Source organism: Prevotella bivia DSM 20514 (assembly GCF_000262545.1).
GTDB classification, from domain to species: Bacteria; Bacteroidota; Bacteroidia; order Bacteroidales; family Bacteroidaceae; genus Prevotella; species Prevotella bivia.
The window spans coordinates 95894-139446 of record NZ_JH660658.1; the positions used below are offsets into that span (position 1 = coordinate 95894).

Here is a 43553-nt window from a genome sequence, read left to right on the forward strand (position 1 = left end):
CCTCTCATGCACATAATTTCATAAGTATTTGTTATCTTTGCATCATGAAGACCGAGCAATTGTTGCGTTGTATCTTTCCAGAGATACTCGCAGATTATTTTGATGTGATAGATATCCAAGAGAGCATTTCCCAGATAGACTTCTGGTTGGATGAGCGTAACTTTATGGAAGAAGCAGACCGCAAGTCTGGCACAGTAAGCAGTTACGGCTTTACCGCTGAACGGGTTGTCCAAGACTTTCCCCTTCGTGGTAAGCCCGTTTACCTTCATGTCCGCCGTCGAAAATGGCGTGACAGTTCCACGGGTGAGATATTCAGTTATTCTTACGATGACCTGACGGCTGAGGGCAGCAAACTATCCCCTGAGTTCGTTTCTTTTTTAAAAGAATAGAATAGAGTCTACTGCGGAGAGCATTACAGGTATCGGCTCTCATTATGGCGTAGACGGTAAGCAGCTTTCCACCCAATACAAGGAGCATTTCAGCGATTATCGCCAGTGGGAGCAGTTGTTGCATGCGGGAGACTGGCTGCTGTTTGATGAGAACCTGGGAGAGAGCCTGAGTATCGATGAGACTTGTCTGAGCAGCGGTGAGGTCTATACGTTTCTGACCAACAAGGCTGGCAAAGGTGGCAGGGGTACGCTGGTAGCTGTGGTCAGGGGAACGAAAGCCGAAGATGTGATCCGTATTCTGGAAAAGATTGACCTTTCCAAAAGAAAGACTGTCAAGGAGATAACGCTCGACCTGTCTTCCTCTATGATGATCATTGCGCGCACGGTGTTCCCCAAGGCACTCATCACCAGCGATAGATTTCATGTACAGAAACTTTACTATGACGCTTTGGACGACATGCGTATAGCCTACCGATGGATGGCAAGGGACAGAGAAAATGAGGAGATGAAGGAAGCCAAAGCCAAAAACGAAACCTACAAGCCATTCAGATATAGCAACGGTGACACACGCAAGCAACTACTTGCCAGGGCGAAGTTTATACTGACTAAACACAAGTCCAAGTGGACAGAATCGCAAAGGCTAAGGGCGGAAATAATATTTGAAAACTACCCAGAACTCAAAAAAGCCTATGACCTGGCTATGGAACTTACCGATATTTATAATGCCAGAAGCATCAAGGACGCTGCAAGATTGAAACTGGCTAAGTGGTTTAATAAGGTGGAGAAGTTGGGGGTGGACAACTTCTATACGGTGATTGACACCTTTAAGAACCATTATGATACCATACTCAACTTCTTTGTCAACAGAGCCACAAATGCCAATGCTGAATCCTTCAACGCAAAAGTCAAAGCCTTCAGGGCACAGTTCAGGGGAGTAACGGATATTCCTTTCTTCCTTTACAGGCTTATGAAATTATGTGCATGAGGGGAGGAGTTGCAACTGGGTTTTACGACTGACCCCAAAAGAGGTTAGCCTAGGATAACCTCTTTTTTTTATGGCTTATACAATATATCACAAAACCAAAAAAAGCAAGGAAATCATTATCGAAATCCTTGCTTTCTCTTGGGGTGGAAGGTGGGACTCGAACCCACGACATTCAGAACCACAATCTGACGCTCTAACCAACTGAACTACGTCCACCGTATTGATTGCTTCTTTAAAGCGAGTGCAAAGGTACAAGTTTTATATGAAAGAACAAAATAAAACTTAAACTTTTTTACTTCTTCGCTATTATTTTTTTACAGGTGCTGGTGCTGTTGGTTTTACAGGGGCAGCTTGCTTTTGCTGACTTGCACCAAAATTAGGCAAGTTATTAGGATTGGTAGACTGATCGCCAGAAGTAGCATTTTCTATAACGCTTGCGTCAGTATTACCTGTTGGAGCCACATGCGCACATGCAATACTAATCACTACCATTGTAGCTGCAAGCACCCAAGTGGTTTTCTCAACAAAGTCTGTTGTCTTGCGAACACCCATAATAGCATTAGACGATGAGAAATTAGATGATAATCCACCACCTTTTGACTCTTGTATTAACACGATACCAATCATTAAGAGAGCGGCAATTACAATTAGAATAATGAATAAAGTGTACATTACTACTGTATTATTTTTTATTATTGTTAATGATAAGTTTCTCTAAGAAACGTATTTGGTCTGCAAAGTAACGATTTTTTTTCGGATAATCCAAATTTAACCGCGTAATAATTTCGAGTGCTTTTGAATATCTTCCTTGTCTAATATAGATGCGGGCTAATGTCTCTGTAAAATAGCCTGTTTCTTCGTGTTCTTCCTCGCTTTCTTCATTTTCTTCGACATTAGGCGAATATTCTGTTTCGTCTTGTAACGTAATTTTTCCGCCATCAAGATTAATGAAGTTATCTATAAGTTCTTGCCCTTTGAGTTGTTGTTCTTCATTCTTAGACGAAGCACTTTCCGACTCTAACAAATAAGCTACATAATCAACAGTAGCATCGGCTGTAGTAGGTTTTCTACCTGCATTTAATGTTTTTGGATTATCCTCATTATCATCAGGAATTTGCTCTAAGAAATTATCTATGAGCGAAGTTGTACGATCATTAATCTCTTCTTCTCTTATTTTTTTCTTAGATGCTTTGTCTATATTATCAATCTTTGTCAATAATTGATAATGTACTCCCTCTACTAAATCAAAGAGAATTTTTCTGTCAGTAATATACACCGCTGCACGTCTCAACTCCTCATCAAAAGTTGAGTCGTGAAGTAGAAACAAATTCTTCAGTAATAAAATTCTGGCAGGCTGATAATAAGGATAAAGTGCTAACAAACTACGCAAGTCGTATAGTGTTTCCTTATTGAGCCGTTCAGGATGATTAATTAGAGATGTGATATCCATTATCTATGGCATTACCAATTAGCTACAGTGGCATTAAAAATCTGATCAGTAAGATCTTTTATCATTTCTTCTACCAACTGCTGTTGAACAGATTGCAAACTTTTTGTAGTTTCATAGCTAGAAGTAGCTGTAAACTGTCGTTCGAAGTCTTCCTTATGATTGCTAGTATTGGTAAATCTTACATTTACAGTGATAGAAAGTTCGGTTTGAGCTGAATGACCTTCACTGGTTACACTCTTATTACGTTGCTGATAGTTGGTAATCTCGCCCTCTACCTTTAAATCGCCTCCACGTTTCACTTGTTGCAACTTTGTATGATTGGCATACACATCTTTGAGGGCATTATTAAACATAGGTGCCATGGGTCCCCATACATAGGCGGAGCGAATAGGGAAATCGGCAATCTGTATGGTATGCACTTTATTATAATCTATACTTGCACCATTAAACTTATAGCTCACTTTGCATGCTGTGAACACAACTGAAGTGATGCTTAACAATGCTATAACAAGATGTTTGCTTTGAACTTGTTGCTTTATAAGTTTGAAAAACTTTATCATTGCGTATTTATCTTTATCCCTCACTTTATTTTGCCCTATCATTCTAATCCGTATTGCTTAATACGACGATAAAGCGTTCTGTCGCTAATACCAAGCTCTTGTGCAGCTTTCTTGCGATTACCTTTGTTTCGTTCCAAAGCTTTCTCTATCATCTGCCGCCCAATATCGTTCAAGTTAAGTGTTGCTGGTTCTGATATTTCTTCAGCTTCAGCCTCTTCCACTGTTTCCACACGAGTTTCTTCCGTAGGAATAGGTGCTTTACTTGCTACGGCTGGCACATTGGGGGTATGATGAGCTACATAAGTGCGTGCTGTTTTTAATGCTGTGTTGTCTTCTAACTGCTTGCGAACAGAGTTGAGATCGCGACGCAAATCACTCACATTACCACGCAACTCATATAATATTTGATATAAAATTTCTCGCTCGCTCTCGTATGAATGGCTACCACCGCCACTAATAGTGGCTAGTTGCGTACTTTCTTGATCAAGTGGGATAAACTGCAAAAGTTTCTCGGCTGTGATCTCTGGCTCCTCGCTCAATATAGAAATTTGTTCGGTAATATTCTTCAACTGCCGCACGTTACCAGGCCATTTATAATGCAACATTATCTGCTTAGCTTCATCGGTTAGCACCACTTTTGGCAAATGATATTTCTCTGCCATTTGCATTGCGAAAAGGCGGAATAACAATAATATATCATCACCACGGTCGCGCAGTGGAGGCATTTGGATAGGAATAGTGTTTAAACGATAAAACAAATCTTCTCTAAACTTGCCTTCACTTACTGCCTTACGCACATTAACGTTGGTAGCAGCCACGATGCGCACATCTGTTTTCTTCGTCTCTGTTCCGCCCACACGGATATATTCTCCTGTCTCTAAAACACGTAATAAGCGTGCTTGGGTAGCCATAGGCAATTCGCCTACTTCATCAAGGAAGATTGTACCCTTATGAGCTATACCAAAATAGCCTTCGCTCTCACCAATAGCTCCTGTAAATGAGCCTTTTTCGTGTCCAAACAATTCACTATCTATTGTTCCTTCAGGGATAGATCCACAGTTGATAGCCAAATATCTTTCTCGTTTTCTAGGCGAATTATCATGGATAACACGGGGGATAATTTCCTTACCAACACCGCTCTCACCAATGATCAGAACCGACAAGTCGGTAGGTGCTACCTGTAAGGCAACATCTAGCGCACGGTTTAAACCACTGTTGTTTCCAACAATGTTATATCGTTGTTTTGTTTTCTGAAGCTCAGTTGTATTCATTGTAATGACAAAATTACATTTTTATTTTCAAATCTCTGCAATATTGGCAGACTTTAACTAAGATCTTAATTGATAATTAGTGTTCGCTGAATTAATAAATTGCCATAACTGCAAAGCAGCGGACTCTAAACTTTGCAATAGCATCTGCCCATAAATTGAGCTTAATTTCGAAAAGGGCAAGACAAAGTTCCCTGAGGAACTTCATCACGTTCTTGACAAAGTAGCACATTCCTGTCCAGCATTCTGCTGTTTCTTTCCCATAGATATGCATCAAGATATCCTTTGCCTATCCCAATGTGTCCGTCATTTCGACTTAGCTCCGCCTGATTATCCTTTCAAAAAATAAGAACTCAAAAATTAACAGAAATCGAAAAAAGACCTTCTATCCCTCGTAAGGGACGTTCATAGTAAAAGTAATTGATACCAGAATAATAACCTTCTATATACTTAGTCTGATTGAAAAGATTGGTGACCTTGCCAGTCAGCTCGATTCTTTTTGAAAAGATATAAGAACATGATGCATCTACGAAAGTCAGGCTATGATATTTACTGGGTTCTGTCTCTATAATATTATTGTTTGCAGATATTCCAAAATTTAGTTTCTTGACTGGGTGAACTTGCAGACGAAAAGTATTATAATAGCTCCTAAGTGAATTGCTCGACTTAAATTGTTCGTTGTTTTGCCACGATAGATTGAAGGTCGCATCATTATAGATTTGAAGCCATGATAATTTAGTCCATGACAATGATAATGATGTGGAGAATATATTCGACTTTACCTTGTATTCAACAGTATTCTGTATAAATGGTTGTTCGCTATGATTGAAATTGATTGTCGCTTTTGTGAATAAGCGAATTTTACTCCATGTTTTTTCTACAGAAGTAAGGGCTAAGAGTCTGTTGGAACGCACGTTTTCCCAAATTGGATCGATTTTGCTCCACTGGTTATCATAAGTATAAGAGTTATAGAAATCCCGCTTCTGCCATGACGATGTTACCATCATATTCCAAGAGACGAGGGATATGATGTTTGTATAGTTTAACGAAGCTGAAAGTGATTTGCTAAGATTTCTTCCAAGATTGTCCAATCCAGAAACTTTCGTACGGTAGTTTGAAAAATAGAAGCTAGAAAACGGATCTTCTCCAGCAATATCATCTGTTACACCTGCACTTAGCATACTCCTCCATTGAGAATTGAAGTGGTGAGACCATCTGAGGGAAGGAGTAAGATAAAACCGATTATTCTTAGAATGTGGAAGCCATTGCATACGTGAAGATAGAGCGTTCAGGGGTAATGCTACATAAACAAAACCACGAGAGTACTTTATGGTATATTCTGGGCTAAAGCTGTTCTTGACATAAAAATACTTATCATATCTATCTTGTTGGATTCGTAAACCGTTATTTCTGTATTCTAACGCATACTTCAGTCGCAGTTCATTGCCCCAGACATTGAAAATAGTTGAAACACTATTTCTTGCAACAAGCCTTTTTGAAAGGAGCCGTTCGTCCAAATTATAAATGGGGTTATCTGAAATATCATCAGAAAACAATTTCTCTTGGTTACGATAGTAGCGTACGAATGAATTTACCTGAAGGATTTGCTTACCCAATGTCAGTGTCATCTGCAATTTGTTCTGTACTGTTATTGGTCTTGCATTCGTCTTGCTGTCAATTCCCACGTAGTTGCTATTAATCACTCCGTTATTTGTCTGCTTACCAAAGCTCGTTGTTAATTCTTCTATAAGGAATACATGAGGAGCATTATGTTCATAATGAAATATAGGCGTTAATACCCAGTCTTTAAATATTGACTGATCCATCTCATGTAACATAACTGGCGAACTTCCTCCATACTTGTTTACAAGACTGTCGGAATCGTTAATACGGTTTCCATAAAAAACGATATTGGAGCGAAAGTTTCCATATTTCCCAACTAGATGGGAATGATTCAAACCTGCAGAAATTGATTTATTAAATGTAAAACGTTTCTCATCAATAGGCAGGAAAGTTCGTCTTTCTGTTGTCAGCTTATTGTTTGGAATAGGCTCGTAACTGTCTATATCCGTCACGTCTATATGTTCCTTAGCATATTCGTTGAGATTGTTGCCTGTATTATTAGTCTGAAGGGTCGCTAAAAGTTGGTTTTTACGTGCGATTCTCACAGCTGTTCCACCTACATTCCACAGTGCTTCGTCTCCATATCCACCACCAGCACTGAGTTCTCCAAACATTTTTGCCTTGTAGTCACTTTTCAATTTGATGTTTAGTGTAGCCTTGTCCGATAGCACCTTCCCCCTTAATGCTCTTATGGGTTGGTCATGCTCCATCACCTGAACTTGTGCTACAGCGTCTATCGGAAGGCTGTTTGTAGCTTGATTGTACCTATTGCCTAATAAACTCTGTCCCTCGATATTAAAACTATTGATACTATTACCTTTATAGGTAACCCTTCCATCTTCATCCACTTCTATACCTGGTAGTTTCTTTAGTACATCTACTAATTTTCTGTCATTTACATCCTTGAATGCTGCAATATTATAATTGATGGTGTCCTTATGAACTTCTATCGGCTTGATATTAACGGTCACCTCCTGCAAAGCAACTGCGTCTCGTTCCAAAGCCACATCAGAATTATCGTGCAGTGATGCTACACTTATCCTATGTCCCTTATATCCAATAGACTTGAACTCTGCATAACTACAATTGGCAGAAAGCCGCAACATATATTTACCATCCACATCTGATATTCCAAAAGTAAGCAACTTACCGTTCTTATCGTATGTTCGACAGCTTACAGACATAAGGGGGGCACCGCTCTTGGAATCTGTCACGATACCATGAACATTACTCTCTGTCCCCTGACCGTAAATAAGACAGGAAATAAAAAGACATAGGCTAAGTAAAATATATCGTAGGCTGGTTTTCATTCCAGTTCAATCGGATTATACGGTTTTTGTTTTATCGTCTTTGCTGTTTCAGGTGGAATTATCACACCAGGCATATTCATCTTTATAGCCCGCAATGGATCTTCCTTCTCATTACGGTAAGCCTGACGCGCCTTTTCTCTGCTTGTTTTTATTATTTTGATGTTTTTATGAAGATAAATAGGCATCCCTTCTGATACATTTATTATACCATTAAGTCTGAACGAAAAGTTATTTTTTGAGTCCCTTATAGAAACTATTAGTCCTGGTAAACCATCAAACAGATAAGGACCGTAAGGAACGGGATAATCCATAGCAAACCACGCTGTCCAATCTCTACCTCCAAAACTGCATTTGGCTTTAGTCACATTTATATTGTTGATGATGCTGTCATCACCTATAACTTCCCAGTTTATCACAGGTAAAGTCTGAGTATACTGATACGTGCCGAGTCCCTCTATCTGTATTGTGGCTTCCTTTTTAGATATGTCTTTAACAAGAGGATAGTTATAGGTCGGTTTTTCTAATGACATAGCTGCTGCGAAGTATTCAATAGATGAACGTCCTTGTTCATAATAAGCATCATTAATAGAATCATTTTTCCACGAAAAATAATCACAAAAACCACAGATGTGCTTTCCGATAGTTAGCATAGTTTGCCCATTGATTCGTTTAGCGATATCTGTGGAATCTTGCAAATAAGAAAACTCATAAAAAATTTGTACTTTTGCAGAATCAAACGTTGTTTTATTTACCAAGGTTAAAGAAGGTATAGCTCCATTTACTGTTTGTGAATGCATATTAATAAAACAACTCATTATAAAGGCTAATATGAGAGAACACGATTTTATCATAATTTTGCAAATACAAAATAATGTATAGATATTAAACAGAATAATATCTATGCATTTAAAAGATTTAATGAATTTGGTTCTCTAACCTTATAACATCTGCTATCATATCAGAAGCACTCTGATAATTGTCAGACTCAAGGTAAACAACTTGTCCATTTGATAATGTTACCTTAACAGAATGTGCATTTGCAGCACTACAGCAAAGTGTAAGAAAAAACACCGCAGATAATATTTTTTTCATTTCTGATAATTTATTAGTCCATTCCTCAAAAACTAGTTAATATATGATTTGAACGGTTAAGGAGTTTACTTGATTAAAGTAAAACCATTCTAAAAGTATGATATTTATTAAGTAATTAATATATATATATTCAGTTCTGCAAATTAAAGAAAAATAATCCATATCTCCATATTTTCACAAAACTTTTTAATGAGTTATCTTGTAATTGTGCCTTTCGATGACTTTTTGCAAAATATAAAGCAAATAAAGATACGTTGTTGCCTTTTTGTTAATATACTATATTGGTATAAGTGAAAATACTTAACATCGTATGATTTCGTGAGGCTCTTATTAAGTGCTAAAACTCTAGCTTTATGGGTAGAGATATAGAAATAATATTCAGTATTTCGGTAATACAAAATATCCCCCTTACGCCTTATCTTTATAAGTAGTAAGGGGGATATTATAATAGGTGTGTGGCGTGAGAACTATGCTTCCTCGCTCTCTTCTGCCTTCTTGCGGGTAGTTCTGCGCTTCTTTACCTTTTCCTCTGGCGCATCAATCTTAACACCAGCTAGCTCTGGGTCAATAAGGATACGACCACAGTATTCGCAAACGATGATCTTTTTGTGCATCTTAATATCTAGCTGGCGCTGAGGTGGGATCTTGTTAAAACAACCGCCACATGCGTCGCGCTGAACGTAAACAATACCCAAACCATTACGCGCACCTTTACGAATACGCTTAAAGCTACGGAGCAAACTTGGTTCTATCTTTATTTCAAGTTCACTAGCTCTGTCCTTTAGCTCTGTTTCTTCCTCACGCGTTTCTTGCATAATATCATCGAGCTCGCTACGCTTTTCTTTTAAAGCGTTTTGCTTATCTTCAAGTTGTTCGCGCGCTTTAGATAAGTCGGCTTGCTTCTCTTCCACCTTATATTGAGCCTCCTTGATTTTCTTATTGCAAAGCTCTATTTCCAAAGTTTGGAACTCTATCTGCTTTGTCAAAGAGTCGTACTCACGGTTGTTAGCTACCATTTCTAGTTGCTGATTGTAACGTTCAAGACTTGCTTGTGCATCTACGATCTCTCCCTTCTTCTGAGTGATAGCGTGTTGGAAATCTTTTATGTCTTGATCAATCTTCTCAATGCGAATGTGAAGACCTTCTAGTTCGTCCTCTAAGTCGCGTACTTCTAGTGGTAATTCACCACGCAATGCTCGCTTTTCGTCGATAGCCGAGAGGGTTTGCTGCAATGTGAAGAGGTTTTTTAGCTTCTCTTCCACTGGTAATTCCTTTGGATCTTTCTTTGCCATAATTCTTTATATATTAAGTATTTATTTCGTTTATGTTATAAGTAAATAATGGGATTGGTATTAATCTCTGTAAGAAAGCACTTCACCCCCTGACAATCGCGCTCAATAATCTCTTTAAAGATTTCGCTTGTAAACTGCTCGCTCTGATAGTGTCCGATGGCACAAAGCTGTATAACCTGCTCATAACCGAAGAACTCGTGATAGCTCATATCGCCTGTAACAAAGGCATCAGCACCTGCTTTTACAGCCGCTTCTACGAGGAAAGAGCCTGCACCACCACATAGTGCCACTGTTTTTATCTCACGTCTTAGAAGCTGATTTGCCTGCACACACTCCACATCAAAGTGTTTTTTGAGCATAATAATAAGGTCGTCGGCTGCGATAGGTGTTGTAAAATCGCCCATTAACCCTTCGGCTCCCTCTACTAGTTCACTCGTAATAGGACTCAATACTCGCTTGATATTACCAAAGGTGCGAATACTTGTCAATCCTAGCTTTTCGGCTATTTTATGGTTTACCCCTCCTTTGGCAGCGTCCATATTGGTGTGCATTGCCACAATCGTGATATTGTTCTGAATGGCCTTTATAACAGTGCGCTGCACATAGGTAGCATCAGTAATTTGGGCAAGCTTACGAAAGATGAGCGGATGATGAGCCACAATAAGATTGCAGCCCTTACGTACTGCCTCATCTACAACGGCTTCAGTTACGTCAAGACACAATAAAGCCCCTGAGACATCCACTTCTGTCAATCCTACTTGAAGGCCAGCATTATCATAGCTTTCCTGCAAGGGCAGAGGTGCGAATCGTTCAAGGGCATCAATTACTTCCTTTATTTTCACGCTACGCATAAAATTATTTTAGACTACAAAGGTATATATTTTATAGCAGATTATCAACAATTAAACCAAATAGCAATACAAAAGGACTATCATTTAATATTATTTAAGGCTGTTATTTCACATTAGGTTAAAATTACTTAGATAGATACTCTACGAAACATTAGTTTATCTATGCTTTGCATATAGTTTAATAGTTTATAAGCATAAACTCTCTGAGAAAGTGTAAATGACAGCATTAGTAAGCGATATAAGAGATGTGAAAGAAAAGGGATCAGAAATGTTCCCATTCCCAATCCCTTTCCTGTATATCTCTCAATGGATATTTTTTAAATCTATGTCCTCTCTAAATACTTTTTATAGGCTTATGCCATACTGTTTACACGACCTTCATTGTATGCTCTAATGGTATTTGTAAGGTAGTTAATCATCTTTTTTACAATCTCTAATTTCATTAATTTCTCTTTCATAATCATCTTTTACCTTTTTATAAATTATCCTGTTTGCGAGTACAAAGATACAAATCCGAAAGGTTGAACACCAAACAATCAGATGATTTTACGCTAATTTGTTACGTTTTTTTGACTCGTATCAAAGGCTTTGATGTGTGTCAATCATTATAGCTGACTTATATCAATCGCTTACATTGATATGGATCAATCAAGCCGTGTGTAGAACTTATTGGTAAGAGATGGAAAGAAAGCTAATATGAGGAAAAACTTTTCTTTTTAAGAGGATTAGCGTATCTTTGCATAAGAATATAGAAAAGAAGAATGAATAAAAATATAGATACCACTTATCGCTTCCCTGCTGAATGGGAAAAACAGAGTGCTATTATGCTCATTATGCCGCATGAAGATACTGACTGGAAGCCCTATCTAGCGGAAATCACGGAGACATACGTGCAAATGGCAGATGCCATTACCCAATACGAGCATTTGCTTCTCACGACAAAGGATATAGAAGAGACCAAAGACTTGTTATCTGCTCGACTCTCAAAAGAACAGATGGCACGCATCATTTTCTTTGAATGTGATAATAACGATACATGGGCACGCGATGTAGCCCCTATTAGTTTGGTGGCAAAGGATGGGTCAAGGCGTATGCTAGACTTCTGTTTCAATGGTTGGGGAGAAAAGTTTTCGGCTGAAAAGGACAATAAAATTAATGCTCTGGTTGCTAAGGCAGGCTTATTTAATGCTGACCTTGTGAGACATAAAGACTTCGTACTTGAAGGCGGATCAATAGAAAGCGATGGCAAAGGCACACTCTTTACCACTACTAGTTGTTTGTTAGCACCACATCGCAACCAGCCACTTACAAAAGAAGATATTACCCAATACTTACTCCAGAATATCTTTTCAGAGCGCGTAATATGGCTGCAACATGGCGAACTAGAGGGAGACGACACCGATGGACATATCGACACTATCGTGCGTTGTGCGCCTAACGATACCTTACTATATATAAAGTGTGAGGATAAGAATGATACCCATTATACCGATTTCAAGGCATTAGAGGAACAATTAAAGACTCTTCGCACACTCAATGGTAAGCCTTATCGCCTACTTGCCTTACCTTTCACGGAGGCTGTGTGTGATGATGGCGAGCGTTTGCCTGCTACATACGCTAACTTTGTAATATTGAATGGTGCAGTATTAGTGCCTACTTATGCCCAACCCGACAAAGATGAGAAGGCTTTAAAAATAATAAAGCAAGCTTTCCCAAGCTATGATATTATTGGTATTGATGCACAAACGGTGGTACGCCAACATGGTTCGCTTCATTGTTTAACCATGCAATTGCCAGAAGGCTTTCTTGCAACCGACTCTAAATAAGATATAAATATATGAATGAAATAAGAATAGGTTTGCTTCAGCTTCACAATGTCGCTGATGTAGAAACAAATATAAAGCATATCACCGAGCATGTAAACGACCTTGCCAAACGTGGTGTTCAGCTCGTTGTTTTACAAGAACTGCACAATTCTTTGTACTTTTGTCAGGTAGAAGATGTTAACAATTTCGACCTTGCCGAAACTATTCCCGGACCTTCTACCGAGCTTTACGCTAAGTTAGCAAAGGAGCTAGGCATCGTTCTCGTTACCTCTCTCTTTGAGAAGCGAGCACCGGGCTTATATCATAATACCGCTGTTGTGTTTGAGAAAGATGGTACTATTGCAGGCAAATATCGTAAAATGCACATTCCTGACGATCCTGCTTATTACGAAAAGTTCTATTTTACCCCCGGTGATCTAGGTTTTAAACCTATCCAAACGAGCATCGGCAAGCTCGGTGTTCTTGTTTGTTGGGATCAGTGGTATCCAGAAGCAGCACGCCTTATGGCTATGCAAGGTGCAGAAATATTGATCTATCCTACTGCTATTGGCTATGCAAAGAGCGACACAAAGGAAGAACAACAACGCCAAAGAGAGGCTTGGACAACGGTAATGCGTGGTCATGCTGTAGCAAATGGTTTACCAGTGGTAGCAGTAAACCGTGTGGGCTTTGAACCAGATCCTAGCAAACAAACCGAAGGAATAGAGTTTTGGGGAAGCAGCTTTGTTGCTGGACCACAAGGAGAAATCCATTATCAAGCCTGCGATAACGATGAGGAAAGTGTGGTGATTGACATTGATCTTGACCACTCTGAAGATGTTCGTCGTTGGTGGCCTTTCTTACGCGATCGCCGAATAGAGGCATACGGAGATATTACAAAGCGTTTTATTGACGAATAAAGACATTAAGCTAAACTTTAAATGACTAGCTTCAAAAATGAGTATGGAGGCTAGCTAAAAACATAAAAGACACTCTTCTAAGTCAGAAGGGTGCCTTTTTATGTTTCTATAAGAAGAAGAAACGATTGATTTCTAAGACTGTTCTAAATCAAGGGCATACCAGCTTTCTCGCACTCTTCACACATTTCTTCTGGCCAAATACTCGCTTGAATTTCACCAATATGTGCTTTATGGAGCATCACCATACACAAGCGGCTTTGCCCGATACCTCCACCAATGCTCAAAGGTAATACAGAAGTTTACATTAATCGAGAAAAATGCAATATTTATATACAAAAAGATTTTATTTTAACTTTTACAATATCCTTTTGTCTTATTCTAAGCCTTATATGTATGTACACCTATAAAGTTGTCTTTCATTTTCTTTCTACATCATACTTTGTCATCTGCAAAGATTAATGTACCTTTGTAACGCAAACAGCATAAAGGTTCCGTAGCTTAGCTGAATAGAGTGTCAAAAGAAACTAGTAAGCACTTGTAGTTCAACGGATAGAATATAAGATTCCGGTTCTTAAGATTAGGGTTCGATTCCCTACAAGTGTACTCCTTAACAGCCAATTTTCAAAAGTTGGCTGTTATTATTTCCGCACTTTTAAGGCTTTTCATCTACTTTTGCGGTAAATGTGGTTCAAATGTGCCACAGTTTACCTGCAAGATTATGAGTACAACATTTAAGGCGGTGGTATATGCCCACCATAAAAAAGCAGATGGCACGTACAATGTGAAGATACGTGTTACACACAACAGGCAACGCAGACACATTGCCACAAACATATTTGTAACCAAAGAGGAGCTGACACGAGGGTTGAAAATAAAATCAGCCAAAGTAAATGATTTGCTTAAAAAGGAGATAACTAAGTACCAAGAGATAACGGCAACTATTCCAACAGCAAAAGCAAGTTGTATGGGGGTGGCAGAGGTTGTGGAGTATATAAGCAATTACGAGCGGACACACTCTGTATTTAACCTTGATTTTATAGAGTTTAGCAGGCAAATAACTGATGAGTACATAAAGGCTGGCAGAGTTGGTACTGCAAAAAGTTACGAGTGTACAATAAAAGCATTAGTACGCTGGCTAAAAAGGGAACACTTATATATAAATGAGATTATGGTGCAGTTCCTCACAGATTTCTACCTATGGATAAATTTCTATCTTTGTGGTATCAAACACAACTAGCATTCATACGATTAGTATCCGCATTCTGTTGTGATTTGCTTGAAAATTTCTATCTTTGTGGTATCAAACACAACATGGAAAACCTTAACGATTGCGAAACGAATGTTGTGATTTGCTTGAAAATTTCTATCTTTGTGGTATCAAACACAACTAATTCTTTATTCTTGTCTAAAGTAATAGGTTGTGATTTGCTTGAAAATTTCTATCTTTGTGGTATCAAACACAACCTATTGCTACATGGTAGATGTAATAGAATTGTTGTGATTTGCTTGAAAATTTCTATCTTTGTGGTATCAAACACAACTATCAAGGTTTTTGTCAAATTCAAATTTAAGTTGTGATTTGCTTGAAAATTTCTATCTTTGTGGTATCAAACACAACCTTGATGAGAAACTAAACTCTCATAAGCTGGTTGTGATTTGCTTGAAAATTTCTATCTTTGTGGTATCAAACACAACTAACAGTGGAGCGCACACTAAGTTTACCGAGTTGTGATTTGCTTGAAAATTTCTATCTTTGTGGTATCAAACACAACTTGCTCTTTTTCCTCTATGCTCATATCTAAGTTGTGATTTGCTTGAAAATTTCTATCTTTGTGGTATCAAACACAACGATAAAGATAGAGGAACGCACCTGTATGGCGTTGTGATTTGCTTGAAAATTTCTATCTTTGTGGTATCAAACACAACGCCCCGACGAAATTGTCCGGATGGCGTTTGTTGTGATTTGCTTGAAAATTTCTATCTTTGTGGTATCAAACACAACCGATACTTAAAGAATTATTTGCTTGTTTAAGTTGTGATTTGCTTGAAAATTTCTATCTTTGTGGTATCAAACACAACTGTGTCGTTTTAATAGGCTCGTCGATACCTGTTGTGATTTGCTTGAAAATTTCTATCTTTGTGGTATCAAACACAACCTGATCAGTGTAATATGCTTGATAATAGCTATTTACAGAGATACTTAGAAAAATAAAAAGATAGGCAAAAATCCTCCTCATCAATAGAGATAAGGAGGATTTTCTGATTCTAGAAAAGTTCAAGTTGTTGGTAAGGTGTGGAAGTCTTTTGTGGTTTTTTACCATAAAAGAGTTGAATATTGGAAAATTGTTTATCGGTAATACACATTATTCCAATCTTTCCATAAGGTGGTAGTATGCTTTTGACACGCTTAATATGTACATCAGCATTCTCTTGACTAGCACAGTGGCGAACATAGATGGAAAACTGAAACATAGTAAATCCATCTTTTTGAAGAGTTTTTCGAAAGTCTATGTAAGCTTTCTTGTCTTTCTTCGTTTCAGTGGGAAGGTCGAAAAATACCAGTATCCACATAATTCGATATTCGCTAAAGCGATCTAAAGTAGTCATGTCATAGTTCGGGATAAGCTATTTGTCGGAGTTCTCCTGAGAAGCATTTATACAAAGAAGCTGTTGTTTGTTGAGCAGCTATCATTAGTGGGCTTCTCTTCTTGTTTATTTCTACATCTATGACAGGAATGCTAAGTAACTGCATTTTTATATCTTTAGTTAGCTCTGAATAGTCGTTAGAGTGCTGCATGATTTTGATCACCAAATTATCTACATAAGGGCGATAGGGTTCCATTATGTCGTCAGCTAAGCAATAAGCATTGTAACGATTGTGATGATGAATACCAAGTGTAGGTAATAATCCACTTGCTACTAATGCACGAGCAATAATAGCTCGCAATATGGCATAACCATAGTTGAGAAGATTGTTAGGAGGATCACCTTCTTTATCACGTATAAAGTGGGGGAGAGAAGGAAAGAGGTTACGCCAGTAATAAGCTGCTGCACGTGCTTCGGTATTATCGGTATCACCACTTTTAACTTCAGAGGTCCACACTTTCATACATTTTGTTTCGACAGGGGTATTGCTGCTTAGTACCTTTTCCTGATTATAGATTTTTTGTTTTATCGTTTGCTGCCATAACTGTTTACGTAGTGGGAGAGAGGCTTCTAATTGATGTCGAAATCGTTCGTTTTGAAGGGTATTGCCTGCAAGTGGTAGCATTAATCCTATGGGCATACTTTTCTGATTGCAGGTAATGATAGCGCAATTATTATCAAGTAGGGCTTCCATTAAACCTGTTGTGATGGTAATACGCTTGTTGTCGAGTACTACCACTCCTATATCTTCTATAGGAATGGTGCGCTCTGACTGCTCTTTTATGATATTTGGGAGGTCTGCGTTAGCTTCAACCTCTGGTATTTTCAGCACTAATTGCTGATTTCGCATACTCAGATAAGCTGGATTGCTAAAGCAAAGCGTTTTCTTTATCATAAGCAAATGTTATTTAATTACCTTTATAATATTGCCTAAACGGTCTGTGATGAGTTTCCAACAGACGGACTTTATCATTACTTGTTCATTGTCAATAGAACGTTCCATTTTATTCTGAGCACTAAACTCTTTTTTATCAACAAGGGAGATTGCCACTCTATGATGTATGAAGAAACATCGTTTACTTGTAGAAGATACCATCTTATAGATTCTATTCTTGTCTAATTGAATATTATTGCCAGAGTGTCTTTCCTCTTCTGAAGGGACATATACTAGATCATTAGGAGAAAGATAGAACTTAAGGGGAGTATTGTTTTCGTTTGTTTCTGGCACAGGGGATAGTTGCTGATTTAGTCTCTCAGCAGCAATGTTTAAAGGAATGGTATCATAATTACGTTTTCCCTCTTTATCTTCGTAGATGGCAAAATAAAGATTTGTGCCAGCTTGTGCTTCAACAAATTTCTTTGGGTTATTGCCCATTGTTCCTATTGGATATTTAGCCCCTAATGGTTCAGTAACTCTTACCTTATAAATAGGTTGATGTTTTTTATGATCGTTGTATTCAGAGATATTACTGTTCATTTCTTGAATACCTTCAGGGGTAAAGGCAAGCTCAGGATTGTTATTCTTTGTTATGAGATAGTTGAGTAATATTTTTTGAATACCAGTATCGCTAATTGAGCGAATTTTCTTTTCGTCAAATGAAGTGTCAAGCTGTTTTCTTGTTGCCACCATAGGCTCTTTGTCATTGCTCATTTCCCAGATGTCTATTTTATTAACATCTATTCCTTCCCAAACGTTATTTAGTTCTTTGAAGATATTAAGGATTTGTTTCTTTTGTAGACCTTCGTTTAGGCGTGCTTTGATGTACTTCTTGAGTTTTCTATTACAGATGATATCTACACTATCAATAGCCTTTGATAATGATACACGTTTAGGACGGCGAAGGTTCACTTTACCAAAGACTGTTTCTTTGTGCATTGGTTTGCGAATAGCCCAAAGTTCATCGCCTTTTTGGCTTATCATTCCTTTTTTACCATCTGTCTTATAGTGTTCATAGTAGTTGGTTGCTTTATTGATAATACGTACATAGTTTTTGAATGTAACAATAATGTCTTTTAAGGCATATTGAGTATCTTGCGTAAAAGAGTCCCAAGGTTTTCTAACGCTCCCTCCTTTATCGCATAACTTTTGGCGTAAATCTCTGCGACGTTCTGTGTCTTGTGCTGTTTCATTGTTAAGATAGCTGATTATGTTACGAGAAGCACATGCAATAACAAGTGCATCCATTGCGTGGTGGCGATGATCAATGCGCTTTTTACTAAATCCTTGTTGAAGTTGGATTGGCATTGTGGTTTGGAATACTCGCTTGCCCTCTTTGTTTTCCCAATGTCCAAAGTATTCTGATCCTGTTAGAGCATTCATTCGCTGGAAACGTGGTGAAACAAGATTATTCCAAATGTCGTTAAGTCCCCAATCTTTTTTTAGACGATCGGTGATACCTCCAGTACATGGAATGACAAACTTAGAGGTAGCTTCCACCTCTTCTTGTCCACGTACAATAGCAGAAAGTAATTGTTTTACCATTTTGCTGATATAGCGGCTATCGTTGAGTTGTCGATTGATAAACTCTTGAGGAATATCTTCCATTAAAAGTTTGTTGCGTTTGGTTCGATTGTTGGAATAATGCTCATTAACAAACGCTTTGTAGTCCTCTTCATTATAAATCTCAACATCACCAAGGAGAGTGCAGTGAACTTTTTGTCCACCACATGTTTTGATAAATTCCATGCCAAGCATAGCTTTTTTAAGTGTGTTAACTTCTGATTCGCAGATAACTTTATTAGAAAGCGAGTCATCGAAATATCTGCTTTGAGGAATAACATGCTCTATTTGGTAAGCAGATGTAAAAAGCTTTGACAGCGAGATGGCTTTACCAGTATAAGGGGAACGATATTTTTGCTCTAACCATAATTTGTAGCGAGTCAGTTCGTTAGAAGTTGGTTGTGCTGTTTGAGAGATCTTTAAGATGTCGTTGTAGTCTTTATCCTCTTTTGTTAATCCTTGTAATGCGCCTTCCTCGTATATACGAAGGATCTCTTGTTGCATTGGAGAGTAGGGGCGTACACCAGTAATGTTATTATCATTTTTAAGTTCTTGTAGAAGCAGCTTAATTCGAATGTTTGTATTTTGATTATGTAAAACATTTTGTGTGATAGCCTTTCTTTGTTCGGATGTGCTCTTCATTTCACGTCCTAATTCTATATGGATTTCGTCAATATGCCCTATTTCTTTCCATATATCATGCACAGTTCGTAAGGTTTCTAGCACACATTGCTCTACTATCGGATTGCGCATAGAGTGTTGGCGGAAATCTTTTATGTAAGCCATCATACTTTCGGGATTATCCCAATGGATTATCTCTTTGGCTTCAGAATGTCTGCCATATATGATATAGCTAGCTAGCCATAAAGGTAGCCCAGAAAAGTCGGATATCTTGTTGTAGTTATGTTGTGATTTTTCTAAGCGTTGTAAGACATAATCAGGAAGTTCTCCTTCTATCGTCTTTTCTATTTCTGCTCCTACTTGTTTAATGGCTTCATCTTCACTCCATAAATATCCCATTCGCATTAATGAGAGTAGTTTCTTAATAGCCTTTTCGGAATAGGATCCATATTCTTTTTTAAAAGGTTTTATGGTAAGAAAGGCTTCAGTAAAATCATCGCTCAAGTTGAGTTTGTTTAATGCTTTTTTTGTTTCCTCTTTGCTTTCAATAGAATATAGCAAGTGCCACAAACGATAGGTTCTTTCAGGGGTTAGCCATTCACTCTTCAGTTCTGTTTTGCTGAGCGCATGAAGAATATCATAGCGTGTTTCATTACAAGGATAAGTCTTATTATCATCATCTATGTAATTCCAGCGAACAGGGTATTCTGCACCATTGATAGTTTTTACCTTCTTTATTTTGAAATATTCTTTTAAAAGTACAGATTGCTTAATATCTTTTCTGTTGTTGAGATATGTAAATAGGTTGGCATAATCGTCGGTAGTAACGAGATGTTCACTAGTAACATCTTTATCGTCAGACTTTCTATAAAGTCGTAAATTAGAAACGAATTGCCATAATCGAAACTCCTGAAAGAAAGGATTTGATTTTGCTATACATTTTATGGACTTGACTTTTATATCACCAGATTTCTTATCAACATACTTATAATTTTCGTAAGGGCAATTATCAATGAGTGATTTCTTTATTTTAAGTGGGCGTTGGTAAAATAGAATGTCGTTGAGCAATAGATGGATTATCCCTTTCTTAAGCAATACTTCTTGATGTGCAATATTTCTTTTATAAAGTTCTTTTGCACATTCAGTAAGTAATGACTCACTACTTAATTCATGATGAAATTCTTTCTGCTTTTCTAAGATAGCTTTTAGCTCATCTTTGTAATATTTACGTTCAATAGTGCGGATAAAGTTTCCTCTAATCTTTGCGCTCGGTTCTTCCAATATATGGTTGTATATGAATTGCCCTACAGTTTGCCCAGAATTTTCCAAAAGTGATTCTGTGCGCTTTTTAATTAAAGTCCAATCGCCTTCGCTAGGGGCACGGAACGATCGTTTTATATTTCCATCTTTGTCTTTTTTGGGGTTACCATCGGCATCTAAATCTGTAGTTACTATAAATGATTTTACCTTGCCTAACCAATCATTTAAAGGGTTCTTACTCGATCGACGGTAGATCCAACCATTTTCAAGATGTATATTATACCAAATATCGTTACCTTTCTTCTCTCCTGTAGCTTCTACACCTATAACTTTCAACTCGAGGTACTCTTTTTTGTTCGCTTCACTATCTCTATCTTCTTCTCCTCGTAGCTGATAATAGCCACGTTTTTGGTTAAAGTTTAAGAGAATCCAAGCTAGTTCTTCCTTAGTTATTGCCTTGTAGAGAGCCTTTTTGCGTAGATAATATATGGTCCAGTCTAATGGGATTTTCTTTCCATTAGCCAATAACTCAGGGTGCTTTTCAGAAAATTCAGAAAGCATATCATGGAAAGAATCCATAAAAAGAAATCGCATTTTACCGTTATTATCTTTGCACCAAGCTAATTTGGGTTCGGCATGATTGATAAATTTACCATAGGTCTTATTGTCGTTTCTATCCCAACCTATAGCTTTTTCATAGTGCTTTGGCAGAAATCCAAGTAGGTGTAAAATCCTATGTAAGCGTTCACGTCTGAGTAGAGTTCGTTCTCTTAAGCGGCGAGCTCCTCGAAAACTTGTTCGCTCAGAAGTTTGTGATAGAGTAACTCCTTTGGAAAAATTACTCAATACGTCTTGCGACATAGGTATTATTCTACTTCCTAGCTTTATACTGTCTTTTATGTATTTGCCATTGTCATCAATAGATATTTTAGCCCATCCTATGCTATTAGTTCCAAGGTCAAGTCCAAGAATATTCTTCATAAGTTTTACGTTATTTATTTGGTAATATAATTTTTAAAGTTTATATTTGCAGAAAATTTTCAAGCAAATCACAATAAGGATTATTCCGTTGTGAAAACATCTAGGGTGGGACTAATAATCTCGCCCTCTTTTTATGGAAATCTTTATGCTAAAAAAGTTTCCCATAGAAGTCTATATTTTCACAAAAATATGAATAATTTTCATATAAATCATATATAATCCGCAAAAAACAAATTGAAACGTTTAATATTAGCCTTTATAATTTATTTTAAGAAAGATTTTCGAACACTAAGACCTTATTTGGGACTTAAACAAAACGAACTCTTTAAGAAGTCTACATAGAACTAATACTTGAAATTATTTTACTGCTAATAAAGTAGGTGATTTTTGACCTATTGAGACAAAGTACTAAAAAATATTCTGCAAAATGAGCTATACGCCAAATATTCCTTATTGCTTATTAGAGAAAGTTGAAGCAATAAAAGAGGGTAAAATACCCAACTCGGTCAAGGTATTTAGTGAGTCAAAAATAAAAGGTATTGCTGGATCAAAGATACTTGCCCCAATGGGTCAAATTAGTGCGGCTTTTCCTATTTTGGATTGAATGTTTTTCTTACTTTTGTACCGCAAGAGGTAGTTTTATTTTATAATTTTGTTGTATGGTAAAAATAATATTAGCAGATAATCAGGATATAACACGGGCAGGAATGATGTATGTTTTTTCTAAAATGGAACATATAGAATGTTTGCTTGCAACGAACAAAATGGAACTTATTGAGCAGTTAAAAACTAATCCCACAAGCATCGTTATTGTAGATTATCCACTTTTCGATTTTGCGAGTGCTAACGATATACGAATACTTGGTTTACGTTTTCCAGAGTCGTTCTTTATTCTTTGGAGTGAAGACTTGGGTGTGAGTTTTGTAAAAGAAGTAATGAATATGAGTTATCGTATTAGTGTGCTTCTCAAGGAAGCAAAACTCACAGAGATAGAACAATGTATTAGTTATGCCAAAGAAGGGCGTCGTTTTCTTTGTCAGCATATCACGGAAATGTTGCTAGAACCAGCTTCTTCTCTTTCCTTTGAGCGCTTTAAGCTCACCAAAACAGAAACCGAAATTCTCATTGATATAGCCTTGGGAATGACAACAAAAGAAATAGCTGAAAAGCGTTTTTCTTCTTTCCATACAGTTAATACGCATCGTAAAAATATCTTCCGAAAACTTAGTGTCAATAATGCCAATGAAGCTACGCGCTATGCACTTCGATCAGGCTTAATTAATCCTGCCGAATATTCTATTTAGGATATACTTCTATGATAAGGATATGTGTTTTATATGGAGGTAATAATTTCCAGTTTTATAGGTAAACGTTTATCTGTTTTTCATGAAAAGCTAACCTTTCATATAGCTTTCCCTTATCTTTTATGTTTTAAAAACTCATTTTTTATGCTCATTTTTAATTTATTTTTAGCTTAAAAATAAATTAAAAACAAATCAAAAATAAATTATTTTTAGTAGTAAAACATCATCTTTTGCCAGACGAAACATCTTCTTTCCTCGTCTTAAAGATTAGCTTTGTGTCTTAAAAAGGTAATATTTTAGTGGACCTAGGCTTATTATCTTTGTTTATTAGCGTGCTTTTTCCTACTTTTGTAAAGAATGTTTGAGGATTTATCCCTTACATTTATATTTTTGCGGAAATAATAACATGCGTTTGCTGTTTATTCTATAAACGTTCTAGAAACTTGGTCGTAGAAAGAACAATATAGAAAGAATAAGTTGTAAGCGCCTGCGCAATATGCGTGGGCGTGGCTTACCGATGCTAAACGTTATTTCTCTAAAAGTGGTTGTGCTGCAATGGGGTTGGGAGATAAATACTTAAAGGGGAGTGCCATAAGGCAAGAAATACTAGATTAGAAAATTGCCAAATGCTGTGCCAAACCTGCAATCGTGAGAAAGGCGGTAAATAAGAAGAAAGCAGTGCTATTGGTCAAAAATAGCACTGCTTTTTCTTTTTATAAAAAGCCCTGTTGCTTTAAAGCCTCAAGTGTTGTTTTTGATAAAGCTTCATTATCGCGCTTTGTGTAGCGTAGGTCGGTGAATACTTGTGCTAACGTTTCTTTGTTATTGATTTCTACAAAGTGTTTGTTTTCGGGAGTATTCTCTTTTTCATGATAGAAACAATCGATAAGCGCAGCGGAGTAGTCGGTATAGGTTTCCTCGTGGATAATACTCTCAAGGGGTAACCGCTCGCATTGTGCAGGATCTTCGTCTGGATAGCCAAGGGTAATGGTGGCAATAGGGAATACAAGGTGTGGAAGCTGAAGCGTATCAATAATAGATTGTGGTTGGTAAATAGTAGTGCCAAGAAAGCAAGTACCTAGTCCTTCAGCTTCGGCTAGGTTGCAGAATGTTTGGCAATAAAGCAGGGCATCGGTGGCTGCATTTAGGAAAGACAAAAAGTTGTCGTAACCAGGTGTAGCCTTACGATTTAAAGCCCATTGGGTAGTACGATTAAAGTCGGCACAAAAGGTAAGAACCACTGGAGCCTCGGTAACCATGGGCTGATTAAAATGAGAGGGGGCTAGTAATGCTTTCTTTTCTGCATCGCGCGTAATGACAACAGAGTAAAGTTGCAAATTGCCCATAGTGGGCGTACGCATGGCTTCACTCAATAACTTCTTCAATATTGCAGTAGAAACTTCTCTATTCGAGTACTTTCTAATTGTTTTTCGCTCGTTGATTGTTTTCATTTTTGGAAATTTTAATAGTGCAAAGATAAATAAAAGTTTTCTGTTTTGGATAACTATTCGTAACTTCGCAGAGATTAAAAAAAGTAAAAACCAATAATGAGTACTGGTAAAATTTATTCTTACGAAGAAGCTTTTAAATCGGCTTTAAACTATTTTAAAGGCGACGAACTTGCAGCAAGAGTGTGGGTTAATAAGTATGCTATGAAGGATAGCTTCGGTAATATTTATGAGCAAAGTCCTGAAGATATGCATTGGCGTATAGCCAATGAGGTGGCACGTATAGAAAAAAAGTATGCTAACCCTATGGGTGCAGCGGAAGTATTCGAACTATTGGATCACTTCCGTTATATCATTCCTGCGGGAAGTCCTATGACTGGTATTGGTAATAATCATCAGATAGCGTCATTGTCCAACTGCTTTGTAATAGGTTTGGAGGGTAATGCCGACTCGTATGGTGCTATCATGCGTATTGATGAAGAGCAAGTACAACTGATGAAACGCCGTGGAGGCGTGGGACATGATTTTAGTCATATTCGTCCTAAAGGTTCACCAGTAAACAATTCTGCTCTCACTTCTACAGGATTGGTACCTTTTATGGAACGTTATTCTAATAGTACTCGTGAGGTTGCACAAGACGGTCGTCGTGGTGCTTTAATGCTATCTGTAAGTATTAAACATCCTGACTCGGAAGCATTTATAGATGCTAAGATGGAAGAAGGTAAGGTAACTGGTGCCAATGTTTCGGTTAAGATTACTGACGAGTTTATGGAGGCTGCTGTTAATGATAAGCCATATATTCAGCAATATCCTATTAACGCTGATCGACCTTCTTTTACAAAAGAAGTATCGGCAAAGCAAATTTGGGAGAAGATAGTACACAACGCATGGAAGAGTGCAGAACTGGGTGTGTTGTTTTGGGATACTATTTTAAAGGAGAGTATTCCTGATTGTTATGCTGATTTAGGTTTCCAAACCGTATCTACTAATCCTTGTGGCGAAATTCCATTGTGTCCTTACGATAGTTGTCGTTTGTTATCACTCAACCTCTATTCATACGTGATAGATCCATTTACCGATCACGCACGCTTCGATTTTGAGACATTTGCAAAACATGTTCAACTAGCTCAACGCATTATGGACGATATTGTAGATCTTGAAATGGAGAAGATAGACCTTATACTAAATAAGATAAAGTCTGACCCTCAAAGCGATGAGGTAAAGGGAGCTGAATATCATTTGTGGGAAAAGATAAAGGATAAGAGTGGCAAGGGGCGTCGTACAGGTGTTGGTATCACAGCAGAAGGCGATATGATAGCTGCAATGGGCTTGCGCTATGGTACACAAGAAGCAACCAACTTCTCTGTGGAAGTGCATAAAACATTAGCTTTAAATGCTTATCGGTCATCGGTAGCTATGGCAAAAGAGCGTGGCTGCTTTGAAATCTTTGATGCCAAACGTGAACAAAACAATCCTTTTATATTACGCTTGAAGGGAGAAGATGCGCAATTGTATGCTGATATGGTGGAATATGGTCGGCGTAACATTGCCTGTTTGACGATTGCTCCTACGGGTACAACCTCTTTGATGACCCAAACAACATCGGGTATTGAGCCTGTGTTTATGCCTGTGTATAAGCGTCGCCGTAAGGTAAATCCAAACGAACCTGATGTGCATGTTGACTTTGTAGACGAGGTAGGCGACTCATTTGAAGAATACATCGTTTACCATAGCAAGTTCTTGACATGGATGCAGGTAAATGGTATTGATGCTGCCAAAAAATATAGTCAAGACGAAATAGACGCACTTGTAAAGCAATCACCTTATTATAAAGCCACAGCTAACGATGTAGATTGGTTGATGAAGGTGCGTATGCAAGGAGCTATTCAGAAGTGGGTAGATCATTCTATCTCTGTTACTGTAAATCTTCCTAACAACGTAGATGAGACCTTAGTAAACAAGTTGTATATTGAGGCTTGGAGAAGCGGATGTAAGGGATGTACGATTTATCGTGATGGATCGCGTTCGGGCGTGATGATCTCGGTATCGAAGAAAGATAAAAAGGAAGAAACTCAAACAAGCGAAAAGGACTTGAATGCTGCTATTGAGCATCATGAGCCACCATGCCAACGCCCTGAAGTGGTGGAACATCGCCCGAAAGAGCTAGATTGTGATGTGGTTCGTTTCCAAAATAATAAAGAGAAATGGGTAGCATTTGTAGGGTTGCTGAATGGTTATCCATACGAGATCTTTACGGGTTTGCAAGATGATGAGGAAGGTATAGCGTTACCAAAGAGCGTTACCAAAGGAAAGATTATTAAGCAAACAGCCGACGATGGAACACATCGTTACGACTTCCAGTTTGAGAATAAGCGCGGCTATAAGACAACAGTGGAAGGCTTGTCAGAGAAGTTTAATCCAGAATATTGGAACTATGCTAAGCTCATATCAGGCGTGTTGCGTTATCGTATGCCTATTGATCATGTGATGAAGCTTGTATCCTCATTACAATTGAAAGATGAAAGCATCAATACATGGAAAAATGGCGTAGAACGTGCATTGAAAAAATATGTAACTGATGGCACAAAAGCTAGTGGCTTGAAATGTCCTGTTTGTGGCGAAGAATCGCTTGTTTATCAAGAAGGTTGTTTGATCTGTACAAACTGTGGCGCATCAAGATGTGGGTAAAAATATGTAGTTAAAGGAGTTAAAATGCGACTCCTTTAACTTTTTAAACTTCTCTATATATGTTTTTAAAACAAAGTTTTATTCATCTTCATAACCTCTGTTTCCATGCTTATATTGGTGTGGCAGAGCAAGAACGTATTGTAGGAAACGATTATGTAGTGGACTTAAAGCTAAAGGTAGATATTGCAAAAGCAATGTTATCAGATGATGTTCAGGACACGATAAGCTATGCTGAAGTTTATGAAGTAATAAGGGAAGTGATGATGAGTCCTTGTCTGTTGCTAGAATATGCAGCAGGCAGGATAGGAAAAGCACTTTTTAATCGTTTTCCAACAATGGAAGCAATAACAGTTTTATTGACAAAAAAAAATCCTCCAATGGACGCAGATTGCAGTGGGGCAAGCGTTGAAATAACCTTAATAAATGAAAAAAGCATAGTTGACGGCGTAGTTTCTGCTGAAAATGAGTAACTTTGTCGCTATAAATGTTATTGTATGTATAAGAAAATATCACTATTTTTTGTTTTCTTTTTTTGTTTGACACTTCACAGTTTAGGAGCTGGAGGTAAATTTACGTTGGTCATAGATGCAGGGCATGGTGGTCATGATGCTGGTGCCTTGGGCGCTTTTTCTAAAGAGAAAGATATTAACCTGAATGTGGCATTGGCTTTTGGAAGATATGTAGAGCAGTATATGAAAGATGTTGATGTTATCTACACGCGTACGACAGATGTTTTTGTCCCATTACATACTAGAGCCGATATAGCTAATAAGGCAAAAGCCGATCTGTTTATCTCTATCCACACCAACTCTATTGCTCCCGGTCATTATGCTAAAGGATTTCAAGTTTATACATTAGGAATGCACCGTGCAAAGGACAATCTTGATGTGGCTATGCGTGAAAACTCTGTAATCTCTATGGAGTCGGACTATAAGCAAACTTACGAAGGCTTTAATCCAAATTCTTCAGAAAGTTATATCATGTTCGAGTTTATGCAAAATGCCAATATGGAAAAAAGTGTAGAGTTAGCTCGACTAATCCAAACCTCTGTATGTTCTACTGCAGGCAGAATAGATAAGGGGGTGCATCAAGCAGGGTTTTTGGTGCTTAGAGAAAGTTCAATGCCTAGTTGCTTGATAGAGCTAGGTTTTATCACTGCAGCCGATGAAGAAGAATTCTTAAATACTCAATCAGGTATTAATGCGATGGCTAATGGCATTTATCGTGCTTTTGCCGAATATAAGAATATGTACAACAACCATTTGGTTGCGCCTTATCGTGGGGCAGATAATCCACGTATAGCGGTAGGACGAGCTGTTCCTAGACCAGTAACGTCTTCCCCTTCTATTCAAACGAGTACGTATTCTTGGAGAAATACAAAGGATAACGGTAAGTCAAGAAGAGTTGCCAGAGTACCAAAAGCTTCAGAAAAGATGTCTTATCCTTCAGATGCACCAGTCTTTAAGGTGCAGATATTTGCTACTAGTATGGAGTTGCCCAATGGACATTTTCAGTTTAAAGGGCATAAAGATGCTACCTACTATAAGGATAATAACTGGTATAAGTATATGATAGGTAATAGTCAGAATTATAACGAGATAAGGCGATTAAGGGAAACGTTGTCAAAAGATTTTCCTCAAGCTTATATAGTGGCATTTAAGAATGGTCAGCCTATTGATGTGAATACTGCTATTAAGGAATTCCTAAAAAATAAAAGAAAATAGAAATAAACGATAATGAAGAAATTTCTTTCACCAGAGATTAAAATTGCACTTGTTGCAGTGTTAGCTATTGTAGTTCTCTTTTTTGGATTACAGTTTTTAAAAGGGCTAAGTTTGTTTTCTCATCCTGCACGTTACCAAATGAAGTTTAGCGACATTAGTGGTATAGCTCCTACTACATCCATATTTGCAAATGGTGTGAAGGTTGGTACAGTTAAACGTATTAACTACGATTATGATAACCCTAATGGTCCTATTATGGTGGATGTGGATATTGATGCAGGTATGAAATTGCCAGAAGACACCCATGCCGACATCATAAGCGATTTGATGGGCAATGCAAAGGTAAATCTCATAGTAGGTAAGAGTAGAAACTTCTTAGAAGAAAATGGTGTGATAAATGGTCAAATAAATGCAGGAGCATTAGGACAGATGAAAACCATGATCCCTTATGTTGAGAAGATGCTTCCTAAATTGGATAGTATTTTAGCACATGTAAACAGTTTGCTTGCTGATCCTGCAATGAAAGGAACTTTGCATAATGTAGATAAGATAACAGCAGATTTGACTACTTCTACAAAGCAGTTAAATGCAATTATGGCACAAGTTAATATCGCATTACCTGGTTTGACCTCAAAGACAAATACGTTGCTTACCAATGCAAATAGCGTGATGACCAATGCAAATAATGGCATTCAAGACGTACGTGGAGCTATGAAGGGTGCTAACACTATGATTACGCATTTGAATAATCAGTTGAGTGGTATAGATCTTCAAGCAACGATGGCGAAAGTAAACACTACTATTGATCATGTAAACAGCTTGACTGCAAAACTGAATAGCAATCAGGGATCATTGGGCTTATTAATGAACGATCCTACTTTATATCATAATCTGAATAATGCAATGGTAAGTGCTGATAGTTTATTGACCAACTTGAAGGCACATCCAAAACGATATGTTCACTTTTCTATATTTGGACGTAAAGATAAATAAGTATTTAAATAACGAAACTTTGTTTATTTAAATATAGTCTAAATAGCTTTGTTGATGTTCCACGCTTGAACAGATTGGTAGGATTGCTTTGTAAATCAACGTATTTAAGTCTATTAATAAAATGTTTCACTATAGTTGGGATGTTTTATAGTAGACTTTTTAAATGGTTGAATTTCAAATATTTAAATATACGCAAATGTTATTTAGATAGTAATTGCTGTTAAAATCGGCTAAGATGCGTAAGTATAGTAAGTTACTATGAATATAGGATAAGAAGATTTAATAAAAGGGTTTTCCTTTCTTCTTTTTTTTATCTATCTTTGCAATAGCTTTTAAAATAGTGTGGCATTAACCCTTTCATTATTTTGAAGAAACAATATTTTTAAACTGGCATAAGGAATGAGTGTAAGTCCAAATTCACTTTGGGAACAGTGTCTTTGTCTCATAGCAGAGAACGTTACCGAGCAGCAATATAATACTTGGTTTAAACCGTTGGTATTTAAATCATACCAGCCTGCAACTAAGCGATTATTGGTGCTTGTTCCTAGTATGTTTGTTTATGAGTATTTGGAAGAACATTACGTTGATCTTTTAAAGAAGGTGCTTACACGTGTGTTTGGTGAGCGAGTTATGCTTACTTATAGTGTGATTACGGATAAAGATCATCAGCTAACACAAGATTTACAAGCAGAAGATATTGATCCAATTGATTCGAAGCGACCTACAGTGCGCGGTAATCAGTCGCCTACGGTTATTGATGCAGTATTGCCTGACATAGATTCACAGCTTGATCCACATAAGTCGTTTAATAATTATGTGGAGGGTGATAGTAACAAAATGCCGCTCACTATAGGTTTAGCAATTGCAGAGCATCCCAATAAGAATCAGTTTAACCCTCTTTTTATTTATGGTCCTTCTGGCTGTGGTAAAACGCACTTGATTAATGCCATTGGCTTAAAAGTGAAGAAGCTTTATCCTCAAAAAAGGGTGTTATATGTTTCTGCACGATTATTCCAAGTGCAATATACAAACTCCGTAAGGACTAATACCACAAACGATTTTATCAATTTCTATCAGACAATTGATGTTTTGATAGTAGATGATATCCAAGAGTGGATGACCGCAACGAAGACACAAGATACTTTCTTCCATATCTTTAACCATTTATTTAGAAATGGGAAGCGTATTATCTTAGCATCCGATCGTCCGCCAGTTGATTTGGAAGGAATGAACGATCGTCTTTTGACGCGTTTTGTGGCAGGACTGATTACAGAGCTTGAGAAGCCTAATATACAGCTCTGTGTGGATATTCTTCATAGTAAGATTAAGCGTGATGGCTTAATTATTCCAGAAAATGTTATTCAGTTTATCGCTCAAACGGCTAATGGTAGTGTGCGCGATTTGCAAGGGGTTATCAATTCTTTATTGGCCTATAGTGTCGTTTATAATAGCTCTATTGATATGCGTTTAGCAGAAAGAGTTATCAAAAGAGCAGTGAAGATAGATGATGAGCCTTTGACTATTGATGATATTTTGGACAAGGTTTGCAATCACTTTAATGTTACGCAGGCAGCTGTCAACTCTCGATCGCGTAAAAAAGATATTGTAATCGCTCGACAAGTAGCTATGTATATGGCACAGAAATATACTAAGATGCCAGCAAGCCGAATAGGTAAACTCGTGGGTGGAAGAGATCATAGCACCGTTATTCATAGCTGTGCCAAGATAGAAGATCGCCTACAAGTGGATAAAGGCTTCACTGCAGAGCTAGCAGCGATTGAAAACTCTTTTAAGTTGAAGTAAAACTTCTTGATTACAGTATAAGGATTCTACAGATAGAAATATGTTTGTAGGATCTTTTTTTGTGCATTACATCACCTAAAATAGTAGCGCTTGCATTCTACTTTTCGAATTATTATTTTTACTTTTGTAGGGTAAACAAGATAATATATAACATTATGAAAGTAGGACTATTTATCCCTTGCTATGTCGATGCTCTCTATCCAGAAGTTGGCGTGGCTACTTATAAACTTCTTAAAAAGCTAAAACTAGACGTCGTTTACCCAGAAAAACAAACTTGTTGTGGGCAACCAATGGCAAATGGTGGCTTTGAGGATATGTCGTTAGATTTAGCTAATCGTTTTGAAGACAAGTTTAAAGCATTTGATTATGTAGTAACACCTAGTGTGTCGTGTTCTTCATTTGTACGTCATAATTACCCTACATTTATGAATCATAAATGTAAAACTCCCCAAAATACATACGAGCTAGTTGAATTCTTACACGATGTTTTAAAAATAAAGGAGCTTCCAGGTAAGTTTGAACATAAAGTATCCGTGCATAATTCATGCCATGGTGTCCGTGTGTTAGGTTTAAGTACTCCTTCAGAAAATAATGCTCCAGTAGAGAATAAAATCCTAACGTTGTTGAAGTTGAAAGAAGGTATTACTGTTTATGAACCCGAACGCAAAGACGAATGTTGTGGTTTTGGTGGTATGTTTGCAGTGGAAGAACCTGATGTTAGTACTGCTATGGGTAGCGATAAGGTAAATTATCATCGGGCTACAGGTGCTGAGATTATCACAGGTGCTGATTGTTCTTGCCTAATGCACATGCAAGGTATTGCTAAAAAGAATGGTTATTCAATAAAGTTTATGCATGTTGCTGAGATCTTAGCAGCTAATATTTAATTTTTAGAAAGAGCTATATTATGTCAACATATCATTCAAAAAAAGCTGCAGAATTTCTTAAAAATAAGGAAAAAATTACACGTCATGACAAAACCTTTTGGGGATTAAGACAGAAACGTGATGCTATGGCTATGGCTCTTCCAGAGTGGGAAGAGCTAAGAGAAATATCTAGCCAAATAAAGGCGCATACCATTACTCACCTTGCCGACTACATTGAACAATTTGTAGAAAACCTAGAAAAGAATGGTGTTATCGTCCATTATGCTAATGATGCTCAAGAATTCAACGAAATTGCCTACGGTATCTTAGAAAGCCATAAAGTATCTAAGCTGGTAAAATCAAAGTCAATGCTTACCGAAGAATGTGAGATGAATAAATATCTCATAAAACGTGGTATTGATGTTGTCGAGACCGACCTTGGTGAGCGTATTCTTCAATTGATGCACATGAAGCCTTCACATATAGTAGTGCCAGCCTCACACATATCGCGTGAAGATGTTGGTAAGACTTTTGAAGACTTAGAAATATCATACGAGAAAGGCAACTATGATCCTACTTACCTTACCCATGCAGCTCGTTTAAGCCTGCGCCATGAGTTTGAAGCAGCACAAGCTGGTATGACAGGCTGTAATTTTGGTATTGCGGATACTGGCGACTGTGTAGTATGTACCAATGAAGGTAATGCCGATATGGTTGCTTCTTTGCCTAAACTACATATAGTGGCAATGGGTATAGAAAAGATCATTCCTGATTTTGATGCCTTAGCTGTATATCAACGCTTACTTGCTCGCTCTGGTACGGGACAACCCACTACTGCTTATACTTCTCATTACAGAAAGCCACGTCCAAGTGGTGAAATGCACGTTATCTTAGTGGATAATGGTAGAAGCAAGATGCTTCGCGATGAGGATCATTGGAGTAGCTTGAAATGTATCCGTTGTGGAGCTTGTATGAACACTTGTCCTGTTTATCGTCGTACAACAGGCTATTCCTATAGCTATTTCATTCCAGGACCTATTGGCATCAATCTTGGTATGCTGCACGATCCAGAGAAATATAGTGGGAATGTTTCAGCTTGTTCGCTCTGTTTGAGTTGCGATCATGTATGCCCTGCTAAGGTAAACCCTGGAAGTCAAATTTATAATTGGCGTCAACGCCTTCAGGAATATGGCACAGCCAATACCGAGAAGAAAGTGATGGCAGAAGGTATGAAGACTGTCTTTAGCAGTTATCCCCTTTATGATGCTATCACAAAGAAATCATCTTTGGCGAATTATATTCCTAGCAAATGGCTTAATAATAAAACCTTAAACCCATGGAGTATAGGACATGAAATGCCTAAGATGGCAAAGATGCCTTTCCACGCCATTTTTAAGAAAGCAATGAAAGAGCTAGAAAAAGAGAAGAAACAAGCTAGTAAGAACCCTATACTGTAGAGATTCTCAATAGGTTTTAGAAATATGAAGAAAGAAGATTTATTGGCTAAGTTGCGTGCAAATACAATGCAGCAATTTGATATGCCCGAGATAAAAGTAAATGCCATTACTTATTCTGATGCTGTAAAGCAATATATCGAGATGAGTAAAACGGTAGGTTGTACAGTTGTAGAATTAGGTAAGACCGATGATTTAAACACTGCTATTCGTGCCGCTTATCCAGAGGCAAATATTTATTGTTCTAATGTTAAAGGTGTTCAGGCAGATCTAAATCCTGATACGGTGGCTAATGCTGCTGATATGGAGGGAGTAGATGTCGGAGTAATCCTAGGCGATATTGCTGTTGCAGAGAATGGTTGCGTTTGGATTCCTCAGATGATGAAGGAGCGTGCTGTTTGTTTCATTTCAGAAAATCTTGTGATTATTGTTGATAAAGATAAGATAGTCAATAATATGCACGAGGCATATAAAAAGATAGCAATGCCTGATTATGGTTATGGCACTTTCATTTCTGGCCCTAGTAAAACCGCTGATATTGAGCAAGCTTTAGTGATGGGTGCGCAAGCTGCCAAAGCGGTAACTATTCTGCTTAGAGGATAAAAGTTAATTATGCGAAAATACCCGATAGAACTTTTTCATAGGAAAGAGTATTATCGGGTATTTTTTGTAACTTTGCAGTAATAATAAAAAGCTATAATTTCATTTTATAAAATAAACAAAGTTAATTATGAAGATTGAAAAAGTACATGCTCGCGAAATTATGGATTCACGTGGCAATCCTACAGTTGAAGTAGAGGTAACTCTAGAGAATGGTGTAATGGGTCGTGCTAGCGTTCCATCTGGCGCTTCTACTGGTGAGAACGAAGCATTAGAGCTTCGCGATGGCGACAAGGGCCGTTTTCTCGGTAAGGGTGTTTTGAAAGCAGTAGAGAATGTTAATACTGTTATCGCTCCAGCTTTGAAGGGCGACTGTGTTCTTAATCAACGCGCTATCGACTATAAGATGTTGGCACTTGATGGTACTCCTACAAAGAGCAAGCTAGGTGCTAATGCTATCCTTGGTGTTTCTTTGGCAGTAGCTCAAACTGCTGCTAAGGCTTTGAACATGCCTTTGTATCGTTACATTGGTGGTTCTAATACTTATGTTCTTCCTGTTCCAATGATGAACATCATCAATGGTGGTGCTCACTCTGATGCTCCTATCGCATTCCAAGAGTTTATGATCCGTCCTGTAGGCGCTCCTAGCGAGAAGGAAGGTATCCGTATGGGTGCTGAGGTGTTCCACGCATTGGCTAAGCTTTTGAAGAAGCGTGGTCTTTCTACAGCTGTAGGTGATGAGGGTGGTTTTGCTCCTAAGTTTGATGGTATTGAAGATGCACTTGACTCAATTATGCAAGCTATCAAAGATGCTGGTTACGAGCCAGGTAAGGATGTTAAGATTGCTATGGACTGTGCAGCTTCTGAGTTCGCTACATGCGAAGATGGCAAGTGGTTCTACGACTATTCTAAGCTAAAGAATGGTATGCCTAAGGATCCTAATGGTAAAAAACTTACAGCCGACGAGCAGATAGCATTCCTAGAGCAGTTGATCACTAAGTATCCTATAGACTCTATTGAGGACGGTCTTGATGAGAACGACTGGGAAAACTGGGTGAAGCTTACAGCTAAGATTGGTGATCGTTGCCAGTTAGTAGGTGATGACTTGTTCGTAACTAACGTTAAGTTCCTAGAAAAGGGTATTAAGATGGGTGCTGCTAACTCTATCCTTATCAAGGTTAACCAGATTGGTTCTTTGACTGAAACACTAGAGGCTATTGAAATGGCTCACCGTCATGGTTATACAACTGTAACTTCTCACCGCTCTGGTGAAACAGAAGATACAACTATCTCTGATATCGCAGTTGCAACAAACTCTGGTCAGATCAAGACAGGTTCTATGTCTCGTACAGACCGAATGGCTAAGTACAACCAGTTGATCCGTATCGAGGAAGAACTTGGTGCTTGCGCTCAGTATGGCTATACAAAACTAAAGTAATTCCTATTTAGGAATAACTAATTATATAAGGGAAGCTTTCATATGAAGGCTTCCCTTTTTAGTTCGTCTGATTTCATACCTTTGTCGTATGAAATCAGACACATTATTACGGGTTCTTCTCCCTTCTGTTCTAGTAGATAATTTTGATATTATTGCTGTCCGATAAAACTTTTTTCTCCATATAAATTTAGAGCTGACTCCTATTTTAGGAATCAGTCCTATCCCCACTAAATTTCTACTGAGCCTTAAGTAAACTATATGGATATCCCCACTAAATTTCTACTGAGCCCAAAAATCCACTAACCCGTTTTTAGCGGTATAAAAAAAGGATTACTAAAATAGTAATCCTTTTGTGATTCTGGCGGGATTCAAACCCACAACCTCTTGATCCGTAGTCAAGTGCTCTATTCAGTTGAGCTACAGAACCGTTCTTTAAGAATTAGCAGTTTTGCTGTTTCTTAATTGCGAGTGCAAAGGTATAGCTTTTTTGTGATATAGCCAAAACTTTTTATTACTTTTTTTCTACTTTTTCTCGTTTTCATCTATGAGAGTAGGTAGAGATATGCTATAACGTACAGCTATAAAGCGAATTACACACACAGAAAAGAAAGCAATAATTGTGGTGATAGCTAGGTTTACACCAAGCTCGTAGAATACCCAATATACGGTTCCTCCTGCCACACTTGCCATTGCATATATTTCTTTTCGGAATATTACAGGGATATTGTTGAGAACGACATCACGGATCACACCGCCAGCCACACCTGTGATACAACCCATTGTAATAGCAACCCAGAAAGGATGTCCTAATGCTAATGTCTTTTGCATACCTGCTAGTGTGAAGAGTGCTAAACCTAAAGTGTCGAAAACAAACCAAGCGTTGTTAAGACGGCGAATGAGTTTTCGAAAGAGTATAACGAATATGAGTGCCATTCCTGTACAAAGAACATATTCTATACTTTCCATCCAAAAGGGAGTTACACCGAGCATCAGATCACGTATGGTACCGCCACCAATAGCAACGGCAAAGCCACACACATAGCCGCCAAACCAGTCGAAATGTTTGGCAGCAGCGTGGCGTATTCCTGATATAGCGAACGCAAAGGTACCGAGAAATTCGAGCAAATTTTGTAGCGTTGCTACTAGTTGCGGATCGTTGTATGACATCATAGTTATTACGGATGGCTATTACGATTTGTTGATTACATTTTGAGGTGTTCCCTCAATAAATTTTCTTATGTTTTCTATAGCTATAGCCATAAGTCGTTGGCGTGCTTCAAAAGTTGCCCAAGCAATGTGTGGTGTGATGTAAGCATGTGGCTCTTTCATTAAGCGATTGTTGGGAGTTGGGGGCTCTTGTGTCATTACATCGGCACAATAAGCTTTTAACTGACCACTCTCAAGGGCATCGGCAACAGCGTCTTCATCAATCAAACCGCCACGACCAGTATTGATCAAGATGGTGCCAGCGTGCATCATTGCAAGTGTTTCCTTATTGATCATTTTGTCGGTTGAGGCATTCAATGGGCAGTGAAGCGAAATAACATCAGAGGTTGCAAGGAGCCCTTCTAAGGTAGTTTTGCGGATGTTGTCTGGCAATTCGCTGCTATTCTTACTAGTAAAAGCATTAACATCCATACCAAAAGCATGAGCTATTTCTGCCACTTTATAACCAATATTACCTAAGCCTACAATGCCTAATGTCTTGCTTGATAACTCCATAAGAGGTGTATTCCAATAGCAAAAATCCTGCTTTTCGCTCCATTTACCTTGGCGAGTTTCTTCTGCGTAGCAATTAGGCTTTGTCGCTACATTTAGTAATAGTGCAAAAACCATTTGTGCAACACTATCCGTGCTATAGGCAGGGATATTACAAACGGTGATACCTCTTTCTGTGCAGGCTTCAAGGTCGATATTGTTATAACCTGTAGCCATCTCGCCTACATATTTTAATTTTGGTAATTGAGCTATTAGCTCACGGCTAATATTTATCTTATTTATTAATATCATCTCGGCATCTTTAGCGCGTTCTACCACTTCTTCTGGTGTAGAACGATTGTAAATAGTTAAGTTACCAAGTTGTGATATTTCATCCCATGACAAGTCGCCAGGGTTTACTGTAAAACAGTCTAATGCTACTATATTCATAATTTTAAATGCTTAAAGTATTTATTTTTATTCTTTTCTTTTTCCCCATAACTGTAACATCCTTTGGTATTGCTTTTCCTCAATAGGGGAGTGTTGTGCATACCAAAAACGTTTCTCGGTTAAAGTATCAGGCAAGTACTGTTGAGGGACAAAGTTGTTTGGGTAGTCATGCGGATAGATATATCCATCATGATAGCCAAGTTCTTTCATAAGCTTTGTAGGTGCATTGCGAAGGGGTAGGGGAACAAGTTGGTTACCACTCTGCCGCACTTCTGCAAGAGCTTTGTCTATTGCTAAGTACGCCGAATTGCTCTTTGGAGAAGTTGCTAAGTAAATAGCAGCTTCAGCTAGTGGTATCCTTCCTTCTGGCCATCCTATCTTCATGACAGCATCAAAAGCTGCATTGGCAATAAGTAAGGCGTTGGGGTTAGCTAGTCCGATGTCTTCAGATGCACTGATGACGAGACGGCGAGCGATAAATTGTGGATCCTCACCTCCTTCTATCATGCGTGCCATCCAATAGATTGCAGCATCGGGATCGCTACCACGGATCGACTTGATAAATGCAGAGATAATGTCGTAGTGCATCTCGCCGTCTTTGTCGTAAGCCAATGGGTTTTGCTGTAATCGTTCCTCTACAAGATTGTCGGTAATATCTACCTTCTCTTCTTCTAGTGTTGCCGAAACAATGAGGTCAAGTATGTTCAATAGCTTGCGTGCATCGCCTCCACTATATCTTAGGAGAGCTTTTGTCTCTGTGAGTTTTATCTTGAGTTTCTTTAGTTCTATATCTTCCGTAATGGCACGTTGAAGTAAAGCAAGCAGATCTTTCTGTTCTAAAGACTTCAGTGTGTAGAGTTGGCAACGCGACAAAAGTGGGCGGATAACTTCAAAGGAAGGGTTCTCTGTAGTAGCCCCAATAAGCGTTACAATACCTTTTTCTACTGCTCCTAGCAAAGAGTCTTGCTGCGATTTCGAAAAGCGATGGATCTCATCAATAAATAAAATAGGCGAGTTGGCTGAAAAAAAACGGTTACTTTTCGCCTTTTCTATCACTTCGCGCACATCCTTAACACCGCTCGTTACAGCCGAAAGCGTATAGAATGGAGTTTCTAGTTTATGAGCAATGATCTGTGCAAGGGTAGTTTTTCCTACTCCCGGAGGTCCCCAAAGAATGAACGAAGAGATATGTCCTGACTCGATCATTCGTCTCAGTACAGCATCTTTTCCTACCAAATGTTCTTGCCCTATATATTGGTCAAGCGTGCGAGGGCGCATTCTTTCGGCTAATGGTTCCATTTTTTTCTATCAATATCTATATGCAAATATACGCATTTTTTTATAAAGTAATGCTGTTACTAGATGAAAGACTACCTATAAATTCATAATACCTTAACTATATTTTTTGTACCTTTGCACCAAATCAGGATAAGTGTATGAAGACATCAAGACTACTTTATGCTAGGGTTCACCCCTTTGTAAAACAGCTACAACACCTTTGGACAGCATTCTTTTGGACAGTTCCAGATAACTTGTGGGCACTGAAAGTAACATTGGCAATTGCACTAATGATCATCCCTTTTAGTTTGTTTAGCGATCCTTTTATAGGGTGTACGTTGGCTCTTGGGTCGGTTGGTGCTGCTCTTGCCGAGGGCGATGACCATCCACGTGGTCGTTGGTATAGCTTTATTATCACGATTATAAGCTTTGTTATTATGAGCTTGAGTGTGGAGTTGCTCCATAATTATCCTTGGATTTATGGACCAACAATGGCAGTAACCGCTTTCTTCCTTATCCTTTTAGGTGGATTATCTTCGCGTTATCAAGGCATTACCTTTGGTGCATTGCTTGTCGGTGTATATGCTATGTTAGGCTTAGGGTTTCGCCCTTGGTATTATCAACCCATATTTTTACCACTTGGTGGTGTGATGTATGGTAGTATATCGCTCATACTTTTGTCTTTTCGTCCCTATCGTTTGCTAAAAGAACAGCTCACTTCGGGGTATTCAAATCTTGGTGATTATCTAGCTTTAAAAGCCTCATTGTTTCCTTGTACAAAGCGCGAATATAAGAAAATGCAGCCTCGATTAGTAAGTAAGAACATTGCTGTAGGCGAGGGAGTGGATAAATTTAAGAGTGTGCTTTACAATTTTCTTGGCGTGTTAGAGGGCAAACCTTTAGATGGTGTTGCGCCTTATTACCGTCAATGGATCATTCTACAACAGTTGCATGAACGTGCTACCTCTACTCACCAGCGTTATGATATTTTAACCAAACACTGTAAAAATGAGCTACTATTAGAGGGCTTCGGACAGTATATGAAGGTGTTAGCACGTACTATTAAACGCTTCGGAGCTAACATCTTAACGGACAAAAAGTTTGTTTTGCCTACTTCTTTACATTGGACACACGATATGGTGAAGCTACAATTAGAGCAAAGTAAAGATAATCCTGAATACACTTCGCTGTCGCTTCTCTATGATAATTTAGAGCATATTCGTGGGTTGCTAATTTCGTTGCAAGAAGTTTCTACGGGATATACTATCCCATTAGAAGAACTACAATATAAGCCTGCACCATTAAAGCAACGATTAAAGGCTCTGTTTAAAGCTGATAATCTTCGTTTTCGTCATGCCATTCGTCTCTCGCTTTGTATGTTAGTGGGCTATATTTTAATGGAAGCTTTCCACTTAGAAAAGGGCGTATGGATAGTGTTAACGGCAGTCTTTGTATGTCAGCGCGATTATGTTTCTACGCGCCGTCGTTTGCCAGAGCGCATCCTTGGAACGTTTATAGGAGTATTGCTTGGTGCGGTATTTGCCAAACTTATGCCATCTGTAGAAGGACAAATCCTTGTTACACTAGGATCCATCTTTACCTTCTTTTATTGGGTAAGAAAGCGATATACCATTGCGGTGATTTTCATTTCCACCTTTGTTATCGGGTCATTCAATCTTCAAGGAGGCTATCAAATTAGTTTAGTGGGTTATCGTATACTCTATACGCTTATAGGATCGCTTCTTTCCTATCTTAGCGTTCGTTTCCTATGGCCTGATTGGCAGTATCGTCATATCCCACAATATCTCGATGATGCTATCTCGAAAACGGGTAGATATTTTTATACCATCTATGGAACAAAGGTGAAAGGTACGGTATATTATCACAATCGCCGCACTGCTCATTATGCTGATAATGCCCTTGCAATGGCATGGCAAGGGATGGGTGTAGAACCTAAAAAGAAACGATTATTGCAGCAAAAGGCATACGCTTTGACCAATCTTCATCATGCTTTATTGTCGTATGTATCGGCTTTGGGCGCACATTATTATGGTAAACTGTTATCATCTGAAGAGATAAAGATTTGCGAGCATATTACAACAATCTTAGAACAGGTGGGAGTAAACTTAGATCCTACTATACATCCATCTGCTGTTAAGATCAGTATTGATGAGGCTAGTGCGTGGAATTTGCAATTAAAGGAACAGCTAAAGCATAATCATAATCAAAATATGACCATTCTATATAATATTTCCCTCACAGCAACAGAGCTGTTAAAGGAAAGTGCTGATACCGATTTTAAGAAAGATAAAGAGTAAAAAAAGCTCCCAATCATAGAATGCGATCGGGAGTTTTTTTTATTAAGGAGTTAAGATTTTTTATAGCATTTAAAAGGAGTTATCGCTCCTTCTATATTCACTTGTGGTATAAAGCCGTTACCGAGATGATGATAATACTTTATGGAATGAAACGCAAGGTTTTCTCCTTTAAGCTCCTAAGTGAACGAAGTGAGTGATAAAATCAGTGTCATCTATGATGAGTGTGTCTATATATAAAATAAGGTGTTGATAAGAAAATAGTAGGGGATAGCTATGTTTTGAAGTGCGAGTATGGCCACCTCCACCTATTGTGTGATAATAATCTTTCTTAATCAGTGGTTTTTACTCGTAATCGTCTACTACTGAGTTGATTATATCCATCATAGGTTTTCCTATTTTGCAGATGCTAGCAAGCCGTGTTGCCCAATCCCTTTGTTGGAAGAAATCATCAGACAGCTTTAGCCAGCAGCAATAATCCTTCATACGGAGATACTCTATGTGTTCATAATCTTTGGGGAAACCTTTAGGGCAGGTTTTTAGAAAGCTTAGTCCAAAACCTTTATCGGTAGCAATACTTGTACCGTCCCATTTTCCTTCTCCTACCTTTCCGAAGTAACCAATGAAGTCCTTATTTTCTACACTTTTTAGCCATTCGTCAATATTTCCCATAATCTCATTACGACATGAGGTGAGAATATTGGTAGGGAGATAATAGCAACCTATAGCAATAAGGTTATTATTAGGTTGGATATGGAAGTAATAACCTCCACGCAATGCCTTGCGTCCTTTTGCACAAATATAAGCACCAAAATGGCGTTTGTATGGACTTTTGTCAGGCGAAAAGCGAGTATCTCGGTTAAAACGATAAGTACAGTCCTTAGGTTTAAGATGTGCTATTTCTGGATCAATTGTGGCAAGTGCAGCAATAAGTTCGGCTAGCCCTTGCTCAAAATCAGCTTTCACCGTGTCATATTCAGCCCTGTTCGCCTGAAACCATTCACGATTATTATTGGCAGCAATCCCTTGAAGGAAAGCCTGTATTCTTTGTATATCCATGTTATTCTAGTTTGCTATTTTCTAAAAGTTTGGGGCAGAACGCTTCAAACGGACATTTCTCACATAGTGGGCGTGCACTTTTACAGATGTAGCGACCATGGAGTAAGATCCAATGATGCGCGTTTGTTACCTCTTCCTTTGCTATATGCTTCATGAGATAATCCTCTACCTTTCGTGGCGTATTGGCTTCTTTTGGTACCAATCCTAAGCGATGACTAACACGATAGACATGAGTATCAACGGCTAGCGTAGGTTTCCCAAACCATACAGCTTGCACTACATTGGCTGTTTTTCTGCCTACCCCAGGTAGTTTTACAAGTTCTTTTGGATCGGAGGGAACTTCTCCCCCGTATGCCTCCACCAACATACGCGACATTTCTACCAAATGTTTAGCCTTTGAATTGGGGTAAGACACACTCTTCACATATTCGAAAACATCTTCTACTTCTGCCTTAGCCATTGTTTTTGCATCAGGGAAGTGTTGAAATAAAGCGGGGGTAATAGCATTGATACGTTTGTCGGTACATTGCGCCGAAAGGAGTGTTGCACAAATGAGTTGGAATGCAGAGCCAAACATAAGTTCGGTAGTTACTTCTCCTACATTTGTGCGGAAGTAATCCATTGTTATTTTATATCGTTCGTTGCGTGTCACTTTATTGAATTGATAATTGAGAGTTGAGAATTAAAAATTAAAAGGTTACCGCCTATCTTCTACAAAGATAGTGCCAATGAGCGGAATGAAAGTTTACTTTCAAATTCCCGAATGCCGCCTATCTTCTACAAAGGTAGTGAAAACTAACTGAAAATTTGGCTTTTCTAAAAAGTTAATGTACTTTTGCATATTAGAATAAAAAATAAAACAAGGTTATGACAACTCCTATA

The 43553-nt window shown here is 38.1% G+C and carries 33 protein-coding genes, 3 tRNA genes, 1 pseudogene and 1 CRISPR repeat array; of the genes and pseudogenes, 17 read left to right on the forward strand and 20 right to left on the reverse strand.

The genetic code is table 11. The annotated features are described in order from the left end of the window. The first annotated feature begins 44 nt into the window (after window positions 1-44). On the forward strand, window positions 45-389 hold the full coding sequence (locus PREBIDRAFT_RS00400) for an ISAon1 family transposase N-terminal region protein (protein ID WP_004338888.1): 345 nt from the start codon (window positions 45-47) through the stop codon (window positions 387-389). Between the two features lies 1 nt (window position 390). Continuing rightward, window positions 391-1374 carry an ISAon1 family transposase gene (locus PREBIDRAFT_RS00405; RefSeq protein WP_004338892.1) on the forward strand — a complete coding sequence of 328 codons (984 nt, stop codon included), beginning with the start codon at window positions 391-393 and terminating at the stop codon, window positions 1372-1374. Window positions 1375-1513: 139 nt separating this feature from the next. On the opposite strand, the gene PREBIDRAFT_RS00410 is transcribed toward PREBIDRAFT_RS00405, so the two are convergent. From PREBIDRAFT_RS00410 to PREBIDRAFT_RS00455, 9 genes are all read right to left on the reverse strand, one after another. After that, window positions 1514-1590: transfer RNA gene (locus PREBIDRAFT_RS00410), tRNA-His, on the reverse strand. 90 nt (window positions 1591-1680) lie between these two features. After that, a complete protein-coding gene (gene secG, locus PREBIDRAFT_RS00415; RefSeq protein ID WP_004338893.1) occupies window positions 1681-2046 on the reverse strand; it encodes a preprotein translocase subunit SecG in 366 nt (121 codons plus the stop codon). Between the two features lie 10 nt (window positions 2047-2056). Beyond that, window positions 2057-2824 (reverse strand): hypothetical protein, encoded by a 768-nt coding sequence (locus tag PREBIDRAFT_RS00420; RefSeq protein ID WP_004336668.1) that lies wholly within the window; start codon window positions 2822-2824, stop codon window positions 2057-2059. Between the two features lie 11 nt (window positions 2825-2835). Next, window positions 2836-3426: an LptE family protein gene (locus PREBIDRAFT_RS00425; protein ID WP_004336667.1), complete on the reverse strand. Its 591-nt coding sequence runs from the start codon at window positions 3424-3426 to the stop codon at window positions 2836-2838. Then, window positions 3423-4655, reverse strand: coding sequence for a sigma-54 interaction domain-containing protein (locus PREBIDRAFT_RS00430; protein WP_004336666.1), 1233 nt, complete (start codon window positions 4653-4655; stop codon window positions 3423-3425). The genes PREBIDRAFT_RS00425 and PREBIDRAFT_RS00430 overlap by 4 nt, the downstream gene beginning before the upstream one ends. 350 nt (window positions 4656-5005) lie before the next feature. Next, complete coding sequence (locus tag PREBIDRAFT_RS00440; RefSeq protein WP_238295897.1) at window positions 5006-7459, reverse strand: hypothetical protein; 2454 nt, start codon at window positions 7457-7459, stop codon at window positions 5006-5008. A 122-nt stretch (window positions 7460-7581) separates the two neighbouring features. Beyond that, entirely contained in the window at window positions 7582-8436 is an 855-nt protein-coding gene (locus PREBIDRAFT_RS00445) for a GLPGLI family protein (RefSeq protein WP_004336663.1), read from the reverse strand. A gap of 708 nt (window positions 8437-9144) precedes the next feature. Then, the gene (locus PREBIDRAFT_RS00450; RefSeq protein ID WP_004336662.1) at window positions 9145-9969 is read right to left on the reverse strand and encodes a zinc ribbon domain-containing protein; all 825 of its coding nucleotides are present in this window, start codon (window positions 9967-9969) and stop codon (window positions 9145-9147) included. Window positions 9970-10004: 35 nt separating this feature from the next. Next, a complete protein-coding gene (locus PREBIDRAFT_RS00455) occupies window positions 10005-10820 on the reverse strand; it encodes a Nif3-like dinuclear metal center hexameric protein (RefSeq protein ID WP_004336661.1) in 816 nt (271 codons plus the stop codon). Between the two features lie 761 nt (window positions 10821-11581). Here PREBIDRAFT_RS00455 and PREBIDRAFT_RS00460 point away from each other — a divergent pair. Further along, window positions 11582-12646 (forward strand): agmatine deiminase family protein, encoded by a 1065-nt coding sequence (locus tag PREBIDRAFT_RS00460; RefSeq protein ID WP_004336660.1) that lies wholly within the window; start codon window positions 11582-11584, stop codon window positions 12644-12646. A gap of 11 nt (window positions 12647-12657) precedes the next feature. Continuing rightward, on the forward strand, window positions 12658-13545 hold the full coding sequence (locus PREBIDRAFT_RS00465) for a carbon-nitrogen hydrolase (RefSeq protein WP_004336659.1): 888 nt from the start codon (window positions 12658-12660) through the stop codon (window positions 13543-13545). A 143-nt stretch (window positions 13546-13688) separates the two neighbouring features. Here PREBIDRAFT_RS00465 and PREBIDRAFT_RS00470 read toward each other — a convergent pair. Next, window positions 13689-13835: pseudogene (locus tag PREBIDRAFT_RS00470) on the reverse strand (aspartate--ammonia ligase); the annotation flags it as partial. 241 nt (window positions 13836-14076) lie between these two features. Between PREBIDRAFT_RS00470 and PREBIDRAFT_RS00475 the strand changes: the two are divergent. Beyond that, window positions 14077-14148 (forward strand) — tRNA-Arg (locus PREBIDRAFT_RS00475). 115 nt (window positions 14149-14263) lie between these two features. Then, window positions 14264-14782 carry a phage integrase SAM-like domain-containing protein gene (locus PREBIDRAFT_RS10860; RefSeq protein WP_004336657.1) on the forward strand — a complete coding sequence of 173 codons (519 nt, stop codon included), beginning with the start codon at window positions 14264-14266 and terminating at the stop codon, window positions 14780-14782. 27 nt (window positions 14783-14809) lie between these two features. Next, a CRISPR array of direct repeats spans window positions 14810-15701; the repeat unit is 47 nt; unit sequence GTTGTGATTTGCTTGAAAATTTCTATCTTTGTGGTATCAAACACAAC. 109 nt (window positions 15702-15810) lie between these two features. Here PREBIDRAFT_RS10860 and cas2 read toward each other — a convergent pair. From cas2 to cas9, 3 genes are read right to left on the reverse strand one after another with little or no spacing between them, the layout of a single operon-like run. Beyond that, window positions 15811-16152 (reverse strand): CRISPR-associated endonuclease Cas2, encoded by a 342-nt coding sequence (gene cas2, locus PREBIDRAFT_RS00485; RefSeq protein ID WP_004336244.1) that lies wholly within the window; start codon window positions 16150-16152, stop codon window positions 15811-15813. A 1-nt stretch (window position 16153) separates the two neighbouring features. Beyond that, entirely contained in the window at window positions 16154-17086 is a 933-nt protein-coding gene (gene cas1 / locus PREBIDRAFT_RS00490; protein WP_004336243.1) for a type II CRISPR-associated endonuclease Cas1, read from the reverse strand. A 9-nt stretch (window positions 17087-17095) separates the two neighbouring features. Then, entirely contained in the window at window positions 17096-21553 is a 4458-nt protein-coding gene (gene cas9, locus PREBIDRAFT_RS00495; protein ID WP_004336242.1) for a type II CRISPR RNA-guided endonuclease Cas9, read from the reverse strand. Between the two features lie 659 nt (window positions 21554-22212). Between cas9 and PREBIDRAFT_RS00500 the strand changes: the two genes are divergently transcribed. Continuing rightward, window positions 22213-22857 carry a response regulator transcription factor gene (locus PREBIDRAFT_RS00500; RefSeq protein WP_004336240.1) on the forward strand — a complete coding sequence of 215 codons (645 nt, stop codon included), beginning with the start codon at window positions 22213-22215 and terminating at the stop codon, window positions 22855-22857. A 713-nt stretch (window positions 22858-23570) separates the two neighbouring features. Here PREBIDRAFT_RS00500 and PREBIDRAFT_RS00505 read toward each other — a convergent pair. Beyond that, window positions 23571-24308, reverse strand: a complete 738-nt coding sequence (locus PREBIDRAFT_RS00505) for a nitroreductase family protein (RefSeq protein ID WP_004336239.1) — start codon at window positions 24306-24308, stop codon at window positions 23571-23573. Between the two features lie 96 nt (window positions 24309-24404). On the opposite strand from PREBIDRAFT_RS00505, the gene PREBIDRAFT_RS00510 reads away from it, so the two are divergent. The 9 genes from PREBIDRAFT_RS00510 to eno all read left to right on the forward strand — a co-directional run bounded on the left by PREBIDRAFT_RS00510 (window position 24405) and on the right by eno (window position 35871). Beyond that, window positions 24405-26993 (forward strand): adenosylcobalamin-dependent ribonucleoside-diphosphate reductase, encoded by a 2589-nt coding sequence (locus PREBIDRAFT_RS00510; protein ID WP_004336238.1) that lies wholly within the window; start codon window positions 24405-24407, stop codon window positions 26991-26993. A gap of 59 nt (window positions 26994-27052) precedes the next feature. Then, the gene (gene folB, locus PREBIDRAFT_RS00515; RefSeq protein ID WP_004336237.1) at window positions 27053-27463 is read left to right on the forward strand and encodes a dihydroneopterin aldolase; all 411 of its coding nucleotides are present in this window, start codon (window positions 27053-27055) and stop codon (window positions 27461-27463) included. A gap of 24 nt (window positions 27464-27487) precedes the next feature. Further along, window positions 27488-28717 (forward strand): N-acetylmuramoyl-L-alanine amidase family protein, encoded by a 1230-nt coding sequence (locus tag PREBIDRAFT_RS00520; protein ID WP_004336236.1) that lies wholly within the window; start codon window positions 27488-27490, stop codon window positions 28715-28717. 12 nt (window positions 28718-28729) lie between these two features. Continuing rightward, complete coding sequence (locus PREBIDRAFT_RS00525; RefSeq protein ID WP_004336235.1) at window positions 28730-29710, forward strand: MlaD family protein; 981 nt, start codon at window positions 28730-28732, stop codon at window positions 29708-29710. A 399-nt stretch (window positions 29711-30109) separates the two neighbouring features. Continuing rightward, window positions 30110-31513: a chromosomal replication initiator protein DnaA gene (gene dnaA / locus PREBIDRAFT_RS00530; RefSeq protein WP_004336234.1), complete on the forward strand. Its 1404-nt coding sequence runs from the start codon at window positions 30110-30112 to the stop codon at window positions 31511-31513. Window positions 31514-31668: 155 nt separating this feature from the next. Continuing rightward, window positions 31669-32400 (forward strand): (Fe-S)-binding protein, encoded by a 732-nt coding sequence (locus tag PREBIDRAFT_RS00535; RefSeq protein WP_004336233.1) that lies wholly within the window; start codon window positions 31669-31671, stop codon window positions 32398-32400. 20 nt (window positions 32401-32420) lie between these two features. Next, the gene (locus PREBIDRAFT_RS00540) at window positions 32421-33836 is read left to right on the forward strand and encodes a lactate utilization protein B (protein ID WP_004336232.1); all 1416 of its coding nucleotides are present in this window, start codon (window positions 32421-32423) and stop codon (window positions 33834-33836) included. Between the two features lie 24 nt (window positions 33837-33860). Then, window positions 33861-34436: a LutC/YkgG family protein gene (locus PREBIDRAFT_RS00545; protein WP_004336230.1), complete on the forward strand. Its 576-nt coding sequence runs from the start codon at window positions 33861-33863 to the stop codon at window positions 34434-34436. A 127-nt stretch (window positions 34437-34563) separates the two neighbouring features. After that, window positions 34564-35871 (forward strand): phosphopyruvate hydratase, encoded by a 1308-nt coding sequence (eno, locus tag PREBIDRAFT_RS00550; RefSeq protein WP_004336228.1) that lies wholly within the window; start codon window positions 34564-34566, stop codon window positions 35869-35871. A gap of 353 nt (window positions 35872-36224) precedes the next feature. On the opposite strand, the gene PREBIDRAFT_RS00555 is transcribed toward eno, so the two are convergent. The 4 genes from PREBIDRAFT_RS00555 to PREBIDRAFT_RS00570 form a co-directional block, all read right to left on the reverse strand. Continuing rightward, window positions 36225-36298 (reverse strand) — tRNA-Arg (locus tag PREBIDRAFT_RS00555). Window positions 36299-36393: 95 nt separating this feature from the next. After that, window positions 36394-37038, reverse strand: a complete 645-nt coding sequence (locus PREBIDRAFT_RS00560; RefSeq protein WP_004336226.1) for a trimeric intracellular cation channel family protein — start codon at window positions 37036-37038, stop codon at window positions 36394-36396. 21 nt (window positions 37039-37059) lie between these two features. Further along, on the reverse strand, window positions 37060-38019 hold the full coding sequence (locus PREBIDRAFT_RS00565; protein ID WP_004336224.1) for a D-2-hydroxyacid dehydrogenase: 960 nt from the start codon (window positions 38017-38019) through the stop codon (window positions 37060-37062). Window positions 38020-38046: 27 nt separating this feature from the next. Beyond that, window positions 38047-39318: a replication-associated recombination protein A gene (locus PREBIDRAFT_RS00570; protein WP_004336222.1), complete on the reverse strand. Its 1272-nt coding sequence runs from the start codon at window positions 39316-39318 to the stop codon at window positions 38047-38049. Window positions 39319-39455: 137 nt separating this feature from the next. Here PREBIDRAFT_RS00570 and PREBIDRAFT_RS00575 point away from each other — a divergent pair, with 137 nt between their 5' ends. Beyond that, window positions 39456-41615: an FUSC family membrane protein gene (locus PREBIDRAFT_RS00575; RefSeq protein ID WP_004336220.1), complete on the forward strand. Its 2160-nt coding sequence runs from the start codon at window positions 39456-39458 to the stop codon at window positions 41613-41615. 342 nt (window positions 41616-41957) lie between these two features. Here the strand turns inward: PREBIDRAFT_RS00575 and PREBIDRAFT_RS00580 are convergent, their stop codons facing one another. Both PREBIDRAFT_RS00580 and nth read right to left on the reverse strand, forming a co-directional pair. Next, window positions 41958-42671, reverse strand: coding sequence for a DUF2461 domain-containing protein (locus PREBIDRAFT_RS00580; RefSeq protein ID WP_004336218.1), 714 nt, complete (start codon window positions 42669-42671; stop codon window positions 41958-41960). Window position 42672: 1 nt separating this feature from the next. Further along, window positions 42673-43323, reverse strand: coding sequence for an endonuclease III (gene nth / locus PREBIDRAFT_RS00585; protein ID WP_004338911.1), 651 nt, complete (start codon window positions 43321-43323; stop codon window positions 42673-42675). Window positions 43324-43553: the final 230 nt, after the last annotated feature.

Coding starts and splice junctions, on each gene's coding strand:
- cas1 (WP_004336243.1), bottom strand. CDS start 17,086: ATGATAAAGAAAACGCTTTGCTTTAGCAATCCAGCTTATCTGAGTATG.
- PREBIDRAFT_RS00440 (WP_238295897.1), bottom strand. CDS start 7,459: ATGTCTGTAAGCTGTCGAACATACGATAAGAACGGTAAGTTGCTTACT.
- PREBIDRAFT_RS00430 (WP_004336666.1), bottom strand. CDS start 4,655: ATGAATACAACTGAGCTTCAGAAAACAAAACAACGATATAACATTGTT.
- PREBIDRAFT_RS00500 (WP_004336240.1), top strand. CDS start 22,213: ATGGTAAAAATAATATTAGCAGATAATCAGGATATAACACGGGCAGGA.
- folB (WP_004336237.1), top strand. CDS start 27,053: ATGTTTTTAAAACAAAGTTTTATTCATCTTCATAACCTCTGTTTCCAT.
- PREBIDRAFT_RS00445 (WP_004336663.1), bottom strand. CDS start 8,436: ATGATAAAATCGTGTTCTCTCATATTAGCCTTTATAATGAGTTGTTTT.
- cas9 (WP_004336242.1), bottom strand. CDS start 21,553: ATGAAGAATATTCTTGGACTTGACCTTGGAACTAATAGCATAGGATGG.
- PREBIDRAFT_RS00570 (WP_004336222.1), bottom strand. CDS start 39,318: ATGGAACCATTAGCCGAAAGAATGCGCCCTCGCACGCTTGACCAATAT.
- PREBIDRAFT_RS00510 (WP_004336238.1), top strand. CDS start 24,405: ATGAGTACTGGTAAAATTTATTCTTACGAAGAAGCTTTTAAATCGGCT.
- cas2 (WP_004336244.1), bottom strand. CDS start 16,152: ATGACTACTTTAGATCGCTTTAGCGAATATCGAATTATGTGGATACTG.
- PREBIDRAFT_RS00505 (WP_004336239.1), bottom strand. CDS start 24,308: ATGAAAACAATCAACGAGCGAAAAACAATTAGAAAGTACTCGAATAGA.
- PREBIDRAFT_RS00465 (WP_004336659.1), top strand. CDS start 12,658: ATGAATGAAATAAGAATAGGTTTGCTTCAGCTTCACAATGTCGCTGAT.
- PREBIDRAFT_RS00460 (WP_004336660.1), top strand. CDS start 11,582: ATGAATAAAAATATAGATACCACTTATCGCTTCCCTGCTGAATGGGAA.
- PREBIDRAFT_RS00565 (WP_004336224.1), bottom strand. CDS start 38,019: ATGAATATAGTAGCATTAGACTGTTTTACAGTAAACCCTGGCGACTTG.
- dnaA (WP_004336234.1), top strand. CDS start 30,110: ATGAGTGTAAGTCCAAATTCACTTTGGGAACAGTGTCTTTGTCTCATA.
- secG (WP_004338893.1), bottom strand. CDS start 2,046: ATGTACACTTTATTCATTATTCTAATTGTAATTGCCGCTCTCTTAATG.
- PREBIDRAFT_RS00400 (WP_004338888.1), top strand. CDS start 45: ATGAAGACCGAGCAATTGTTGCGTTGTATCTTTCCAGAGATACTCGCA.
- PREBIDRAFT_RS00520 (WP_004336236.1), top strand. CDS start 27,488: ATGTATAAGAAAATATCACTATTTTTTGTTTTCTTTTTTTGTTTGACA.
- PREBIDRAFT_RS00455 (WP_004336661.1), bottom strand. CDS start 10,820: ATGCGTAGCGTGAAAATAAAGGAAGTAATTGATGCCCTTGAACGATTC.
- PREBIDRAFT_RS00575 (WP_004336220.1), top strand. CDS start 39,456: ATGAAGACATCAAGACTACTTTATGCTAGGGTTCACCCCTTTGTAAAA.
- PREBIDRAFT_RS00450 (WP_004336662.1), bottom strand. CDS start 9,969: ATGGCAAAGAAAGATCCAAAGGAATTACCAGTGGAAGAGAAGCTAAAA.
- PREBIDRAFT_RS00420 (WP_004336668.1), bottom strand. CDS start 2,824: ATGGATATCACATCTCTAATTAATCATCCTGAACGGCTCAATAAGGAA.
- PREBIDRAFT_RS00560 (WP_004336226.1), bottom strand. CDS start 37,038: ATGTCATACAACGATCCGCAACTAGTAGCAACGCTACAAAATTTGCTC.
- PREBIDRAFT_RS00580 (WP_004336218.1), bottom strand. CDS start 42,671: ATGGATATACAAAGAATACAGGCTTTCCTTCAAGGGATTGCTGCCAAT.
- PREBIDRAFT_RS00545 (WP_004336230.1), top strand. CDS start 33,861: ATGAAGAAAGAAGATTTATTGGCTAAGTTGCGTGCAAATACAATGCAG.
- PREBIDRAFT_RS00425 (WP_004336667.1), bottom strand. CDS start 3,426: ATGATAGGGCAAAATAAAGTGAGGGATAAAGATAAATACGCAATGATA.
- eno (WP_004336228.1), top strand. CDS start 34,564: ATGAAGATTGAAAAAGTACATGCTCGCGAAATTATGGATTCACGTGGC.
- PREBIDRAFT_RS10860 (WP_004336657.1), top strand. CDS start 14,264: ATGAGTACAACATTTAAGGCGGTGGTATATGCCCACCATAAAAAAGCA.
- PREBIDRAFT_RS00535 (WP_004336233.1), top strand. CDS start 31,669: ATGAAAGTAGGACTATTTATCCCTTGCTATGTCGATGCTCTCTATCCA.
- PREBIDRAFT_RS00525 (WP_004336235.1), top strand. CDS start 28,730: ATGAAGAAATTTCTTTCACCAGAGATTAAAATTGCACTTGTTGCAGTG.
- PREBIDRAFT_RS00540 (WP_004336232.1), top strand. CDS start 32,421: ATGTCAACATATCATTCAAAAAAAGCTGCAGAATTTCTTAAAAATAAG.